Source organism: Gemmatimonadaceae bacterium, assembly GCA_036273715.1.
Lineage (GTDB): Bacteria > Gemmatimonadota > Gemmatimonadetes > Gemmatimonadales > Gemmatimonadaceae > JADGGM01.
Genome location: DASUHB010000029.1, coordinates 1 through 57,671, shown reverse-complemented (window position 1 = coordinate 57,671; position 57,671 = coordinate 1). Strand labels below are relative to the sequence as shown.

Sequence of the window (57,671 nt, the reverse complement as noted above, 5' to 3'; positions counted from 1 at the left end):
CGCAGGCCATGACGCAGCGACTCCAGCAAATCGCCGCGAGCAATCCGGGGATTTCCGATCTGGCAGATTCCATCATGGTCGGCATCCAGGCCGGCGTCGGCGTCAGCGCCATTAACCTGAGCGGCGATCTCGGCGCCGGCCCGTTCTACGCGTTCGGACTCAAGCGAGTGTTCTCCGGCTCGCCGGGCTTCGGACCCGAGTTCGACGTCCTGGCCTTCGACAATCCATCGGATCCGCAGACGTTCATGATCCTGGATGTCTTCGCGCCGGGCTCGGACGCGGCGAGCGGTTCGTTCGACGGTTCGTCGGGCACCAGCGCCACCGGATTCGTGTTTCAGGTCTCGGGCGACAGCAGCCTCACCTGGGCCCCGACGCAGGGCGTCGTCACCGTCACGGGCGACGGGCCTAACGGAGGCTGCGGCGCCTACCAGGCGCCGACCGGCGTCACGTGCGCCCAGGAAACCATGCACATCGCGTTCAACATCACGAGCACCGTTCCCGAGTTTGGCACGGGCGGCGCCGGGCCCACGGCGGCGTTTGCCGGCGCCGACGTCCAGGGCATCGTCCTCACGTTCGCGGCGGGCTCGCCGGTTCAGTAGGCCGGCCTGCGCATCGTGGCCCGGCAGACGGCCGGGCTCACGATGCGAACCGTGCGCCTAACTCTTCCACCGCCCGGTACAACGAATCGAACGACGGCACCACGAACAGCACCGGTTGGAAGTGGTCGATCTCGAACGGCTGCGCGATGACGGCATCGAGGCTGAACGGCCGCCGTTCGCAGGACGGGCCTAACGCGTTGGCCGCGTCGCCGTGGGAGGAGATGAGGCCGCTGCCGTAGACGTGCGGGCCTTCGCCCTCCTCGATCAGCCCGAATTCGACCGTGAACCAGAACAGCCGGGCGAGCGCTTCGGTTTCCTGTTCGTTCCGCGCGGCCGCGCCCAACTCGCCGAACCGCTGCAGGAAATCCGCGAAGATGGGCTCGGCGTGCAGGGGCACGTGGCCGAACACGTCGTGGAAAATGTCGGGCTCCGGCAGATAATCGAGCTGGCTTCGCGGCCGCACCGAGAGCGTCGTCGGGAAGCGGCGTTGCGCCAGACACCGGAAGAACTGGGCGGCGGGGATGAAGCCCGCCACGCCCACCGCGCGCCATCCCGTGCGCGCCCCGAGCCGTCGATTCACGTCGACGAGGTCCGGAACGCGATCCGATGCCAGGCCGATGCGCTCGATGCCGTTCAGGAACACCTCGCTCCCCGTGTCGCGCAGGGTCATCATCCGGCGCTCATACAGGATTTGCCACACCGCGTGCGATTCGCGGTCATAGCGGGCGTAATCCTGCTCGATGAACGCGGGAAGGTCGGCGTCCTCTGATGCGTCGTGCGGCGCGGCGGCGCTGCCGGTGTCTGCCTGCTGCATGGTCGTGCTCTCCTGCCTGAGGGGGACAAAAAAAGCGGCCCGTGGAACTTCCACGGGCCGCCGGGGATCTCATGTCGCAACTTGTTCAGTCGCGCACACGCCTCCGCTCGCGTCCCGTGGCTCGGGGCACGTAGTAATAGCGGTAGGAGTAGCTGCGCGGCGCGCGATTCATGGCTCGTACGGTAGGCGGCTAACCAGCGGATGTCAACGCCAAAAAACCGCTTGCGCATTGCGTTGCTCCTTCCGCCGGCCATCTTCAAGCACCCATTCCCAAGCCCAGGCTCTGCAATGAGACCACATCTGGTTCGCACGATCGCCGCGGCGGCGGTGTCACTCACCTGTGCGGCGCCGCTCGCTGCCCAACAGACGGGCGCCTCGCATCCGCTGGACCGCGCGAATCTCGACACGACGTGCGCGCCATGCACGGACTTCTACACCTTCGCCAACGGCGGCTGGATCGCGAAGACCAGCATACCGGCCGCCTACTCGTCCTGGGGGTCGTTCAACGAGCTGCAGGATCACAACACCAACGTGGTCCATCAGATCCTCGACGACGAAGCGGCAGCCGTGCGGGACCGGAAAGCCAAGCCCGGGACCAACGAATGGAAAGTCGGCACGTTCTACGATGCCTGCATGGACACGACGGCGATCGAAGCGTTAGGCACGAAGCCGATCGAGCCGCAGCTCCAGGAAATCGCCGCGATCAACAGCAGCGAGTCGCTGCGCGCCTCGTTGGGCAAACTCGACGCGCAGGCCGGCCTCGCGCCGTTCGGCTTCTTCGTGCGGCCCGACACCAAGAACTCGAGCGAAGAAATCGCCAACGCCGGCCAGGGTGGCTTGGGCCTGCCGGAGCGCGACTACTATTTCCGCACCGACGACAAGAGCAAGGCGCTCCGTGATGCCTACGTGGCGCACGTGACGACGATGCTCCAGCTCTCGGGCGAGAGCGAGAGCGAGGCGTCCGCGGATGCGCAGCAGATCATGGATCTCGAGACGAAGCTGGCCCAGGCCTCCATGCCGCGCGTCGCGATGCGCGATCCGAACGCGACCTATCACAAGATGCCGCTGTCGGACATGCAGAAGCTCACGCCCGACGTCGACCTGCAGGCTTTCCTCCATTCGTTAGGCGCACCGGTGGTGCGCGAGATCAACGTCGCCCAGCCGGCCTTCTTCAGCGCCGCGGATTCGCTCCTCACCAGCGTGCCCGTCGCGACGTGGAAGGCCTACCTCCGCTGGCACCTGCTGGACAACACGGCGGGCGCGCTGCCATCCAGGTTCGCCGATGAGAACTTCAAGTGGTCGCAGCACCTCACGGGCGCCAAGGAGCAGCTGCCGCGGTGGAAGCGCTGCGCCGCCACCGCCAACGGCGTGTTAGGCGAGGCCATCGGCCAGGAGTACGTCAAGCGCACGTTCACGCCCGCCGCGAAAGCGCGCGCGCTGGCGATGGTCGACAACCTCGTCGCCACGCTGCGCGCCGACATCCAGCAGCTGGCCTGGATGAGCGACAGCACGAAGCAGCGCGCCGTCGAGAAGCTCGATGCGTTCACGAAAAAGATCGGCTACCCCGACAAGTGGAAGGACTACAGCAAGCTCGAGGTGGAGCCCGGCCACTACCTGGCCAATCTCCGCCACGCCTCCGACTTCCGGCGCGCCGACAACTGGTCTCGCCTGGGCAAGCCGGTGGATCGCACCGAGTGGGGCATGACGCCTCCGACCGTCAACGCCTACTACAATCCGCAGATGAACGAGATCGTGTTCCCGGCCGGGATCCTGCAGCCGCCGTTCTTCGATCCGAACGCCGACGACGCCGTGAACTACGGCGCCATGGGCGCGGTGATCGGACACGAGATGACGCACGGCTTCGATGACGAGGGCCGCCAGTTCGATCCCAAGGGGAATCTCCGCGACTGGTGGACCGCCGAAGACGCGGCCAAGTACAACGCGCAGGCCAAGCTCGTCGTCGATCAGTTCAACAGCTACACCGTGGTCGACTCCGGCACGCACGTCAACGGCAAGCTGACGTTAGGCGAGAACATCGGCGACCTGGGCGGCCTCAAGATCGCGTACCTGGCCCTCGAGAAGTCGCTCAAGGACAAGGGGCGGCCCCCGCTCATCGACGGCTTCACGCCCGAGCAGCGCTTCTTCCTCAGTTGGGCGCAGGTGTGGCGCGAGCAGATGCGGCCGGAAATGCAGCGGACGCTCGTGAACGTCAACGAGCACGCGCCGAGTAAGTGGCGCGTGGATGGCCCGCTGTCGAACATGCCCGAGTTCAGGGCCGCGTGGGGCTGCAAGGACGGCGACCCGATGGTCCGCCCCGACAGCCTGCGCGCGCACATCTGGTAGTCGGTCGCTACGGCGATTGTCTGGCGAGGGTGATCGTGCCCTTGTAGGTCCGCACGGTCATCCTCGCCGCGCCTAACCCAAGCCGGAGGTGCAAGGCGCCGCCGCGTCCGTCCTGTCCGGCCACCGGCCGTACCTGCGTGAACCCGTTCGCGATCGTGCCCGTGATCGTCGACAGATCGAGGAGCGCCGACGCGGAATCCGGCAGCAGGAGCGCGACGCCGCCGGCGTGATTCGAAAATTCGAACACCGCGCCGGCCGGCGGCGCTCCCTCGAACGTGATGTCGCCATCCACCGAGACAAAGCGGCCGCGCGCCACGGCGGCGTGACGCACCTCGAGCGCGCCGCGCACCGTGGCCGCATCCAGATCTTCCGGCGCGCCGGCAATGGCGAGGCGGCCGCCGCCGGTCCGAGCCCGCACCCAGGGCGCCGTGACATCCAGCGCCACGTCGCCGGCCATCGACTCCACGTCGATGCTCGACACGGCTCCCGTTAGGCGAATGGGACCGGACACGCTGTAGAACCACCCCGACGCGTCGCGCCCGCCGATCGACGCGCTCACCGACTTCACCGAAACCTGGCTGCGGCGGGGCACCATTAGCACCACGGCCGAAGGGCGAACCGGCGTACCATCCGCATGATCCATGACGCCCACTTTCACCCCGCGTGCGTCGCCCGCGACATAGAACCGCTCGCCTCTCGCGATCGTGCCGAGAGCCTCGATCGAGTCCAAGTCCCACGCCAGCACCCGGATCGTGCCGGTCGGGAAAAACACCTTGACCGGCGCGGTCGGATCCAGGTGCTGTGCGCGAAGCCTGGGCGGCTCGCGCTGCGCGCTGGCATTGGCGGCCGCACAGCAGAAGGCGCAGGCGACAACCGCTATCGCGCGCCGCAACCCCATCGCTCCGGAAGGACCGCGGTCACGACGCATTGTGCATCCGCCTGAGCAGGTCCTGTTGTTGCCGATACGAGTCCGCGAGCATCTGCCGGAGGGCCGGATTGTTGGGATCCCGAGCGAGCGCGTCCTTGAGCTCCGCGATCGCCCGATCGATCACCCGGAGATCGCTGTCTGCGACGGCTGCCGTCGCCGGCGGCAGCATGGATTTCTCGAGCTCGATTTCGTCGAGCAGGCGCTGCACATCGGCCTGGCTCCCGCCGGCGGTATCCGAGATCGGCTGCACGCCGCGCTGCCCGTTAGGCACAGAGCGTCCGGCCGGCGGCGGCTGGCCGGCCGGTTCGTGCGGCCGCACCTCGAGCAGCAGCACGACGCACACCGCCGCGGCGGCCGCGCCGGCACCCATCCAGGCCGCCCGCCACGGACGCGCACGCCGCGCGGCGGCCGCGGACAGCGGCGCCACCTTGCCGCGCTCGATGCGGTCGCGAATCGCGGGCCACATCGCCTCGACCGCATCCTCAGGCACAGACGATGAGCGCACACGCGCCACCACGGCCCGGAGGCGCTCGACATCCGCCGCGCACTCGGCGCATCCCGCCACGTGCGACTCGAGCGCTCGGGCCCGCTCCGCGGGAGCGCTGCCGTCGGCCAGATCCTGGCGGTCCGCCTCGGTGAGATGGGTCATGCGCCGAGTATCCTCGAGAGATGGCGTCGCGCGCGCCAGAGCTGCGCGCGCGACGTGCCGGGCGCAATGCCCGTCATCGCCGCGATTTCCTCGTGCGAGTAGCCTTCGATGTCGTACAGCACGAGCACGATTCGCGCGCCGTTAGGCAGCCGGTCCAGTGCCGCCGCCACGTCGATCGCCGCCTCGGCGCGCTCGGCCGGTGTCGAGCCCGACGGCGCGACGTCGCCCGCCTGGTCGTCGAATCGGAGCGCGTCCCGGCGGCTGGCGCGCAGCCGCTCCAGGATCACGTTGATGCCCAACCGATGCAGCCACGTGCGCAGCGCGCTCTCCCCGCGAAACGATCCCAACTTTTCCCAGGCCCGCACGAATACGTCCTGGAGCGCGTCGCGCGCGTCCTGCTCGTTGCCTAACATGCGACGGCACAACGCGTGGATCGCCGGGGCGTGGACGCGGTACACGATCCCGAACGCGTCCACGTCCCCGGCGCGCGCCCGGCGCACCGCGTCGGCGACGGCCGAGTCGATTGTCGCCGCCGCCCACGCCGGCGGCGCAGGCGATTCATCCGTCATCTCGGTCGCCATGCGCGCACCCCGGATCGCGCGGCCGTGCGACGTCACGGCCACGCGCCGAGCCGCAGAGTGGTGCGTCATGATGCGATGAAACGGTCGCCGGAGGCAACTCGCGAGCGCCGCATCAGGGCCGCTGCGACGCGATCACTGCAAGCGTCGAGTCGATCTCGTGCGCCGCGACCGCGCGCGGAAGGCGATCGCCCGTTCCCGCGCGCATCGGCACGTCCACCGACGAGACGGCACCGGACCGGTCGAGCGACACGAGCGCCGTCGTCGACTTGGCCAACGTAATCCTGAGCAGCCACGCGCCCTCCGACGGCCATTGACGACGCAACGCAAATACGCCGGGCTCCGACGTGGCGTCGAACCAAAGCATCACCGTCTGACGTTGTCCGTTTACGATGCCCTCGGCGCTCCCGGCAAGATCGCGAGTCGTCGGCACGCCCTCGCGCATGGCGGCGTGCACGAGCAGCAACGCATCGCGGTTTGCGCGATCGTACGGATTCACCGGCCATTCAACGGACAACCACGGCGGCCACTTGAATGCAGCAACCGCGAAGGATGCCGCGCGGGACGACGCTGGTGTCGCCGCGGCGATCGCCGCAACGCACACAAGCGCCACTGTGACTGCGTTCCGTCGGCGGTTCATGAGACCTCCAGTCGAATTGAGTGCGTGGCCGGCAGACCAGTGAGGCGCCGGACGGCTGTATCGATTGGATGTCGCCTGTTCGCCAAACGCTTACGTGCTCACGCGCGGCGCGAACGAACAGTCAGCTCGCGCTCGCCGGCGAGCCGCTGCGCCGGTCTGAGGCGGCCGCGGCCGCCTGCATGAATGCGCCGACCACGGGATGCGAACGCCCGGCGAGCGCCGCACGCTCGGGTTGAAACAGCGTCGCAACGAAGAATGGATGGTCGGCCAATTCGACGGCGCGCGCAGCGCCGTCGTCGTCCGTCGCCGTGATGCGAAGGCTCGCGTGTGCGAAGCGTTCGGCGTGCCTCGGGTCGAGCCCGTAGTTGCAATGGTATGCCTCCGTCGCCGCCGCGCAACCATAGATCGCGCGCATTCGCGATCCCTCGGCCAGATGGACCCGGCCTTCCACTTCCACCAGTCCGCACGACAACGCCGTAATCAACGGGTCCTCGGCCTCCGGATTGCTTTCAGCGTGCTCCGCGTCCGTTAGGCCGAGGACCGATCGCGCGTATTCAAGGAGGGCATGCTGGAATCCGGCGCAGGTGCCGAGGAATGGGACGCCCGACCGGCGCGCGAATCCGATGGCCGCGAGCGCCGCATGCATGTTCGCGTACGGGCTCCCGGGGACGCACCACACGCCATCGGCACTCGTCAGTCGCGCGGCCATCTCCGGACCTGACGATCCGGTGTGCATCCACTGTGCTCGGACGACGCGCTGCACGTCGTGCGAGGCCCGCGCCAACGCCACGGGAATCGCGCGGTGCGCGAGGACCGCATCCGATCTGTCGCCGACGAGGACGATGCGAATCGATGATGGCATGCTGGCTCCGTAAAGCGTGCGCACGGGTCCGCCGCGCCGGAGATGCGGGGTGCGTCGCCTCTATTTGCTCGCCGACGGGCTGCCGCGCCAGAGCCAGGGCATCCGGCGCCGGCCGCGCCCACCACCTCGCATCTCCCAGCGGCGGCGCGCCACCGTCGCGCTTCGACGCCCATACCGAACAGGTGCCCGGCCACCGGATACCTTGACATCCGACAACATGCCCGTCTATGTTGTCGAACGACAAGGCATCACCCTTTCGACGGAATCGACATGGCTGACCGCGCCGATCTGCTGCAGGGTACTCTCGACCTCCTCGTCCTCAAGACGCTCGTGCTCGGGCCGCTCCATGGCTGGGCCATCTCGAAGCGTCTCCGTCAGCTTTCGGATGACGTGCTCGAGGTCGGGCAGGGGAGTCTCTATCCAGCGCTCTATCGACTCGAGGATCGCGGGTGGATTCGCGCCGAGTGGGGCACGAGTCCGGAAGCGGGCGGTCGACGCGCCAAGTTCTACAGCCTGACGGCGGACGGCCGCAAACAATTCGCTGCCGAACGCTCTCAGTGGCGGCTGTTCTCGACGGCAGTGGAGCGCGTACTCAAGGCGACGTGAGGGACTCGAGCATGGGCCTGTCCATTCGGAAGTTGGTGCGGCGCATCCGCGCGTTGGTGCGGCCCGGTGCGCTCGACCGCGAGCTCGATGAGGAGGTGCGGCTGCACGTGGCACTCGAGGCGAAGGAGCTCGAGCGGCTGCATCATCTGTCGCCAGCGGACGCGCGACGCCGGGCGTTGGTCGCGTTCGGCGGCATCGAGCGATACAAGGAGGCGCACCGCGACGCGCGCGGCACCCGGTGGCTCGACGAGTTGCAGCAGGACATCCGCTACGCGGCGCGCGCGCTCCGCCGCGGCCCGACGTTCACGATTTCCGCCGTCGCCATCCTTGCGTTAGGCATCGGCGCGTGCACGGCGGTGTTCAGCGTGCTCGACGCCGTCGTCATCTCGCACCTGCCGTATCCCAACGACGACCGCCTCGTGCAGATCTTCGAGCGCAACTCCCCCACCAACCAGTGGCCGTTGTCGGTCGCCGACTTCCAGGCCATCCAGGCGTGGCAGCGCAGCTTCACCGACGTCGGATTGCTGCGGCAGACCGACGTGTCCGTCGCCGCGGGCGGTGCGCCGCAGCGCCTGCCCGTTGGCTACGTGACGTCCGGCTTCCTGCGGACGTTGGGCGTGAAGCCGGCGGTCGGCCGCCCGCTGGGTCCAGCCGACGACGCGCCCGGCGCCCCGCCCGCGGCGGTCGTGACCCACCACTTCGCCGTCGAGCATCTGGGGGGCGACCGGGCTGCGTTAGGCAAGACCGTCGACGTCGATGACATCGCGTATTCCGTCGTCGGCGTGCTCGATGCGCGCTACACCTCGCTCGGCGGCCGCCGCGGCGAGGTGTGGCCCGACGCGCGGCTCAAACCGCCGGATCGCCGCGGCCCCTTCGGCATGGTCGTCATCGGCCGGCTCAAGGACGGCCTCACCATCGCCGATGCGGCTCGCGATCTCGAGCGCGTGAGCCGCCGCGAGTTCGTCGTGTGGCAGGCGAGCTTTCAGGACCACGACGCGAAGCTGGTCCCGGTTTCGCTGCGGCGCGTGATGCTCGGCGATGCCCCGAAGACGCTCGCTCTCTTCAGCGCGGCCGTCGTGCTCGTCATGCTCATCGCGGTGTCGAACGTGGCCGGCCTGATGCTGGTCCGCGCGGCCGGCCGGTGGCGCGAAGTGTCCCTGCGCGCGGTGCTCGGCGCCACGCGGGCGCGCGTGGCGCGCCTCCTGATCACGGAAAGCATCATGGTGTCGCTGGCCGGCGCCGCCGCCGGCGTCGCGTTAGGCACGTTGGGCGTGCGCGTCATGCTCGTCGTCGGGCCGCGGGTGTCGCGGCTCGCCGAGGCGCACGTCCACGTGCGGGCCATCGTGTTCGCCGTCGTGGTCGCGTTGATCTCGGGGCTCATCATCGGCGCCTATCCGGTGATCCATCTCGCCCGCGAACGCTCCGCCGCCGGCGTGCTCGGCGGCGAACGATCCGTGGGCGGCACGCGCGGCGCCCGCATGCTCCGCGCGGCATTCGTCGTCGCCGAATTCGCGCTGGCGCTTCCGCTCCTGGCGGCGGCGGCGCTGCTGCTCAACAGCGTCCTGCGCTTGCAGCGCACGAGTCCGGGCTTCGATCCATCGCACGTGCTCACAGTGAACGTGTCGCTGCCGTCCGCCAGATACTCGCCGATCAACGGGTCCGATACCGCGATCTCGTCGTACTGGACGCGTGCATTGAACGACGTCCGCGAGGTGCCGGGCGTCGTTGCCGCCGGGCTGGCCGATCAACTCCCGCTCTCCGGCGGCAATCTCAACGAAAACAATTTCGACCTCGTCGACAAACCAGTACCCGCGGGAACGGCGCAACCGGTAACACCATGGACCGTCGTCACAAAAGACTATTTCGCCGCGCTCGGCGTCCGCTTGTTGGACGGCCGCATGTTCCTGCCGTCCGATACCGGTGGACAGCATCCCGTGCTGCTGGTGAGCCGTTCCTGGGCGAATCGGTATTTTCCGGACGGCACGGCGATCGGTCGGAAGCTCGTCTCGGGCGGGTGCACGTCGTGTCCGCTCGTCACGGTCATTGGCATTGTTAGCGACGTGACATACACGCACCTCGGCGACCCGCCCGAGGGAGTGTACGAGCCGATGACGGAAGGCTGGGGACGCACGCTTGCGCTCGTGGTGCGTACCAGCGGGGATCCGGCCGCGGCGATTCCCGCGATCGGCGCGGCGCTGCGCTCGGTGGAACCGTCGGTGACCGTCGCCGATGCCCTGCCGATGGCGGACCGGTTGTCTGCATCGATCGCCGACCCGCGCCATGCGGCGTCGCTGGTCGCCGGTGTTGCGATCGTGGCGGCGCTGCTCGCGGCGATTGGCGTCTTCGGGACGCTCTCCTACACGGTGAGCATGCGCCGGCGGGAGATCGGCGTGCGGCTTGCGTTAGGCGCGCGGCGCCGCGCCGTGACCGGGATGATCGTCGGCCGCGGCATGGCGCACGCCGGGCTGGGCGCGGCCATCGGCGTGCTCGCCGCGCTCCTCGCCACGCGCTGGCTCAGGTCCAAGCTGTTCGAGGTGAGTCCCACGGACCCGCTGACGTTCGGGCTGGTGATCGTCGTGCTCCTGATGGTGGCCCTCGCCGCGAGCTGGGCGCCGGCCCGCCGCGCCGCGAGGATCGATCTGGCCGAGGCCATCCGAGACGCGTAGCCCGTTAGGCAGCTGGGGGCGCCGGCTCAAGCACCATCACGACGTGCAAGTGGCCTCCGAACATCCACGAGGCCGGCGCCGGATAGACGTCGCGCACCCGATCCCAATGCGTCACGTGCGCACCCGCGCGTTCTGCCATCTCCCACCACTGCCGCTCGGTCCAGTACCGAGGCGTCGGCCGGCCGTCGGCCAGGTCTAACGCGCGCAGGAGCAGCCGGTCGCCGCGACGCTTCACCAGCCGGTCGCACAGGATCACGCCGTGGCGCGCGACGCGCAGCGCCTCGCGCACCAGCCGCACGGGATCGGTCGCGCAGCGCAGCACGTCGGAGAGCACGACGTACGCGGCCGCGCCGTCGGGGAAGGGCAATCGATCGACCAGGCACGCCACCATCGGAACGGCGCCGCGGCGCGGCGGGGCCCGATCCGCGCCCAACGCAAGGCGCGCGGCGCCCGCCGACACCAGCGCCGCCACCCTGCCGTCGCCGCAGTCGATGTGCACGAACGGATGCGCGGCGTTCCTGTCGCCCCGCATGCCGTCGCGAAGTCGCATGATGCGCGAGACCGATGCGGCGACTGCACGCCCGTGCCGGTCCGGCGCGGCGTTCACGAGTTGGGTGGTCATTCCGCTGACGCTCTCCGGTGCGCTTCCACCATGATGACCGATACGGCGAGTTGCCCGGTGGTGTTTCGCTGACCTTCATCCTTGGACACCGCGTGGGGCCGTCGCGTTGCGACCGCACCGCCGACGGCGTGCGGATCGGGTTATCCCGAAGCTCAAACGACTGGAGCCGGCGTCCTGAATCGCCGGATCGCCCCGAGGCGACCCGCGCGCCTAACGAGCGCGCGGCAGGACCAGCGTGAAGGCCGACCCCACGTTCGGCTCGCTCTCTACCATCAGGTCGCCGCCCATCGCACGCGCCAGATCCCGGCTGATCGCCAGGCCTAACCCAGCGCCTTCGTCCGGCCGCGCGAACCCCCGGCCCACCTGCACGAACGGCTCGAAGATGTCCTCCAATCGGTCCGCCGGAATGCCCCGGCCCGTGTCGCGTATCGTGAGACGCGCGCGCTCCCCGGCCGCCGAACACGACCACGTGAGCCGGCCGCCCGGCGCCGTGTACTTCACCGCGTTGGACAACAAATTCAGAAGAATCTGTTCCACCTTCCTGCGGTCCGCGCGCGCGACTACCGCGTCGGGGCAATCCACTCGGTCCTCGATCAGCCGCCGCGCCGACACTTGCGGCGCCATCCGCTCGGTCACCTCGCGGACGACCTCCGACAGCACCACGTCGTCCAGCGAAAACGGAACCCGACCCGACTCGATCCGGCTGAAATTCAACAGATCGTTGATCAGGCCGAGCAGCTGAAGCTGACTCCCGCGAATGCGATCCACGTCGGACCGCTGCTCGTTCGTGAGCGGGCCACGCAACCCCATCGACAGCAACGATGCGTACCCGCCGATCGCGTTGAGCGGCGTGAGCAACTCGTGCGACATCGCCGCGAGAAAATCCGTCTTGGCGCGGTTCGCCGCATCCGCCTCCACCCGCCGGCGATCCAGCTCCACCGCCTGCGCGCTGATCTGATCGACCAAGTCGGCGAGATCCCGAGCGCGTTTCTCCGCCTCGATGCGCGCGGCGTCGCGAGCAGCCAGTTGCAGCGCGTGCTCATACTCCTGCCGCTCCATCTCACGCTGGGCCGTGAGATCTTGCAGCACGATGCCGAAACCAGCGAGCGTGTCATCTTGGTCGTGGAGAGCGGTGAAGATGACCTTCGCCCAGAATTGCGACCCATCCCGACGCACCCGCCATCCCTCACACTCGTAGCGCCCAACGGACATCGCCTGCTCGAGCTCGCGTGCCGGGAGGTTGCTGGCCAGGTCCGTCGTCGTGTACAAGCGAGACATCGGCTGGCCGATCATCTCGTTCGGCGCGAACCCCGTGCAATGCTCGGCGCCGAGATTCCAACTCAGAACCGTCGCGCGAGCATCCACGGCGTAGATCGCGAGATCCGCGATGTGCTCGACGAACATGCACACCAGATCCTGTGCCCGTCGTGCATCGGATCGCCGTCGGCCGCTTTTTTTGGTGTGGCTGCCGCTGCCACGAGCGGCCTTCTTCGATGCACGATTCACGACTCGCCTGCCAGATGCCGGTTCGCCCCGCGCACGCCGCCCCCGCCGCATCACTCTCGTCCTGCCACTTGGCTTGGGGACGCCGGCCTCGACGGCCATCGAGCGAGAAATGGGCCATCGGTCACACTTTGGCTAAGCGGCCGACACCCCGCCGCCGGGGCGTTATCGCGTGCGAGCGTAAATCAGGTCGATCAGTTCGTCGTACATCGCGTTCGCTTCGCTGTTGCCGGCGCGGATCGCCTGAGTCGCACAATGCTTGAGGTGGTTGCGCATGAGTTCCTTTCCGACCGCGCGCAACGCCTCTTGCACCGACGAGATCTGCGTCATGATGTCCGCGCAGTAGCGATCCTGCTCGACCATGCGCTGCAGCCCCCGGACCTGGCCTTCGATCCGGCGCAGTCGAGTCAGGTTGCGCGCTTTCAGATCCGGTTCGACGTGTCGCGCGGTCTTGGGCATGGGGACGCCTCGAGTGAATGCGTGTGATGTGCCGCCGCGCTAGTCGAGCCGAGCGCGCCGGAGTCGGAGGCTGTTCGCCACGACGCTAACGGAACTGAATGCCATGGCGGCGCTGGCAATGACGGGACTGAGGAGGATCCCGAACGCCGGGTACAACACGCCCGCCGCGATCGGGATGCCGACGACATTGTAGGCGAATGCCCAACCGAGGTTTTCGCGCATCGTCGCCATGGTGCGCCGCGAGAGAGCGATCGCGGTGACCACGCCCTCGACGCCGCCGCGCATGAGCGTGATGTCGCTCGCCTCGGCGGCGACATCGGTTCCGGCTCCCCACCCGATGGCAATGCCCACGTCGGCGCGCGCCAGGGCCGGCGCATCGTTGACGCCATCGCCGACCATCGCCACCGCGCCGAGCGTCTCGCGCCCGAGCCGCTCGATCTCGGCCACCTTGCCTTCGGGCAGGAGGCCGGCCACGACGCGATCGATTCCGGCCGCGCGTGCGATGGCGTGTGCCGTCCGCGGGTTGTCGCCGGTGAGCATGACGACGTCGATGCCTAACGCGCGCAGCCGCGCGATGGCGCCGCGCGATGTCGGGCGCACCGGGTCGGCGACGGCGATCAGCCCGGCCAGTATGTCGTCCACGGCGACGTACACCAGGCTCTTCCCGTCGTCCGTAAGGCGCGCGGCCGCCTCGGCGAGCGGCGCCACGTCGATCCCGGCCGCGGCCATGAGCGCGGCGTTCCCGACGGCGACCTGCTTGCCCTCGACCGACCCCAGCGCGCCCTGTCCGGGAATCGAACGGAAGTCGGCCGCTTCGCCTAACGGATCGGACGCCGACGCGCGCGCGACGATCGCGCCGGCCACCGGGTGCTCGCTCGAGCGCTCCACGGCGGCGGCCCGCCTCACGATCTCGGCTGCCGGCCAGGAGCCCCCGGGTGCCGGTACGACATCGGTCACTGCAGGCCTGCCCTCGGTGATGGTGCCGGTCTTGTCCAGCACCACCGTGCGCACATCGCCCGCGCGCTGCAGCGCCGCGCCGCCCTTGATCAGGAGACCGGACTGCGCCGCGCGCCCGGTCGCCACCATCACGGCCGTCGGCACCGCGAGGCCCATCGCGCACGGACACGCAATCACCAGCACCGCGATCGCCGCGGCAAACGCGCGCACGGCGGCGGTCGCGCCGGCGCCAGCGCCATTCAGCGCGACGAACCAGACCACGAACGTCACCACCGCAATCTCGAGCACGACCGGGACGAACACCGCGCTCACCCGATCCGCCAGGGCCTGAATCGGCGCGCGCGTTGCCTGCGCGTCGCGGACCATCCGGACGATGCGCGACAGCACGCTGTCAGCGCCCAACGCCGTGGCGCGATACCGGAACGCGCCGGCCCCGTTGATCGTCGCGCCGATGACGGCGTCGCCGGGACGCTTGTCGACCGGCATCGATTCGCCGGTCAGCATCGACTCGTCGACGGCGCTTTCACCCGCCACGAGGAGTCCGTCGACTGGAATGCGCTCCCCGGGCCGCACCGCGAGGATGTCGCCGGATCGCACCTCGTGTACCGGTACGTCGTGCTCTTCGCCATCCACGACGACGCGCGCCCGTGGCGGCTGCAGCGCGGCCAGCGCGTGCAGCGCCGCCGACGTCCGCTGCGTGGCGCGCGCCTCGATGGCGTTGCCTAACAGAATCAGCGCGATGATGAACGTCACCGCCTCGTAGTACACGTCGGCCGGCACGCCGTGCGCCACGAAGAAGCCCGGGGCCAGCGTCGCCGCCAGCGAGTAGAGGAACGCCGCCCCGGTGCCGACGGCGATCAGCGTGTTCATGTCGGCGCCGCGATGCCGAAACGCACTCCATGCGCGCGTGTAAAATTCGCGCCCCGCCCACCCCATGACGGCGACCGTCAGCGCGAGGAGAACGCCGAGCAGCACAGCTTTCGGGGCGGCGAACAACCACGGCGCGGCCGCCGACACGGCCGGCGTGAGCACGGCCATCGACCAGCGCATGAAGGGATCGACCGATGCGGCGGAACCGGCCATCGCGCCCCCGCCTAACGCCATCGACAGCACCATCGAGACACACGCGGCGGCGAGCGCGAGCCCGGCGCGCCATGCCGACCGTCGCGCGCCGGCTTCGTGCGAGTGCAGGTGCACCGTGTGCGCCGATTCCTCGGCCGGCAGCTCGGCGCCGTAGCCGGTGGCACGGACCGTATCCACCAGGTCGCCGGCGGTCGCCTGATGCGGATCGAACGTGATCGTGGCGCTGCCCAACAGCAGATTCACCGCCGCCTCTTCGACGCCCGGGCGCGCCTGGAGCGCGCGCTGCACGCGGCTCGAGCACGCGGCGCACGTCATCCCGGAGACCGGAATGATGACGGTCTCGCACGCCGGGTGTGTCGCGGCGCCCATGTCAGCGCCCCGAGAACGGCCGGAAATACCAGTGGATCCAGGCCACGGCCGCGATGCCTAACGCAATGACGATCACCGATGCCGGGCTCATGCCGCCCCCGGCGCTCCGGCATCGTCGCGCGGCACGTAGCCCTCGGCGCGCACGGCGGCGCGGATGCGGTCGAGCGAGGCCGCGCCCGCGTCGTAGGCGAGCGTCGCCGAGCCGAGCTCGATCTGTTCCACGGTCACGCCCGGCACTGCGCCTAACGCGCGGCGGACCGCGGCCACGCAGTGGCCGCACGACATGCCGTCGATCAGGATGGTCACCCGTTCCATAACGCTGCTCCGAAGAAAGAGGATACCCCCACGGGGTACCTCCGAAGCATCGATACCCCGGGGGCCTATGTCAAGCCCTGGGGCCGCGTCACGCCGCGGACTTGCGCCGCGCCAGCCGGAAGGCGATGTCGCGGCCGAGCTCCGTGCCGCCCGACACGCCGCCCATCGCCAGACTCACCCACAACAACGCCATGCTCTCGAGCACCCGCGCGCGCGACAACGGACCGGCGTCGATCGGCTCGAACCCCAGCTCCGCCGCGAGCCCGTGCGCGACGCGCTTGGCCGACGCATCGTCGCCGCAATAAAACATCGTCGCCGGCCCCTCGGGAAACACCGGGTTCGCCATGATGTTGAATCCGGTCGTGTTGAACGCTTTCACGACGCGCGCGCCCGGCGCCCACGACGCCACCGCCTCCCCGGCCGAGCCGCCGTCCGGGACATCGAGGCCCGTTAGGCCTGGAGCGAATGGATTCGTGCAGTCGATCACGATCTTGCCCGTGAGCGGGCCGGCCGACTGCACCGCCTCCTGCGTCGCCTTCCACGGCGTGGCGAACACCACCACCTCGGCGTCGCGCGCCGCGTCCCGCACCGGAAGGGCGCGCGCGGCGCCGCCCGACCCTTCGATGAACTCGCCTAACTGTGCATCCGGCTCGTCGCCGGGTCGCAATCCGAATACCACCGTGTGGCGCGCGTCGTTCGCCGTCGCCCACCGGCGACCCAGCGTCCCGCCCACGTGCCCTGCCCCAATGATCGCTATGCGCATGACCCCCCGCTCTCCACTCACACTCCCGATGAAAGGCGCGCCCCGGGGCGCGCTTGACAGACCGATCCGCCGCCGCACACCTTCGCCGGCGCCATTCCCGAATGTAACCCCGTGTGCTGCAGACCCGCGAAGCGGGTCGGCCTAACGAAACAGGAGGGAGATCCACGTGACCGGTCCGTCGGCTCGCCCGCCAGACATGCCCGCGATGCGCAGTCTCCGCGCGCTCCGCGGCGCCACCACCGTCGACCGCGACAGCGCCGCGGATCTGCTCGGCGCCGCCGCCGAGCTCCTGCGCGCGCTGCTCGACCGCAACGCCCTCGGCGTCGGCGACGTCGTCAGCATCATTTTCACCACCACCCGGGACCTATCCAGCGCCGATCCGTCCCGGGCCGCCCGCGAGCTCGGCTGGGACCATGTTCCCGTGCTGTGCATGTCCGAGATTTCGGTGCCGACGGGACTCGCCCGATGCGTGCGCGTGCTCATGCACGTGGATGTCCCGCGCGAACGCGCACGGCCGCTCCCCATCTACCTGCGAAAGGCGGCTTCGCTCCGCCCGGACCTCGCGTCCCGGGCCTGACCCCGTCAACCCGTCAGGAGTTCCCGGATCGAACGCATTTTCACTTCGACGCCGGCCATGAGCGCAAATCCCGTCACGCGAAGCACGCGATCATTGCCCGCCGCGCTCGCTTGCGCACGCTGATGCACCTCGAACGCACCCATGAACGCCGAGCCGGTGCACTCGACACGTACCCCCGGCGGAACGAAAATCTCGACCCCTGCCATTACGGCCGTGATTTCGATTTCGGACACGCCCGGAGCGATGATGGCCTCGCGGAGATCGAGGACGATGCCGCCCATCACCGTGAGCACCTTCAGGTGACGCGGCACCGGCCACGGACCGCGTCGCGTGTGCCCGCTCATGATACCGATGAGCACGTCTCGGTCCGGCACGCTGAGCGGAAGCGCGTTCGGGGCAGCAGATGCAACCGCCGAAGTCGCTGCGACGGGCTCATCCGGCAGCACCGGCAGGCCGGCCACCAGCGCATCGAGCTCGGCCACGGATGGCGCCTTGTACGCGCGATCGATGCGCTGCTCGAGCTCGTCCATCGTGAGATGGTTGCTCGCGAAGTGCGTGCACAACCGCTGCACGATTTGCTCGCGCTGTATCGCTGTCGGCGCGAGTGAGATCGCGGAAGGATCGGGGCACATGAGGCGTCTCGTGGATCGGTCAGCAGCGAAAGCTACACGACCAACCCCGCGCGCAACATGATCTCGCCCGGCGCCCGGAGGACGCCGGCCGGCGCGGCGTCACACGGGCGCCGCGGACCGCGCGCCGGAAGGACGCGCGGCCGGTCCTGCTGCCTAACGCATCGAGACGATGTTGTCGCCGCCGGCGATGATCACGAAATCATCGCGGCGATTCTGCGAATAACAGTCCTCGGAGTCCTGCGAGCACACGGGGCGCTCGTGACCGTACGAGATGATGTCGATGCGGCCGGCGTCGATGCCGAAATCCGTCAGATAGCGCTTCGCCGCCGCCGCGCGCCGCTGGCCGAGCGCGAGATTGTACTCTTCCGATCCGCGATCGTCACAATTGCCCTCGATGCGAATGCGCATGTTCGGATTGGCGCGCAGGATCGGCAGCTTCGCATCCAGCACCGCCTTGTCGTCCGTGCGAATGTCGGACTTGTCGAACTCGAAGTGGATGCGCGCCTCGATCGCCGATCGTGCCTGCGCCATGCGCGCCTGCGCAGCTTGTGCGCTGTCGGCGCTGTGATCCGCCGGCGGCGTCGCCGGTGCGGGCGCCGGAGCCGGTGCAGGCGCCGGTGCAGGCGCTTGCGCGACTTGTTGCGGCGCATGGTGGCAGGCCGACAGCATCGTCGAAACGGCGAGCAGCGCCGCGGGGGCGAGGCTCTTGCGGGACATAGTACAGCGCTCCTGTGGGGTGGGGACTTGACGGCAGTTGAATGGGACCCAATCTATTTTATTGGACGAGTCACGCAACGGGACATCACACGTCCGCGAATACTTCTTTGTGCTTCCGAACGGGGGCGACGCGCGCTGGATGCGCGATGCGCGTTACCGCGACGCGAGGAAGCGCCGGTACGGGGCTCCGAACACGATGACGTGAAAATGCGCCGGATGCCGCTCTTCGGTGGCATCCACCACCCGTGCCGCTTCCAGCGTCAGCAGCGTGTGACGCAGCCACGCGAGGCAGGCGCCGGTTGGACGATGCAGATCCAACGCGATTCCCGCCGGATGCACCGAAAGCGGTGAGCTGTTCGCCGGCTGACGCCGCGTCGGACGGACGGCGCTGGTGATCTCGAGTGGCGCGCCGCATGCTTGATGATATTCGCCCGCCAGGCGCTCGACGAACGTCCGCGTGGTGGGCGTGACGTAGGGATAGCTGACGCGGTGCAGCGTGTAGTGTCCGTTGGGCCTGAGCCGCACGAGGTCTCCATCGCGAACCGCGCGCCGCACCTCGGCCGGCGTCCGGTACAGCTCGAGGTCGTGATGATTCGCGTACGCATACGCGAACTGGACAGCGTGGTGGGAGCCGCGAAGGGATTGTGCGCTGGAACGAGTGAACGCCATGCCTAGCAGCAGAACGGCAAGCCCGGCGGCACTGTGGAGACGGCGACGACGCATGAAAACGTGGTGGGAGATGCAGATACGCGGCTGACGAGCAGCCGGCGAGAGACGATTGGCATCCGTCTCGCGTTGCGCGACGAGAGGGCACAAGGTAAGCGGCGCGCCGTACGGGCGCCAGGCGGTGCGTGATGCCCAACGACGCATCGGGACAAGGAGACGACAATGCAGCCTGAGTCGGAGGGACGGGAGGACCGCGCCACTGGCGCGACACACGGACGCGAGACGCGCACGCGGCGCGATTCGCGGATCACGCAAAACGGCGCGCGTACGCGAACCGAGGAAGCGCGGTCGGTGCCCGTATCCGTCGAGCCGCGGACCGTGCTCTGGACACACGAAACGCCGGCGCCCGCTGCGTTGGGCGAGGCGCGCGCGCGTGACCGCGCCCGCGCGGCCGTCGCCGCACTCTTCGGACCGCCCGACATGCGCCGCTTCTCGGTTCGCTACTGGGATGGAACAGTCGAGCCGCAGGCCGGCGCCGCGCCGACCGCGTTCACGCTCGTCATCCGGTCGCCCGGCGCGCTCCGGCGCGCATTCCTCACGCCGTCCGAGCTGCACCTCGGCGAGGCCTACGTGCGCGGCGACATCGACATCGAAGGCAACATGGAAGCCGCCGCCGAACTGGGCGATGCGCTGCGCGCTCGCATGTCATCGCCCGCCATGCTGCTCCGCGCCGCGCGCGCGCTCGTTGCGCTGCCAAGCGACCACGCTCCCGAGCAAGCGCACGAGCGCCGACCCGGATTGTCGCACCAGGGACTGCGCCACTCGCGCCGCCGCGACCGCGCCGCCGTGCGGTCGCACTATGACGTCGGCAACGAGTTCTATTCGCTCTGGCTCGATCGCGACATGGTGTACTCGTGCGGCTATTTCGTCACGGGTGCGGAAGACATCGACGCGGCTCAGCACGCCAAGCTCGATCTGCTCTGCCGCAAGCTGCGCCTCCGCCCCGGCGAGCGGCTGCTCGACATCGGATGCGGATGGGGCGGCCTGATCCGCCATGCTGCGCGCAACTACGGCGTCCATGCGTTGGGCATCACGCTGAGCGAGCAACAAGCCAAGCTGGCGCGCGAGCGCATTCACGCCGATGGCCTCGAGGGGCGATGCCGCGTCGAGGTGCGCGACTACCGCGAACTCGGCGACGGCGTCCAGTTCGACAAGGTCGTCAGCGTCGGCATGTTCGAGCACGTCGGACGCTCGCGCCAGGCGGAGTATTTCCGTACCGCTGCGAGCCTAACGAAACCCGGCGGCCTGTTCCTCAACCACGGCATCGTGCGCGCGGAGGAAGCCACGGTACTCGGGCGCCTCAGGCGCCTGGCGTGGCGGCAGGGTGCGTTCATCCAGCGATACGTGTTTCCCGATGGCGAGCTCGTGCCGTTGGAGACGGCGGTGCGCTGCGGGGAGCGCGCCGGCCTCGAAGCGCGGGACGTCGAATCGTTGCGCGAACACTATGCGCTCACGCTGCGGCACTGGGTGCGGCGTCTCGAGCACGCGCGCGACGCGGCGGTCGCGATGGTCGGCGAGCAGTCGTACCGGGTGTGGCGCCTGTACATGTCGGCATCGGCGCACGCGTTCGCCAGCGGACGCATCGGATTGGCGCAGGTCCTGTTCGGCAAGCCGGACGCGCGCGGCCGTGTGATGCTGCCGCGCACGCGCGCCGACATCTACTCGCCCCGCACCGGCGCCCTGCACATCGTGCCCCGCGCGCCGCGCCCCGCCTGAGCGCGTGCGTCAGTTAGGCCCAGCGCGCGCCGGGCGGTGGCCGTGAGCGCTTCCAGGATGCGCGCCATCGTCATCGCGCGCCCCGGCGGCCCGGATGTGCTCGTCCTCCGCGACGTGCCCCGGCCCGCGCCCGGCTACGGCCAGGTGCTGGTCCGCGTCCACGCCACCGCGGTCAACCGCGCCGATATCCTGCAGCGCGAGGGCCACTATCCCGCGCCCGCCGATGCGCCGGCCGACATCCCCGGCCTCGAATTCGCCGGCGAGATCGCTGCGTTAGGCGACGGCGTCCGCGATTGGCGCATCGGGCAGCGCGTGTTCGGTCTCGCCGGCGGCGGCGCCTACGCCGAGTACCTGGTGACGCACGAACGGCTGCTCGTGGAGATGCCGTCCGACCTGTCCTGGGCCGATGCCGCCGCCGTGCCCGAAGCGTTCATCACCGCGCACGATGCGCTGGGTGCCGGCGCCGCGCTGCGCTCCGGCGAGCGCGTCCTCATCCACGCCGTCGGCTCCGGCGTCGGCCTCGCCGCCGTGCAACTCGCGCGCGCCATGGGGGCGAGCGTCTACGGCAGTGCCCGACGCGCATCCAAGATCGAGGCCGCGCGCGCCTTGGGCCTAACGGATGGCCGCGTGACCACCGACGACCTGGCTCCGTTGGTCGCCGCCGCCCGCGGCTGGAGCGATGGTGCGGGCGTCGATGTCGTGCTCGACCTCGTAGGCGGTCCCTACGTCCGCGCCGCCATCGAGTGCCTCGGCGTGCGCGGCCGGCTCGTGCTCATCGGCACGCTCGCCGGCCGCGAGGCCACGATTCCCGTTGGGCAGGTCCTCACGTCGCGGCTCACGATCCGCGGCACCGTTCTCCGCGCTCGCCCGCTCGAGGAGAAGATCGCCGCCACGCGCGCGTTCGCACACGAGGTGCTGCCCCTCCTGTCGAGAAGCGTCGTCCGCCCAACGGTCGACCGGGTGTTTCCCGTGCGCGATGCGTGCGAGGCGCACCGTCGGGTCGAGTCCAACGAGACGCACGGAAAAGTTGTGCTCGCCATGGCCGACTAAAGATTTCGCGAAGAAGCAGCCGCGGCCGGACCGCTGTGTCCGCTGACGGTGTATGTTGGATCTCGCACCGCCGCTTCACTCTCCAAACGATCGGGCGTGATTTCCCAGATCCCTTCGGCGACTCGGCCGCCGCTGCTCTCGCTGGTCGTTCCAGTGTACAACGGCGTCGCACGACTCCCCGCGGCGCTCGATCAATTCCGCGCGTTCCTCCGGTCGCGGCCCTATTCGTGGGAGCTCATTTTCGTCGACGATCACAGCGACGACCGCGTCGCGCAGATGCTCGATGCGTTCTCGACCGAAGCACCGTGCGTGCAGGTGCTGCACAACGACCGAAACATGGGGAAGGGATATTCCGTGAGTCGCGGCATGCGCGCGGCACGCGGCAGGTTTCGCGTGTTCACCGACGCCGACCTCGCCTATCCCACCACCGAAATCGACAAGATTCTCGACGCGCTGCAGCAGGGGGCCGATGTCGCCGTTGCCTGCCGCGTGCTGCCCGACTCGCGCTATCTCATGAGTCCGAGCTTCTTCTCGTACCTCTACACGCGCCACGTGATGAGCCGCTTGTTCAACGCGCTCGTCCGCTGGACGCTCATTCCGCGCGTCCGCGACACGCAGGCAGGCCTCAAAGGCTTCTCGGCGAAGGCGGCGGATCTGGTGTTCCCGCGATTGACGATCCCGAGATTCGGCTTCGACGTCGAAGCGCTGTTCATCGCCCGCAAGTTCGGTCTCACGATTCAGCAGGTTGCGGTTAACTTCCGCTACGATGAAGAGCCCACTACCGTGCGCTTCGTGAAGGATGCAGCCAACATGGCGCGCGACCTCGCCCGTATCCGCACGAACGAGTGGCGGAGGCGCTACGACTGATTCGTCCCGCCTGATCATCAACGCGGACGATTTCGGTTACACAAGGGGCATCACCCAAGGAATTCTCGAGGCGCATCGCGCGGGCACGGTGTCATCGACGACGCTCCTCGCGAACATGCCCGCATTCGACGACGCGGTGCGCGCCGTATGGGACGTCGCGGCGCCGTTAGGCGTGGGCGTGCACATCAATCTGGTGCAGGGCGAGCCGCTCGCGCGCGTCCGCACGCTCGTCGACGCGAAGACTGGTCGCTTTCACCGCCTGCCGGCCCTCGTGGCCCGCGCGTTCGCCGGCGCCATCGATCCCGACGAAGTCGGCGCCGAGTGCGACGCGCAGATCGCCGCCGTGCGCCGCGCCGGAGTAGAACCCACGCATGTGGACAGCCATATGCACACACATGCGATCCCCGCGCTCTGGCATCCGATTGCCGCCGCCGCGGTCCGCGCCGGGATTCACGCCATGCGATGGCCGGTCGAATCGTTCCGAAACACACCGCTCGAGCCGATGCGCGTCCCGGTGAATGTGCTCATCGCGCTCAGTTGGGCGAGCATTCGCCGCACCGCATCACCGCTTCGCTACCCGGATCATTTCATCGGCATCTCACTGCAGGGCGGACGCGATGTCCAGCGAAATCTCCTGCGCGCGCTCGACAATCTCGCGCCGGGCACGACCGAGCTCATGGTGCACCCAGGTCACAGCGACGCGGAGCTCGCGTCGTTGGATGGCTACACCTGGCAGCGGGACGCGGAGCTCGCCGCGCTCACATCCCCGGCGGTGCGCGAGCGCCTGAGCCGCGGCGACATCGATCTCATCAACTTCGGCGCGCTGACATGACCGTGTCGAGCGGCCTCGTCCGCCATTGACGAAGCGCTGCTCGCCGGGCCAGTCTTGGCTCATGATGCGCGAACACCATCTTCCTGTCGGCCGGACCGCTCGATTCTTCACCCTGGGCGATCCGCAGCGCGCGCCGAGCGAAGTCTGGTTCGTGTTGCACGGCTACGGGCAGTTGGCGTCCCGTTTCATTCGGCATTTCGAGGTAGTGAACGACGGGCGGCGTTTGATTGTCGCGCCGGAGGCGCTGTCCCGCTTTTATCTCGACACGGTGACGGGCAGCCATACCCATTCGCAGGTGGGCGCCTCGTGGATGACGCGCGAGGATCGCTTGAGCGAGATCGATGACTACATCGAGTACTTGGACGCGCTGGCCGATCAGATTCGGCGCGATGTCGGCGGCCGGCTTCCGCGTGTGGTGACGCTTGGCTTCTCGCAGGGCGTGGCGACGGCGTGTCGCTGGGCAACGCAGGGCCAGATCGTCACCGACCGGCTGATCATCTGGGGTGGCCTCATCCCGCATGATCTCGACTTGGCGACGCTTGCCGCGCCCGGTGGTGCCCGGACCGCGGACATCGTCATTGTGGTCGGCGCGGAGGACGGGCTCGTCACGTCGGCTGCGGTGGCGGAGCAGAGCGAGCGCATGGCGCGTGAATCGATTGTGGCGCGCACGATCACGTTCAAGGGCGGCCACCGCCTTGATGATGAGACGTTGATTTCGCTCGCTGCCAGCCCGGCGGGAGTGCCGTAAGGGCCTACGGCGCGCGCTGCCTAACCGCAACAATCGGATCGACGCTGTCGGCGGCTGCGATGAGCGAATCGCACACGTGGCCGCCGGTGCCGAGCATGTGCCCCTCCAGTGCCTGAGCAACACGGCGAAACGCCAAGCTATCGATACGGCGAACGTATGCCGTGTCTAGCGCGGACCTGATGCGTATCGACGTTTCGGCATCGCCTAGTACACGAGAAATCCGCACTCCCTCGCACATGATTTCTTGTTCGACTACGACAGGATCGCGAGAAGTGAGTTGCTGACGCACCAAGTTCACGAATCTGTCGGTTGCATGCGGGTAGCGGGTCACGCTTTGCGGCACCGAATGCACGCTGTTTCGTGGCGGGCGCCTGCAGGCGCTCGCCACGATGCACAGCGCCGCTGTGCCAATAATCGATCGAATTAATGGCCTTCCCACGCTTTACTGCTGTCGCTCGAACGTCACTGGCAGTGCTGCTTGTACAAAACCCACACCAAAAATCCACTGTAAGGTATCGAAGCGACCAGACAGCTTTGTGTGGTCCTCGTTCCACCCGAGCCGATACGATGAGCCGGGGTTGCCGCCAAGGATAACGGAGTCTGTTCCGATCGTGCTGACCGTGTAGAGCGAGTTATTTACAGCGGCACTGATACGTCCGAACTGCCTTGTGAATGAGAGTCTAAGAGTACCAGCAGGGAGCGGCACGGCACCGGGGTGAGCGACCGTGCCGCTCAAGTGCTGATCGTCACCGAGAAAGCCTTCTTGATACGAAGCGATGTACGTAAAGGTGAACGGATCTTCCTGCGGAACAGGATTGAAGACCGACACTGCTGACTCCGCGCGACGATTTGAGCGGTGTGCGACGATGGATCCACCTCCTGGGCCGACACCACGAGCTGTCGCAGAGAGTGCGCCGATCGGCGTGACCGATACGACCGTTGGTGTGGTGCTCGTCCAAGACACTGACCGCCCGCCTAACGTATCCCCGAATGCATTCAAGGCGCCGGCAGTAAGGGTCGTTGCCGCTCCGACCGAGAGGGTGACCGACGTCGGCCGGATTACGAGGCTCGCCACGCTGCAGGCGCGATACACGTTCTCGAGCCCGGCCCGTATCGCGGCCCGCGATTGAGGCTGAAGAAGGTAGCTTTCGAGCACTTGGTGCAGCAGGATGCCCGTTGGCTTGAAGAGCGTCGCAATAGATGGATGATCGAGCAACTCTTCTGAAAGGTCGGTGTCGATGGGTTCCCATTCGTTGTCTATCAGTGGAACAACATCGCCGCGTACGACAATCGGAGCAATGTAGTGCTCGGATAACTCCCAACGATGGCTCGTTGGTGAGGCGAGTGATACCAGTCCAATGCAGGTCGAATCGCTCGTTGGATCGAATTCGTGAGTGACCGAGTGTAGGCGATGAATTGCTTGATTGGCCATCAGGTTGCCCTGCGAATGTGGCACGAGGATCACATGGGTGCCGGCTACACGTAACTCCTGAATCCGAGATGCGAGAGCAACAGCGTCGACTTCGGCGCCATCGGTATTCGCAACGATCGTCCACATTTGGCGAATGCATTCCAGGAGATCGTGATCCGAGAAGCGCCGAAATGTCTGATCGGACGTGCATTTCTCCATGAACGACGCGAGCGAATTGACGCCCACATAACCGAACGCGAGACGCGCTGCAAATAGCGACACGCAGTGCGCGCGTTGTTGCTCCGGCGATGGGCGCTGTTCACTGTAGGTGCGGTTGTAGAACAGCTTGACGTCGAAATCGTCGTTGCCGCGAAACAAGGAAATTTCGGAAACGATGTTCCGAAGCTCGAACTGAGTAGCAATTGCGCCTTGTGGTCCGAGCTGTGGTGTCGCGATTCCGTTCACGTACACAAAGGCCGTCTGCTCGGTGCTGTCCGTCGCGTCTAACGCATCCAAGCCACGAACGGATGATCGCGGAACTGCCACGCGCGCAGACGTCAAGTTCGGCGTCGTTTCGCCCGTGCTGAAGAGATGCCCCGCCAACGCCCCATCCACTCTCCGTAAGGCAGCCGAGTCGCGGATCGGATCGAAGGCGAGAAACTCCACGTCGCGTACATCCCGCAATGACTCCTCGGCTCCGCGCCCCGAAGACCCCACGTACGCCGACGCCATATCGAGATACGCCTGGTACGCCCCGACCGGATCCGCCGAGGTCAACACCGCCCGCGCCAGCGCATACAACGGGAGAGCAGCACTGCCCAACACGACGTGCCGATCCGCTGTCACCGTTAGCACGTGCTCCGTGTCGGTCACCACCACACCCGTCTGCGTTGCCGGCATCCCGTCCAACCGCACCAGCACGTTCTCGTAACCCGCCGCCGCGGCGAACGCATATGGCACCCGCGTCCCGTACGTCCACAACGAATCCGACGCACCCGGATCGCCGCGCACTCCCGGCCCGACGAGCACCGTGAACCGGCGCGGCGGCCGCTGGATCCAGAATCGAATCGGCAGCGCCGCGTCCGGACTGACCATCCTTCCGTTAGGCGACCAGACGGAATCACTCCCGTCGCGCGTGCCGCGAACGCGCAGGTCCAGATGGCCGAGCTCCGAGCCGTCGACGATCACCCGCAGCCGGAGGCTCGCGCCGCTCTCGCCCATTGCACGCGGCACGCGCCACACCGCCTCATAGGTCGCTCGCCCCGCCTCCGCGACCTGCGCGTCACCCACCACCCGCAGGCCGGCCGCCGTATCGATTCGCGCGATGGCCGCTCCGACACACGCCGTATCCGCCCGCACGCACACCTCCAACACCACCTGGCGCGACACGTCCGATGCCCCCCTCGGCATGCCGCCGGTGCCGAGCGGTGGAAGAAAGACCACCTGCTCGGCAGCGGGCGCTGGCGACGTGATGTCTGAACGTGGTTTTCGCGACGGACCGGCTATCGGATCCGAGCACGCGCCCGCGACCGCGATGATCGCGACGATGGACAGGCACCGATGAATGGTGTGCATGACGGCCACCTCGATGAAGCGTGGGGAACAAACGAGCGTACGGTGCTCGTGGCGGTCGATCGACCGCGCGCGAACATCGTACGCTCACCCCACCCTCGTGCCGTCATCGGAGAACCGGCACGCGGTACCAATCGTTGCCGGTCAGCTCCCCGCGTTGATCACGATGTACTTCACGTCGTCCGCCGACATCGCCTTGAGCCATGCGATGAGCGCGGGCATCGCGCTCGCCGGCTGCACCCCGGTGTCCCCCACGAGCGAGCGCGACACGTGCAGCGTGTCACCATCCTGTTCGTATTTCGCCGTGTACGTGCCGAACGCGCTCGACTCGGTCAGCGACTTGGGCAGCTGCGCCTTCCACCCTCGGGGCAGCGTCACCTCGAAGTCCTCGAGCTCCTCGTGCGGCCCCCACACCTTCTCGATGTCGATCGGATTCACGCGCGGACCGCGCTGCTCGAGTGACGCGACGACGTTAGGCACGGCAAAGTCGCGAATCGGCAGCGTCAGAATCTTCGTCGCGCCGGCGTCGCTCACCATCTTGCCGTTGGAGAGCCGCACCGAAATGCGCGGTTTCGCGCTCAGGTCGCGGCCGTCGAACACCTGCAGGCTGTCGCCCGTGGCGCCCTGGATGATCGCGTTGGCAATCGCCAGCGTCGCGCGCGCACGCTGCGTCGAATCCATTTGCGTCGACCGCGACATCGAGCTCCGCAGACCGTACTGCTGCAGCCCGGTCGCCGTCCGCATCCATTTGCCGGCGAACAGCCCGTCCGGCGACAGCGACCCGTCGATGTCGACGCGCGACAGGTTGCGCGCCGCCGAGTCCATCGGGAACGTGATTTCTTCGCTCGTGCCATCGGGATGCACCACCAGCCCGAATTCGCCCGGCTCGCCCGGCGGCAGCGCACCATACGGCGCGAGGTCCGCCGTCAGATCGACGTACGTGTACCGCCCATCGGCGCGCTTGACCGCCGCGATCATGTGGTCGAACTGGTGCGCGCTCGGCAACGACGGATCCACGCCGCCGTCGGCGCTCAGCAGCACCGGGTACGCGGTCACGCCTAACCGGCGCATCGCGGCGATGAAGAACGTCGCCTTGTCCTTGCAGTCGCCGTATTTGTTCTCGAACATCGACTCCGGCTGGTGCGGCTGGTACCCGCCGATGCCTAACGACAGGGACACGTAGCGGAAGTCCTGGGCCACCCAGCGGTGCACCGCGCGGATCGAGTCGTCGAGCGTCTTCGCGTTCTTCACTACCTCGGCGATCTTGGCGTCGATGGCCGGGGTGGTCGTGTAGCGGTCGCGCGCCAGACCCGCGTACCAGTGCGCCACGTCGCTCCACGTGCGCGGCGCCGCGATCGTCAGCGATTCGCCGTACGACGAGTCCGGCGCCAGCGGCTCCGGCTCCGGCTTCGGTACGTCCTGCGCCGCCCACGTGATCACGCGGCGCCCGTTGGACACATGCTCCGCGCGCTTGAACGGAATGTGGTGCTCTTCGATGCGCGGCGTGTAATTCGCCGGCACGTCCACCATGTACCGCGACCGGCGCGTGAACACCCCGGTCTGCACGCTCCACGATGTCAAAAAATCGCTCGGAATCAGCGGGCTCGCCGTCTCCGTGGTCACGCTGTAGTCGATCAGCGTGCCCGGCGCGACCCCGCCTAACGTGACCCGGTGCAGCTTGAGATCGGAATACACGGGCGCATCGAGCGAGACCGGCGCCAGCGACTCCTGCTCGTGCGTCGGCTTCTCGCTCACCACCTCGCCGTTCGGCTTCAGCACGCGAATCCAGTTCACGGTCAGCTTCTCGCGGCCAGCCGAGTAGCTGAACGTATGCTCGCCCCATCGCTCGGCGGCCTCCTGCGTGAGGATCTGCACCACCTGCCGATACGTCGTCGTCAGGCGCCCGTCCGGCTCGATCTTCACCACGCCGTCATCGAGCAGGAGCACGTACGGCTCATCGGTGTGCGAGCCGGCCGGCACCGCCAGCGAATAAATGGTATCGCTCTTCACCGACGGATCGCCCGCCGGGGTGATGTGCGGCGCCTGCGCGCCGGCGGACAGAGCGACGAACGACACCGCGACCACGGCAGCCAGCACACGCATAGAAAGAGACCAGCGCTCGGTGTGGGAAGGGAAGACGAAAACCATTCTCGATTGACGGCGGGCGGCAGCGCGGCGTCACACCGCCCCGGCCGTCCGCTACCGGCTTGCGCCTAACTGGGGATAGAGGGACACTTGCACCACGTTCCGCTCATCGAGATACCGTCGTGCCGCATCGCGAACCGACGCCGCGGTCAGGCCGCGGACCTCGCTGTCGAAGGCGTGAATGTCGTCGAGATTCCACTTGTTATACAGATAGCTGTGCAGAAGCGTTAGCCAGAAATGGTTCTGCGTCAGGCCGGTCTCGCGTTCCCGCATCTCCGTGGCGCGGACTTTTTCGAGGTCCGCCGCCGTTGGACCGTACGCCTTGATCGAATCGAGCTCGGCGTGCGTCGCGCGCACGAGTTCGTCCACCCGATCCGGTGCCGAGCCGAACGTGATCGACACCTCATACCGCGGCCTCGGCACCAGCATCGGCGTCACGCTCACGTTCACGCCATACGTGCCGCCCAGCTTCTCGCGCAGGCGCTGCCGCAGCCGGATCTGCAGAACGTCTTCGAGCGCCTGCATCTCGTACACGGCGTGCCTCGAAAACGCCAGCGGTCCGCTGTAGATGATGTCCGTGTTGCTCTTCGGCTCCGCGCCGCGGTGCACCGCTCGATGAATCACGCCGCGCGCGAAATCGATCCCCACATCGCGCCAGGACTGATGCGCGCCCGATGCCGGCAACCCGCCAATGTACTTCTCGACGAGCGGCTTGAGCGCCGTCGTGTCGATGTTCCCCACGAACATGAACGTGAAGTCGCTCGCATTCTTGAATCTGGCACGATAGAACGCGAGCGACTCATCAAGATTCATTTTTGCGGTCGTCGCGCTCGTGAATGGCGCAAGCCGCCGATTGTGTCCGTAGAGCGTGGCTTCGATCGTGTCGCCGAATGCCGCCGACGGGCTCGCACTTCTGTTCGCCAGCAGCTCCTTCAGGCGCGTTTGCAACGCGGTGAACGCCTCCGTATCGGCGCGCGGATCCGTGAAGTACAGGTAGACCAGCTGCAGCATCGTCTCGGCGTCGCGCGGCGACCCGCTTCCCGTCATCCCTTCCTCGTACGAGCTGATATACGGTTCAACCGAGACCGTCTTTCCGGCGAGCGCTTTGTCCAGCTCGGTCGCGGTGAATGCCCCGACGCCGCTCGCATCGATCACATCGGTCGCAGTTTGCGCGGGCACGAGCATCGAGTCGTTGGCCAGAGAGACGCCGCCGGGGCCGAACGCGCGGAACAACAGCTCGTCGTCCTTGAAGGTCGTCGGCTTGAGAAGCACGTGCGCCCCGTTCGAGAGCGTCCACTCGATCACACCCACCGACGGGATCGCCTGCGCCGAAACCACCGTGCCCGGCGTCGGCGCATGCGCCACCAGGGGCTGGTTCGCCACCGAATCGACGTACGCGGCGACCGACGTGCGACCGACGCTGTCGACGATGGCGGTCAATTCCTTCGCGTTAGGCATTTCGGCGCTGTCGCGGCTCGGCCCGCTGGCGGTGATCACCCGGCTCGTGCCCGACAGATACGCGCTCGCCAGCCGGTTCACCTCGTCCAGCGTGATGCCCGGCAGCAGCGCGCGCGTCAGATCCCAGTCCTGGGCGATGCTCGGAATCGCCGTCTGCTCGAGGTAGTTGTCGATGTAGTCGGCGACGAACACGTCCGACGGCGTCTTGTCCCGCTCGTCGTACGCCTGCTCCGTCTCGCGGAGGTAGTTCTCCTTCTCGCGCGCCAGCTCCGTGGGCGTGAACCCGTGCTGCTCCACCCGCGCCGCTTCCGTTAGGACGGCACGCAGGCCGCGCGCGATGCCGCCGTCCTTCACCACCGCCGTCAACGCGTACACCTCCTTCGACCGGATGAGCCGGCCCTGCTCGGACTCCGCGCCGATGAACGGCGCGTTCGGCCGCTGCGAGATCTCCGACAGCCGCTCGTCGAGCATGTCGTTGTACAGCCCCCGCACGAGCGCCTCGCGATAATCGCCCACCGTGCTGTCCCGGTGCACGGGCTGCAGGTAGTACAGCGCCACGCTCGATGACGTCTCTTCGGGGTCGGTGACCACCGAAACCAGCGTGCTGTCGTGATCGGGGACCGGGTATACCGGCCGATCGAGGCGCGTCGTCGGGGCCGGCACCTGGCCCAGGTCGGACTTCACCCAGCGCTCGACCTGCGCCTTGTCGAAATCCCCCACGATCACCACCGCCATGAGATCGGGGCGATACCACTCGTGATAGAACTCGAGCAGCTCCGAGCGCGGTGCCGTCGCGATGATGTTCGGATCGCCGATCGGTATCCGGCGCGCGTACCGCGAGTTCGCGAACAGCACCGGGAACTGCTTGTCGCGAATCCGCTGGGCGGCGCCTCTGCCTAACCGCCACTCTTCGGTCACGACTTTCCGTTCGCGCGCCAGGCCCGTCGAGTCGAACGTCACGCCGTCTGCCCAGTCCTCCAGAATCTCGACCCCGCGCTCCAGCAGTTTCGCACTGTCGGTCGGCACCGTGAGCTGATACACGGTTTCGTCGAAGCTCGTCCCGGCGTTGAGGTCCGCGCCGTAGCGAACGCCCGTCGACTCCAGATAGTTGACCAGCGCCTGTCGCGCAAAATGCCGCGTGCCGGCGAACGCCATGTGCTCGATCAGGTGCGCCAGTCCGCGTTGGGCACTGTCCTCCAGAATCGATCCGGCGTTCACCACCAGCCGCAGCTCCGCGCGGTGCTCGGGCCTGTGATTCTCGCGAATGTAATATCGCAGCCCGTTAGGCAAAACGCCGATCGTCACGCTCGGATCCGTCGGGATCGGCGCCGAGAGCGGCGGCGCCTGGACCGCCGAGTCCTGCGCGGCCGCGCGTGCCGCATCGCCGGTTCCAACGAGCACTGCCAGAGCGAGCCAGACTGCCGCCGTACGAATCCGAGACACCATGCCGATCTCCGCCGTTGAATGCGCACTGCTCATGCAGCGCGCATCGCGAAACCTAGCGGCCGGCGCACGACCCAAGGAGCGCGTCTCGTGACCCGTCATCATCTGAGCGCGCGGTCACCTTCGCGTCACGTGCAACCGCCGTTGCGAGACGCGAAGCAACCAAACGCACAGTTCGACCATCCAACTCCATGAACGTCGTGCAGTCGCCCAAACGCCGTTCCATTCTCGGCACGTGCTGTCCCAGGATCGGACAACTGCCGGACGAAAACGGCGGGCGACGGCGACGCAACGTTTTGACGCACAACGAGTTCCGCGACGGATAGCATTGGCCCGGTACTTTCTTATGGAGAACCACAGTTGGGCACATCCGTCTCCTCCGACCACGAGCACCGCATGGAAGCGCTAGTTCTCGACTCCGCTGCCCGCGTACCCCGGGTGACGCCGACGCTCGAGCGTGGAGCACCGGACGTCGAACGGGATCTCGTGGCCCGCGAGCTCATACGGCAGTACCAGGTCGTTCGCCCGCTCGGTCGCGGAGGAATGGGCGCCGTGTATCTCGCCCGTGATGTCAGTCTGCACCGGCACGTCGCGCTCAAGGTGCTTCGCAACGACCTCAAGACCCGCGAAGATGCGCGCGAGCGGTTCCGCGCCGAGGCGCGCCTGTCCGCGCAGCTCGAGCACCCCGGTATCGTGCCGCTGTACGCGTTCGGTGAGACGTCGCGCGTCATGTACATGGCCATGCGCTACGTGCCCGGTGAGTCGTTAGGCGACCGCATACGCGCCCTGGGCCGCATCTCCCCGGAAGAAACGCGACTCGTGCTCCTGCAGCTCGCGCGCGCGCTCGACTACGCGCACAGCCAAGGCGTGGTGCACCGCGATCTCAAGCCGGAGAACGTGCTCGTCGATCGCGAAACGGGACGCGCGCTGCTCGCCGATTTCAGCGTCGCGCGTCGGCGCTCGTGGGATCCGCGCCCGTCCGAGCTCCGGTGCGCGTTCGGCACGCCGCACTTCATGTCACCCGAGCAGGCAGTCGGCGAAGCCGACCTCGATGGACGCAGCGATCTCTACGGGCTTGGAGTCCTCGGCTACCTGATGCTGGCCGGCCGCCTGCCGTTCACCGGTGAATCGTTCGCCGAGATCACGGCCAAGCACCTCTTTTCGCCGGTGCCGCCGTTGGCAGGCCTCGCCCCGCACGCGCCTCGCGATCTCGTGCGCGCCATCGAGTGCTGCCTCGAAAAGGAATTGGACAAGCGGTGGCAGACGGGTCGCCAACTCGCCGCGGCGCTGGAGCGGGGTCGGACGCCGCTCGGCATGATGCGCATGATCCGCCGCTTCTTCGGCGCCCAGCGGAGCGCGTGAATTCCGTTAGGCGCCGGCCGGCCGTGCGGCGCGCGACAACCGGTCCCTGACGCCGGCCCACGCCGCGCCCTCCGGTGGCGCTTCCACGAGGATCACATCGCACCCCGCCGCATCGAGCGTGTGCAACGCGTGATACAGCGCCCGCGCGTACGCCGCCGGATCGTTAGGCATTTGCACCGTCTGGGCCGCGCTGCCGTCCAACGGCGCCAACAGCAGCGCCCCGACGGTCGAGCCGCGCGCTGCGTAGGCCGCCGCCAAGGCCGCCGCCCGCGACCCGACCGAGAACACTTCCAGCCGGGCGCGCGGAGCGTAGTGCCGGTCCAGCATCCCGGGTGCCCGGCGCGCTTGCGTGCTGTCGTCCCGCCCGCCCAACGTCGCGATGTCTAACGCACCGATCGCGGCGGCCAGCTCCGGCGACGGAATGGTCCCCGGTCGCAGAATCACCGGCCGGTCACCGGAAACATCGACCACCGTCGACTCGATGCCCACCGTCGTCGGGCCGCCATCCACGATCAGATCGACCCGATCGCCCAACGCCCGGTCCACGTGTTCCGCCCGCGTCGGTGACAATTCGCTGAACCGATTCGCGCTCGGCGCGGCGATCGGCACCGTGGCCGCTTCGAGAATGGCGCGCGCCACCGGATGCGAAGGAACGCGCAGCCCCACCGTATCCAGTCCGGCAGTGACGATGTCGGGAATCATTCGCCGCTTGGGCACCACGAGCGTCAGCGGCCCCGGCCAGAATGCTCTCGCCAGACGCTCCGCCGCATCCGGCCACTCGCGTGCAACCGCGCGAGCAACTCCAGCGTTTAGTACATGAACGATCAATGGATCGTACGTCGGACGTCCCTTGGCGGCGAAAATTCGCGCAACCGCGTTCGCGTCCAACGCGTTCGCGCCGAGGCCGTAAACGGTCTCTGTCGGGAAGGCGACGAGCCCGCCGCGCCGCAACAACTCTCCGGCGCGTCGCACGATGTCGGCGTCCGGCCGGTCAGGGTCAACCGTGAGGTAGCGCACTTGTTCATCCGTCACGCGGTAGTAATGTAAGACAGGTCGCGTCCCTCCTGTCGCATGACGCCCGTCCCGGTAGTTCGTCTCCCCTCCAGATGGGCTCCAGAGCCTCGAGCCTTCGGCGCGCGGCAACTCCACGTTTCTTCGTGGGTATTCGCAAGTACAATGATTCCGCCGCTCCACCGCAATCGCGCACGCTGCTTGGTCGCACTCGGCGCGTTGATCCTCGCCGCTGAGGGCTGTGAGCGCATCGCCGTTGGTCCGCAGATCGCCGGACAACTGCACATGGGTCGCGCGTACGCAGAGCGGTTGGTCCAACATCCGCCTTCTGTGATGAACACCGATGCCGATTCTGAGCGCGTTCTGGCGCTGGGATACCTCGAGCGCCAGCGACTCGGTCTCGGCGGCCCGTTTCGGTTGATCGATTACGCGCTGGGCGACCCACGACTGTCCATTGCCACCCGGGATTCGGTTGCCTGGGCGCTTCTCGCCCGCACGGTCGACGGCAATGCCGACCAAGTGAATCCGATCGCGCTCGATTCCCTCACCGATAGCGTCTCGCTCGTTGCCGCGCCCGACGGCAACACGCAGTTCGCACTCATTGATCGTACCGTGCGCGACGCGCACGACCCGCGAGCAGGAGAATTGGCGGTGCGCCTGGCATACACGCTGGCCGCCGCCGAGCATCGGTTGCGTCCCGATGCGCCGCACATCGCGGCGCAGGCCGCGGCGCTCGTCCGCGATCGCGAGTTGGCCAAGCGCGACGTGAGCGACTTGCTGCGCGCCGCGTGGCGAGATGACGCCGACCCCCTGCGTCTCTTGCAAACGTGGCGACGTGAGCGCCGTTTCCGCGTCGAGCAGCCGCTCATGGAGCGGTTGCCTCCCGACGTTGCTCTCGAAGCCATGCAGCTCACGCCGGAGTTGCAAAGCGAGTTGCGCGACGCATCGGGCGACTCGACCAAACCGACCAAGGCGGATTCCGGGCTCTCGCTGTTAGGCACCGCCGCCGGTTCGCTGGAGCGGTTGGCGCTCGGCACCGCGCGTCCGCCGGAGACTCCGGTGGTCGTCGCCATGTGGACGCACCGCGACGACCTGCTGCATGTGACCGACGATGACGGCGGTGAGCGCGGCGCGCGCATGCGCTTTCTGTACCGGTCGCGCGGCGAGGAAGGCTTTGCGGCGGAGCGGGCCCTGGTGTCGGAGCGTGCCCCCGGCATCGCGGTCGCTCGGACGACGCTTGCCGCGGCCGTGGCGCTCCGCGCGTACGCCCAAGAGACCCCCTGGTACCCTGGCGACCCCTCGCCGACCGACGCGCAGCTCGAGGACCGGTACGGCCTCACCGCCATCACCTTCGACAGCAGCGTGCCGAGCGCGTGGCGCCCCTACTATCTCACGATGCTCGGCTCGGCCCTGGCCGACCTGGATCGCGTGCTACCGTCGCTCGACCTGACGGGACTCCGCATCCACTTTGGAGAGAACCCGCTGCGCGGCGTCGCGCTCGCGCTGCATGATCCGGTGCATCGAATCATCTATCTGCCATCGGCGACGAGCGCCGGCACCATTGCGCATGAAATCGCGCACGACCTTGACTGGCAGGCTGCCGAACGCCGCTATGCGGTGCGCGGCGACTATGCCACCGACCGTGCGGTCCGCGATGCGCACGGCGGCCAGCTCGCCGCATCGTTGCGCGGGTTGACCACCGCATCCTTGAGCGCTGTCGATCCCGACGATCGTGACGTGCTGAGCATGCGCCCAACGGAAGTGTTCGCGCGCAGCGTCGATTGGTTCGTCGCGGTATCGCTCGCGCGCGAGGGACGCATGAACGGGTATCTTTCGTCGGTGCAGGATGACCTGTTCACCGGATACGTCACCGTCACGCCGCCCGACGTCACCGGCGAAGCAGGTTCGGCGCTCGTGAGCGTGCTCGACGACGTCGCTCCGCCATCGCGCGCCACGCGTGACTGGTATCTCACGCGCTACGGCCCCGGCCGCGTGCTCACGCCGTACGATCTCGTGCGCCGGGTGCTCGAGGCGCCGTTGGACACGACGGGTATCGGCGCTGCGGCATCGCTCGCTGACCTCGTGGCGCCGGTGAGCGCCGTGCGCGACTCCGTCATGTCCATCGTCGATGGCGGTTCCTGCGGCAACGCGACCGGCGATCGCGGGCAGCGCCTCGCGGCGGCGCGGCGCCGCCTGGTCGAGCTCGCTGCGCGGGCTCGCGCGTCCGGCATCATGCGCGAGCGCGGCACGGCATTGGCCGCCGAAAATGCCTGGCGTTGGGCAATGGTCGCGCCGTACGGAGTCGCGCGCGCCGAAGTTGCCACCGGCATGTTAGGCGGCTCGATCGAGAGCGCGCTTGCGGACCGCGGCTCGCAGATCGATCTTCTCATGCGCGACAGCGCGCCCGCTCCGGGCTCGCTGGGCTGCGCAACCGATTCGTCGGCCGACGCGCGCTGAAGCGTCGCCACGCGCCGCTCGTTCCACCCGCACCTCCATGACATCCTCGGAATCGGGTTCCACGAAGGGCCCCGTGCGCGCCCCCATCGTCGCCCAACAGGTCGACATCGAGACGCCCGAGCAGGTGGTCCTGTCGTATACGCTCGCCGGTGTCGGCGCGCGCGCGGCAGCGGCGATCATCGACTTTCTTGCGATCTCCGCGCTCATCATCTCGTTTTTCCTCTCGATGTCGTTGCTCGCCAAGCTCAGGCCAACAGGACCGCACCCGACGCCCGAGGAATCGAGCACGTGGGTGCTGGCCATCGCCTTCCTGATCATGTTCAGCCTGGAGTGGGGCTACTACGTCCTGTTCGAAGCGCTCTGGGACGGACAGACGCCGGGCAAGCGGCTGCTGCACATCCGCGTCGTGCAGGACGGTGGCTACTCGGTGTCGTTCGGTGCATCGGCCGTGCGCAACATTGCCCGCATCATCGACGGACAGCCCGGGTTTCTCTACGGAGTTGGCGTCATCGCGGCCGTCTTCAACCGGTCGGGCAAGCGGTTAGGCGACATGATGGCCGGCACGTTCGTCGTGCAGGAGCGCATCGAGCGGGCGCCCGTCGTGCCGGACGTAACCGTCGAGTCGAGCACGAGTGTGCCGGTGATGGCGGCGCTCAGCGCCGGCGAATACGATGTGCTCGAGCGATTTCTGTCGCGCTCCGCGTCGCTCGCGCCGGAGCGCCTGCACGTTCTGGCGGAGAACTTGGCGCTCTCACTCGCGCCCCACCTGCCGCACGAAACCGCGCCGGTGCTCGATCGGCTGCGGAGGCTATATGCCAGCGAGCGCGATGCGCGCGCGCGGGGACTCGCTCCGCGAGGAGCGAAGGGCGCCGCACGCGAACGGCACGCGCTCGTCGCGCGCTCGTCCGTCCGCTGGAGCGGTTTCGCGACGAGGCTGCGCGATGCCCAACGACGCGGCCTCCGGCACATGTCGGAAGCGGAGGTCAGCGATTTCGTTGCCCAGTACCGGGAGATCGCCACCGACCTCGCGCGTCTCACGACTGCCTCGAAGGGCGCACCATCCGATGCGGTGTTCTATCTCAGCCGCTTGGTGGCCGGTGGACACAATCTGTTGTATCGGCAGCGTGCGATCACCGCGCGTGCCGCGGTGCGGTTCGTCACGGTCAACGTTCCGTGTGAGGTGCGCCGCTCCTGGGGATACATCGCCATCGCGGCGCTGGCACTGTTCGGTCCCATGGCGATCACGTATCAGGCAGTCGTCAACGATCCGCTCCTGTCCGAATCGCTGCTGCCGCCCGGCATGATCGATCGCGCGAACGAGGGCGTCGCGCGCGCGAAAAAAGGCGACCGAACGTACGTCGAGATCAAGTCCTTCATGCGCCCGCTGGAGGCTTCGCAGATCATCTCGAACAACATTCAAGTCACGTACACCGTCTTCATCTTCGGCATCACGTTCGGACTCGGCACGCTTCTCATGCTCGTCACGAACGGCGTATCGATCGGCGCTGCACTCGGTCTGTACCAATCCAAGGGCATTCTCGTCCAAATCGGCGAGTTCGTTCTGTCCCACAGCGTGTTCGAGCTCAGTGCGATCTGCATTGCTGGTGCCGGCGGACTGCTCATCGCCCGTGCCCTCCTCGTGCCGGGGAGAAACACGCGCGGCGAAGCGTTAGTCATCTACGGAAGACGCGCCATTCGCCTGATCACGGTATCGACGATGCTGCTCCTCGTCGCTGGAACGATCGAGGGGCTGATCTCGCCGCGCACCGACATTTCGCTCACGGTCAAGATCGCTATCGCGTCGGCCTGCGCCGTTGTCCTGCTCCTCTACTGCTTGATCGGAGGACGCGGTATGGATCCCGCCGACGAGGAGCAGTTCGCCTACAGCGACGCGCGCGCCTTGAGCTCGAGGTAGCGATTGATCACGGCCGCCGTCATCGCGCGCGGCGACACGTCCAACACCGACACACCCGCGTGGCGCATCCGCGCGAGCGCGGTCTCGCGAGCCGTCACGAGCTCCTCGGCTGCCGCTGCCTCGAACAGGCCGGATGTCGAGGCGCCCCGCTCCGGTCGTGCGGCGGCGATCAGCCGGTCGTTGCGCAGCGCCACGACGACCAACAGATGACGCGACGCGCTCCGCGAGGTGAGCGCGATCAACGCCTGCGATGACCGCGGGTCGATGACGTCCGTGAACAGCACCACGAGCGATCGTTTGCGCTGTCGCTCGCCTAACACACGAAACGCCGCGGCGTAGTCCGGCTCGGCCATGCTCGCCGCGGTCGGCATGATCGCCTGGTGCACGCGTTCGAGCGCCGCGGTGCCGCGTGTCGCGGGCGCCCATGCGCGGATTTCGTCGTCGAACACCAGCGCGCCCACCTGATCCTTCGATTGGGTGGCGACGTCCGCCAACAGCATCGCCGAGGACAGCGCATACTCGAAACGCGGAACGTCTCCCTCGAGTTGCGTCATCATGCGGCCGCAATCGATGGCGAGCATCACCGTCTGCCCTTGTTCCACGGTGTACTCGCGCGAGATGAGGACGCCCCGTCGCGCCGTCGCCTTCCAGTCGATGCGGCGCGGTTCGTCGCCCACCACATACTCGCGCAGGCCGGATAGTGTTGAGCCGTCGCCGCGCCTGCGGATGTTACGCATGCCAAGATCGCGCAGACGGTGGTGCAGAGACAGCAGCCGGTAGTGACTGACGCCCGCCATCGACGGCACGACCACCACCTGGTCCGGCATCTCCCAGCGATACGTGCGGCGTACGAGGCCTAACCATCCATCGGCGCGTACCACGACGCGGCCCAACGCCCAGGTGCCGCGCTCGGCGCCCTCCAGCTCGATTGGAAGCGTGCACGGCGCGTCGGGCCGCACGACGCGAACGCCGAAGCGCGCGTCATCCGAGCGGACGCCGCGCGGCAGGTCGTCGTAGAGCGAGACGTGCAGCGCACGACCTGCAGCCACGCGGACCACGTATCGCCCCCCCGCCGCGTCGCCTAACCCGATGCGCTCCGGGATCGCCCGTTCGACTTCCAGTTGCCATCGCGCCGGCAACGTCAGCACGTCGAGCGCCACCGCGGCGACGAGCAGCCCGGTCACGAAGATCGACACCGCGGTCCCCTTCGGCGTGCCCGACAGGAGCCACACGAGCGACAGCAGTGCCGTCACGACCACCAATCGACGCGTCGGCACGATGGCGACCGCGGCCCGAACACTGCGCACGATCGCACGGACGACCCTGCGTCCGACCGAGCTCGGCGCCGCCGCCGGCGCACCGGCCACTGCCGACGTCATTGCGGCGCCGTGACGCGCATCAGGACGGCCTGCAGCACGTCGTCGCTGCTGCGGCCTTCGACTTCGACTTCAGGCGATACCACGACCCGGTGCCGCAGCACCGGGAACGCGAAGTCTTTCACGTCGTCCGGGGTGACGAAGGCCCGGCCGGCGAGAAGCGCTGCCGCGCGCGACACACGAAAGAGCGCGACGGTGGCGCGCGGCGATCCGCCTAACGTCAGCGCCGCCTCCTCGCGCGTCGCCCGCACGATCTGCGTGATGTATTCCCGCACCTCGGGCGCCACGGTCACGCCGTCCGCAGCCGCGCGCACCTCCGCGCACGAGTTCGCGTCGAGCACCGGTTCGAGACGCAGATCGGACGCGCGCTCGGCGTCGAAGCCAGCGGCGTAGTTGTCCAGGATCGCCAGCTCCGACTCCTTCGAGGGGTAGGCGACCTTGATCTTGAGCAGGAACCGGTCCAGCTGCGCCTCCGGCAGCGGATACGTGCCCTCGTACTCGACCGGATTCTGCGTCGCGAAGACGGTGAACAGCGGGCCTAACGAGCGCGCCGTGCCGTCGACGGTCACCTGCCGCTCCTGCATCGCCTCGAGCAGCGCCGCCTGCGTCTTGGCCGGCGCGCGATTGATCTCGTCCGCGAGCAGCAAATCCGTGAACACCGGTCCCGGACGAAACTCGCTCGTCCGTCCCACGTCCTGCAGCACCGTGGTGCCGGTGATGTCGGACGGCATCAGATCCGGCGTGAATTGAATGCGGCCAAAGCGCGCGTTGAGCGTGCTCGCGAGAAGCCGCACGAGCAGCGTCTTGGCCGTGCCGGGCACCCCTTCCACCAGCGCATGCCCGCGCGCCAGGAACGCAACCAGCACTTCGTCGATTACCGTGTCCTGCCCAACGACGCGGGACGCCACGGCGGCCCGCACCGCGGACATGCGCTCGGCCACTTGCTCGGCGGTCATCACGGAGTTGTCGCCCTCTCGATGTGGTCGATGGCAACGCCCACCGCAACCCACTCGGTGACGGCCATCGGGGTGGTCAACGCGCGCTCCAGCAGCGCTGCATCACTCGCGGTTGCCGGCACGCGCTCCGCGAGACGCTTCAGATAGGCATCGTCGGCCAGCGCGCCAGCGCCTAACGGATGACGCCGGCGGAGGCCGCGCACCAGGCGCCCGGTCGCCAGCCTCGTCGCGTGAATCCGCTCGTAGGCCAGCCGCAGCGCCCCGACGTGCTCGAGCGGCGACCGCCGCTCGATGCTCGCACGGCCGCGCGGCGCGAACGGCCGAACGCCGACGGCCAGAAGCAGCAGCACGCCGGCGGTCAATGCCTGCACGCCGGCTCGGCCGACCGGCGTCTTGAACATCGCCTCTCCGATCTGCTCGAACATGTCGTTCGTGCTGCCGTAGCCCTGATGAAACTCATCGAATACCAACGGGCGCGTGCGATCGATTCCTGCCCGTTCCAGCAGGCGCACCCCGAGAACCATCCCGGACGTGTCGCGCACGTTGTCGTTCCGCGCAAACGACCAGTCCGACACGATGACCGCCGACCCCATGCCTAACTTGCGCATCATGATCGCCGGCCGCACGCTCGTGTCGGCATGGACGGTGAGCAGCGTCCTCGTGTCCGGCGGAAAGACAGGCGCCGTGTCGCGCTCCGAGATCGCCACCGGAACCAGGTAGCGGGAAAACGAGCCGGCGCGGACGGCCGCCGAGTCGAGCGAGATCGCGCTGTCCGATCCGCCCGCCGCGGTCGACACCACCTCGAGATCGTGGTCGAACTGCGTCCGCCGGATGCGAAGGGAATCCGCCAACGGCGATCCCGCAGGCGGCGACACGACGATCGTCGCGCCTCGCCGGACCGCGCCTAACAGAGCGGACACTTCGGTGGCGCTGGGCTGATACGGAGGCGACATCAGCAGGTACGTGCCCGCCGGGTCCACGGGCACTCGAAACGCCGTCCGGCGGCGCTGGACGTTCCAACCGAGGCGTCGCAGCACATCGTAGAACGCGAGTGCGCCGAACGGCGACGTGTTGTACGTCGTGAGACGTGTATCGACGGCGCCCGCGGCGCCGCCCGGCGAAGAAATGATCGCCGCCAGCACCAACGTGCCCAACACGGGCAGCACGAAGATCGGACGCAGCCAGCGGTCGAGTCGTCGCTCAGCCATTGGGCCGCACCACCGGCGCTGCCAGCGCGTACAGCTGATGGTATCGTGCGGCGTCGCAGGTCCCGATGCCGTAAATCACCACCTCGTACGAGCGGCCGAACTCTCGAAATCTCCCGAACAGGGAGGACGAGTGCGTGCGCAGCTCGCGCGCATAGTCGCCCACCGTCTTCGATGGATGCAGGCGCACCTGCTGCTGCCGCGCTGCGCTTTCGAGCAGGGCAGCGTACAGCGCGTGCGCCGCGCTCGTGTAGTCGCCCGACGCGGCGAGCGCCTCGGCTGCCGCCCACGGATCTTGCCCGCTCGCGCCCCCCATGCCCCGCCAGACAGCGCCGCGCGCCACGTCCAGATGCTGCCATCGCCACATCATCACCGCCCGCCCAACGATGGCCAGGACTAACGCAGTCACCACCACCAGCAATGCCCAAAACAACACCGGTGACGCACGCAGCTGCTGATACCACGACATCACCAAGCCGAAGATGCGCAGGACCAGCGACACGAACCACTGCCAGATGGCCTGTCCCAACGTCAGGCGCTGGAACGTCCGGCCGCGGAACACGCTGTCCACGACAGCGGCTACACGATGGTCGGGGATCTGTTGGGCGAGAAGGAAGGGCATTGCGGTGCGCAGATAATAGGATGGCGGCGCAGATCGCGCCACGGGGTGCGTTAGCGCCGGACGACGCCTTCCAATCCACCCGCCACGAGCGATGCGATGTTCGCCATGATCACCGGTCGCAGCGCGCCGCCCGGCGACACGAGATACTTGGGCACCCACACCGGGTGAAACCACTCCTTGAACTCACGCACGCCCTGAAAATTGTAGAATCGTTCGCCGTGTCCGAACGCCGCCGTCCCCATCCGATGCCATAACGGCGCGATGGTGCTCGACTGCAATCCGGAGAGCGGCGCCATGCCGAGGTTGAACCACCGATAGCCCAGGGCTTTTCCCCACAGCATCATCTCGGACAAGGCGTATCGCATGACCCCCGGCGGCGCGCCCGGCGCGAACCGCATCAGATCGACTTCGATCTCTTCGTGACACCCTGACGGCCAAACGTTGGCGAACGCCACGATCGCGCCGTTTCGTCGCACGATCCCGGTTGGGAACCGCCGCACATAGCCGTCCGCGAAGTACCCCAGCGAAAAGCGTTTTTCGCGCGCGCGCTTCGCCGAGAGCCACGCGTCCGACACCGCCCGCAATTCGCTCAAGTGGGCGCCCACCGACTCCGCGGGCAGCATCTCGAAGCTGCACCCCTCTTTGACGGCCGTCCGCCAGGCGCGCCGGAGGCTGCGGCGCTCGGCGCCCTCGAGCGCGAAATCGCCCAACGAAACGCGCGCCTCCTCGCCCAGCTTGGCGACGCTCAAGCCGATGTCGAAATAGCGGTGCAGCTGCGCCATCCCGACTTTGTAGAACACCGGCCACGCCCCGTGCTTGTCGCACGCCGTGATGAACCGCATTGCCAGATCGGCGACTTCCTCGGGCGGCGCCACGGGATCGCCTAACGCAACCCATGTGCGGCGTGCCACCGCGTACATCACGAATCCCGTGCGCGTGTCGTTGAACAGAAGCGCCTTGTCACCCAGGAACGCGAGATTCGCGGCCGCTTCCGGGTAGGCGGCGACGATCGGCGCCACCGCGTCCAGATCCGCCTCCGCCGGCAGGCCGGGACGCGCCCGCGCCGGCTTCAGCAGGCGCGTTCCTGCCACGATCACCAGGACCACCACCACGCCCGTCGTCGACCGCAAGAACCGCGGCGCCTGCGCCCCCGGCGAGAAGCGCCAGAATGTCCCCGCGCTGATGTCGGGCCACCCGTACGAGATGATGCCCAACACGATGGATCCCACCACCACGAGCGTGATCGCCGCGATCCACGGCATCGTGAACCGCTCTTCGAACAAACTTGCTTTGCGATAGAAGAATCGCCGGCTCGCGACCAGGGCGCCCAGCATCGCCGCCAGCAGCACAGCCTCCTCGACATCCAGTTCCTTGAGAAGACAGAACAGCGCGCCGGCGCCTAACAACACGATGGCCAGGTGGTACGCCGCGTCCAGCCGCCGCCAGAGACCGCGGGCCAGAATCAGCAGCCCCACGCCGGCAAGGCTGCCGAAGAAGTGCGAGAACTCGATGACCGGCAGCGGCAGTACCTGCACCAGCCAGCCCAACCGCTCCGCTGCTGCCGGGGTCGCACCGGAAAAGATGAGGATCGCGCCGGCCAGAAACGTCGTTGCCGCCAGCAGGCGCGGCACCACCACCGGCGCCACCGATCCGCTCACGCGCAGCACCCGCTGGAGGGGGCGCTTGTGCCGCAGGAAAAACACGGCGCCGAACGCCACGGCCACCACGATGCTCGGCAGCAGGTAGTGCACGGTGTTGACGGGCACGTAACTGCCTAACCGATGCAGCGCCGTCGTGTCCTGCCACGGCGTCACCGGCGATCCGCCTCATAGGTCGCGCACACGCTGCGCACCGGACACCTGACGCAGTGGCGCACGCGGGCCGTGCACACCAACGCGCCTAACTCCATTAGCGCCTGATTATGGACATAGGTCGCGCGACCCGTCCGCGGCAGCAGCGCGCGCGCGACCGCCCAGATCGTCCGACCGCCCGCCGCGCGCGTTGCATCCAGCCCCGGCGCGACCACACGACGCACGACGCGCGCGACGTTCGTGTCCACGAGCGCCTCCCGCTGCTCGTAGGCGAACGAGGCCACCGCGCCGGCCGTGTACGGACCGATGCCCGGCAGCAGCCGCAGCGCGTCCGCACCCGATGGAAGCGCCGCCGGCGTGCCCGTCGCCGCGAGCCCGCGCGCCAATCGATGTAGATTCTTCGCGCGCGCGTAATAGCCTAACCCCGACCACGCCTCCATCACGCGCGCCGGCCGCGCCCGCGCCAACGCATCCAGCGTCGGAAATCGCTCCAGAAAGTCGCCGTACCTGAGCACGACCCGCGACACCTGCGTTTGCTGCAGCATCAGTTCCGAGACCAACACCCGATATGGATCGCGCGTCCGCCGCCAAGGGAGATCGCGGTGATGCGACCGATACCACGCGCGCAGCAACCGCCCGAACCGAAGACGGATCCCCGCGGCACGCCGGAGCACCGCTTTCTGCTGTGCCGCGTCTCGCCCGCCGTTCGATACGACGCGCTGCCTCATTGCGCGCGGCGAGCTCGACAGTGCACGCGCCCGGATCGTTCTATCGTAAGGTCCACGCCGAAACCTCGGCCCTCCGAAGCGGGTATTCAACGCCTGGTGCCCGCCCGCCCCGACCACAGTGTCGCGGCCGGCGAGCGCAATGCATCATTTCATCTTCTGCGGCGATGACCGCGAATCTCAAACCACTCACACAGCGGGCGCCCGCGCTCCCGCAGAAGGAGTCGCGTATGTCGCTTCGCCGCACGCTCACTATCGTCCTTTTACTTGGCGGCGCCATCGTCGCGGCGGCGCCCGCGCAGAAGGTGGCCACGTACGCGCCGGGCACACGCCGCTACCACCTCATCTCGGTCGTCACCCGCGGAGAAGATCAGAACGGTCAGCACAGCGAGTTCAAGATCACCAACGAACAGATCGTGTCCGTCATCCTGGCACAGCATGCGGCAGACACGCTCGATTTTTCCTATACCATGGACTCGAGTACGATCGTCGCCGACCCGCCCATTCAACTCCCCGACATCTCCAAGATGAAGGGAACACAGGTGCACGGGGTGATGTCGCCATCGGGCAGGGTGTACCACTACACGTCGTCCGCCGAGCCGAACGATCCCGACATGCAGAATCTCGTCGAAGGAATGAGCCGCTTCCTCGTCCCGTTGCCCGAACGCGCGCACGTGGGCAGCACATGGGTCGACACGACGAACAATGCCGTCGAGCAGAACGGTGCCCACCTCGATCTCAAGACGATCACGACATCCACGATTCTCGGCGACACGACGTACAACCGCCAGCGCGCCTGGCGCGTCCACCGCGCGGCCGCCTTGACCATCGCCGGATCGCAGGCCGCGTTAGGCCAGAGCCTGACGATCGACGGACACGGGTCCGGGGAAGGCGTGTACTATATCAGCAGCGATGGCGTGTTTCTGGGCTCCGCGGCGAGCCAGACAATGGCCATGAACATCAGCGAAAAGGAAACCGGGAAAACGATTCCGGTCACCCAGGCCGTTACATCGAGGGTCGAACTGCTGCACTGAGCGACCGGCCGCCCGCTCTATTCGTCGATCGAGCTGCGCCGCGATCGTTTTTGCTCGGAGCGCCGTTTTTTTTCCGTGAGGCGGCGCTCCTTCGCGACCCGCGGCGTCCGCGTCGGCACCCGCCGCTTGGGAATCACCAGCGCCGCACGAATCAACGCCGCGAGCCGATCTTCCGCCGCCTCACGATTCTGCCGCTGGCTCCGCGAGTCGCTCGCTACCACCCGCACGAAACCGTCCGAGTCAAGGCGCGACGCGAGCCGCTCCAGCACTCGCGCCCGGTCGGCATCGCCTAACGATCGCGACGTCGCCGGCCGCCACTGGATCTCTACCCGCGTCGCCGATCGGTTCACGTGCTGCCCGCCGGGTCCGCCCGACCGCGTCGCCCGCACCTCCAGCTCCTCGCGCGGAATGGTCACGCGCCCGTTCACCCGTACCCCGTCGCTCACGCGGGCACGGGTCCCTCGGCCGCCGCCCGGTGCACGCGCACGGCGGCAACCCGCTTCCCATCCATCGCCACCACCTCGAGCTCGCCGCCGGGGAAGGGAACCCGGTCACCCACCTTCGGCAACCGCCCCAACTGCGAGAACACATACCCGCCTAACGTCGACCAGCTCCCGTCTGGAATGCGGATGTTATGGTCCGAGCGCACGTCGATCAACGACATCGATCCTGCCAACTCCAGCACGCCATTCTGGATCAGCGCGTCACGCGCGGCAACGTCGTATTCATCGGCGATGTCGCCGATGACCTCCTCGATGAGATCCTCCATCGTCACGATGCCCGACGTGCCCCCGAACTCATCCAACACCACCGCCATGTGTGCGCGTGTCCGACGCAGGTCATCCAGCACGCGCTCCGCCGCCCTGGTATCCGGCACGTACATCGCCTCGCGCACCAAACGCTTGAGCGCAAATGGCTCGCGTCCGTCGCGCAGCCAGAGATCCTTCGCCAGAAGGACGCCCACGATGTCGTCCAGCGTTTCACCGTACACCGGGTATCGCGAATATCGTTCGCGCCGCAGCACCTCGAGCACCTCGGCCTCGTTGGCGTCCGCTTGCAGCGCCACCACTTCCGTCCTCGGCCGCATGACATCGCGCGCCTTCTTGTTGTGAAAGTCGAACACGCCGGCCAACATCTGCGTGTCGCTCTCGTCGAGAATTCCGTGCGCCCGCGCCTGCATGACGAGGAGCCGCAGCTCTTCGGGAGAGTGCACGCGCGCGGTTTCTTCCACGGTGTGCAAGCCGAGCAATCGGAGAAACGCGTTCGCCGCGCCGTTGAGCAGCGCGATGAACGGACGCATGACCGTCGAGAAAAATCGCAGGGGTAGCGCCACCCATCGGCTCACGCCTTCGGGATTCAGCAGCGCCATCGACTTCGGCGCGAGCTCGCCTAACACAATATGCAAAAACGTGATGATGACGAACGCGCTCGTCACCGCTGCCGCGCTGTGTGTCACCGTCGGCGACGGCACGTACCCGAACGCGCGCAGCAACCGGTCGATCACCGTCGCCATCGTCGCCTCGCCGATCCAGCCGAGCGCGAGCGACGCGAGCGTGATCCCGAGCTGGGTCGCCGAGATGTAGAGATCGAGATGCTTGAGCGTCTCTTGAACGACCTTCGCGCGCCGGTCGCCGCGGCTGGCTAACGCGTCGATCCGGCTCCTCCGTGCCCCCACCAATCCGAACTCCGCCGATACGAAAAAGGCATTGGCGAGCACGAGCAGCAGGACCGCGAGCAGCCGGATGAGAATGGCGCCCGCGGTGAGGTCGTCGGGTGGTGCGGCCACGTAACTCCTTGGCAGAGGCAGTCGTCGAAGATATAGCAAAACGCCAGGCGTCGCGCTAAGTCGGCCTCTCATTTCGCGACAAGACGCCCGGCTCAGATCCCGTCTGCATAAGACGGACGCGCGCCTCGACCGCCGACCCACTCGACCATAACGATGCTCGACCAGCGCCGCGTCCTCCGGTGGATCTACATCGGCCGCCTCTCGCTCGCCTCCGCGATTTTCGTCGCCGCGGTGCTCGCATGGCAGGCCGCCGAGGCGCGCGTCACGCTCATCGCCTCGCTCGCCGTCATCGCCGCCATCACCGTGACGGCGATATCCCGCTGGTACGAGTCGCAAACGCGACGCCCAACGGGCCGAGCGTTCTTCTACCTGCAAGCCGTGTTCGACGTCGCGCTCGTGACAGCCGTCGTGCACGTCACCGGCGGACAGCTGTCGCAGTTCGCCGCCCTCTACATCCTGGTCACCGCCGGCGCCTCCCTGCTGCTTCCCGCGGGCGGCGGTCTGCTCATCGCGGCACTCGGCATCTCGTGCTACATCGCCGACGTCATCATCTCGCGCACGGGCGCGATGGACGTCGGCATGATGCTGCAGTTAGCCGTGTTTGCCGGCGCCGCGCTCGGTGTCGCCTATTTGAGCGCGCGCCTCAAGGAGGCGGGCACCGACCGCGAAGAACTGGAAGCCCAACTCGCCCTGGCCCGACTCCAGGCCGAAGACATCCTCCGCAACATCCGCAGCGGTATCGTCACCATCGGCGCCCAACGCCGGTTGCTGTTTGCCAATCCGGCCGCCGGGGCGCTCCTCGGCTTCGATCACGCGTCTGCGCCCGGCCGCCCGGTGAGCGATGCCATCGCCAATGTGTGTCCCGCCCTCGCCGAGGCGCTCGATCACGCCCTCGCAGACGGCGAACGCGTCACGCGCGGCGAGGCCGTGATCACGCAGTCGACCCGATCGTTCCCGATCGGCTTTACCACGACGATCCTCGATGCGGATGGCGACGACGCGTCGCTCTCGGCCACCGCGATCTTTCAGGACATCACCGATAACAAGCGGCTCGAAGAGCTCCGGCTCCGCGCCGAACGACTCGAGGGCGTGGCCGAGCTGAGCGCATCGCTCGCGCACGAGATCAAGAATCCGCTCGCGTCCATTCGCAGCGCCGTCGAGCAGCTGGCACGGGCTCCGCGGGCCACCGATGATGAACGCACGTTAGGCACGCTCATTGTTCGCGAATCCGATCGGCTCGCCCGGCTGCTCACCGAATTCCTGGACTTCGCGCGCGTCCGGAAGACGCGCGGCGATATGGTCGACATCGGCGAAATCGCGCGCACCGCGACGGGACTCGCTGCCTCGCACCCCGATTGCACGCGCGGGATCGCCGTCGTGTATCAACCGCCGCGTGAACCGGTCTTTGTCGAAGGCGACGAAGATCTGCTGCATCGCGCGATTTTCAACATCACGCTCAATGCCATTCAGGCGTCGCCCGACAACGGTCGCGTCGCCGTCGAGATCCGTTCGCTCTCTCGCGACAACGTGCCACCCGGCGTGACGTTCCGCGGCGGCGCGGTTGCCTTGCGCGTGACCGACGTCGGCCCCGGCATCCCCGCCGCCATCAAGGACCGCGTGTTCGATCCATTCTTTACGACAAAGCCAGGCGGCACCGGCCTCGGCCTGCCCATCGTACACCGCGCCATCGAAGCACATCGCGGGTGCGTGCTCCTCGATACCGGTCGGCGCGGCACGCGCTTCACGGTGTTGCTCCCCTTGCCACAACCCGCCGGCGCCGAGGCCGCATGACATCCACCCAGGCCGTCAAGCCAAGCGTGCTCGTCGTCGACGACGAGACCGGAATCCTCGAGACCCTTCGCATCCTCCTCAAGAACGAAGGCTTCACGCCGCACGTTGCGTTAGGCGGTAAGCAGGGCCTCGACCAGATCGCCGCTCTTGCACCGGATATCGTCATCACCGACGTGCGCATGCCGAGCGTCACCGGCCTCGAAATCCTCTCGGCGGCTCGCGCCAAGGATCCCGATCTGCCCGTCATTCTCATGACGGCCCAGGCCGATCTTCGTTCGGCAATCCAGGCGGTCAACGAAGGCGCCTACTACTATATCCAGAAGCCGTTCGTCAACGGCGACATCGTCGCGATCCTTCGGCGCGCGGCCGAGCACCGCCAGCTGCGTGTCGAGAACCGGTCGCTCCGCCAGGAAATCAGCCGCCGCGATCGCAACGGTGCGAACCAGCCCGTTGGGCGAAGCAAAGCCTGGCTGTCCGTGCTCCGCTTGGCCGAAACCGTCGCGCCGACGGAGTCCACCGTGCTCATTCAGGGCGAGTCGGGCACGGGCAAAGAAGTGATCGCGCGCTACATCCATCAGTTGTCCGCGCGTGCGTCGGGCGCGTTTCTGTCCATCAATTGCGGCGCGCTGCCGGAGAGCCTCCTCGAGAGCGAGTTGTTCGGCCACGTGAAGGGCTCGTTCACCGGAGCAATGAAGGACAAATCGGGCCTCTTCACCGCCGCCGGTGGCGGCACGTTCTTCCTCGACGAAATCGGCGAGACCACGCCGTCCACGCAGGTCAAGCTGTTGCGCGTGCTCCAGCAGCGCGAAGTCATTCCGGTCGGCGGGACCGAAGCGGTGCCGATCGATACGCGCCTGCTCGCCGCCACCAACCGCGATCTCGAGGAAGAGATGAAGCGCGGTTCGTTCCGCAGCGATTTGTTCTACCGCCTCAACGTGTTCGCGCTGCACTTGCCGCCGCTGCGCTCGCGCCGCGACGACATCCCGCTGCTCATCGATGCCTTTCTCCATCGCGCTGCACAACAGCGGGCGGCGGACCCCAAGCGCCTAACGGACGCCGCGCTCGATGCGATGCAAGCCTACGCCTGGCCCGGCAACGTGCGCGAGCTCGAGAACGCGCTCGAGCGCGCCGTCATTCTGAGCGACGGTGACACGATCGACGCCACCGCCCTGCCCGAGCGCATCACCGAGCGCCGATCCGAGCCGCTGGTCACGACACACGAGATCGCGGCCAACCCGACGCTCGACGTCATCGAGCGCGCCTACATCATGTGGGTGCTCCAGAGCGAAGGGGGCAACAAGAGCCGCGCCGCCGAGGTGTTAGGCATCGATCCGTCGACGCTCTACCGCAAGCTCTCGCGGTACGGAGTCGCCGAGTGACCCCTCGGCCCGAAGGCACGTCCGGCCGCCGCGCGGCGCGGTTCAGCGCCTTCACCTCGCTCAAGGCGGAGATGATTCTCAGCCTCGCCGTGCTCAGCACGGCGGCGCTGTCGCTCGCGGCGCTCAACGTGATCGCGCTCCGCGATCTCGTCGTGAGCCGGCACGGCGCGCTCTATCTCGCGCTGTTGATCATCGCCGACGTCGTGGTGTTCGTTGCCTTCGGCGCCTACAAGGTTCAGGGACTCGTCCTCGATCCCATCGACCGGGTGGTCGAGGCCACCGAGGCCATCGCCAATGGCGACCTCACGCGCCGCGTCCCGCACGGGTCGACTATCGAGCTCGCCCGACTCGCGCGCAGCATCAACCGGATGACCAGCCGCCTACTCGAGGAGCAGGCCCAACGCGGACACCTCGAGAAGGTCGCCTCGGTCGGCCGGTTGGCGGCAGGCGTAGCGCACGAGATCGGCAATCCGTTAGGCGCAATCGACGGCTATGCCCACCTGCTGCGCCGCAGCATGAATGGCAACGCCGACGCCGCCGACGCCATCGCGGGGATCGAACGCGAGAGCGCGCGCATCGACCGCATCATGCGCGGCATGCTCGACTACGCGCGTCCCCGCCACCGCAGCCTCGAACCGGTGAATCTCAACGCGATCGTGTGCCGTGTCGCCGAGATGCTCGCCGATCAAGGCGCCCTCCGCCAGAGCCGCCTCACCCTCGCGCTCAACGACCAGCTGCCGCCCCTCACCGGCGATGCGCACGAACTCGAGCAGGTGATGGTCAATCTCTTGCTCAACGCCGTCGACGCGATGAGCGGCAGCGGCACGGTGAACGTCATCTCGGAGTGCATTCCTTTCGTCGACATCACGGAGGCCGGAGATCGGCGGCGCGAGGACGCCGCGGCGATCGCGATCGACCGCCAGCCTAACGCTCGCGTCCGCGCCTGGCTGCGCTCCGTTGGAGAACTGCGTGAAGTGATCACGTTGGTCGTCGCCGACAGCGGTCCCGGAATCCCGTGGAGCGAGACCGAGCGCGTCTTCGACCCGTTTTTCACCACGAAAGAACCGGGCAAGGGAACCGGCCTCGGTCTCGCCATCGTCGCACGGATCGTCGAAGGCCTCGGCGGAACGGTGTGGGTGCGCGAAGCGCGCGAGGGCGGCGCCGCATTCGTGATCTATTTCCCCGTGCCGTTGCAAGAGCCGTCCGACGATCTGGCCGCCGACATCCTGCCGCTCGAGCCGGCATCGTGAAGATTCTCATCGTCGACGACGAGCCGGGACTCCGCCAAACGCTCGATCGCATTCTCGGTGCCGAAGGCTTCGACACCACGACGGCAAGCCATGCCGCCGAAGCGCTGGAAACGCTCGCGCGCAGCGATGCGGACCTCGTCCTCTGCGACCTGCGCATGCCCACGATGGGCGGCCTCGAGTTCCTCGAGCGCTACGAAGCACAGCACGGCCGCGGGCTCGTCATCGCGATGAGCGCATACGGCGACGCCGACACCGCGATCGCCGCCATGCAACGCGGCGCCTACGACTACATCCAGAAACCGTTTCGCGCCGAAGAAGTGATCCTCTGTGTCCGTAAGGCAGCCGAGCGCGAAAAGCTCCGCGCCAAGGTCGAGCGGTTGGAAGAAGAACTTTCGACCATGCGCGGCGGACCCATGATCGGTCGAAGCCCGGCGCTGCTCTCCGCCATCGCCGTCGCTCGCAAAGTCGCGCGCCACCCATCGACGGTCCTGATCACGGGCGAGAGCGGAACCGGAAAGGAGTTGATCGCGCGTCTCGTCCACGACGAAGGTCCGCGCGCCGACAAGTCCTTCGTCGCCGTCAACTGCGGCGCGATTCCCGAGATGCTCCTCGAATCCGAGCTGTTTGGGCACGTCAAAGGCTCGTTCACCGGCGCGACCAGCGACAAGCCCGGCCTTTTCGAGGAGGCAGACGGCGGCACGTTGTTCCTCGACGAAATCGGCGAGTTGCCCGCTTCGCTCCAGGTCAAGCTCCTGCGCGCACTTCAAGAGGGAGAGGTGCGCCGCGTTGGCGCCAACACCGCCCGCCGCGTGGACGTACGCGTCATCGCGGCGACCAATCGCGATCTCGCAGCAGACGTGAGCGTCAATCGCTTTCGCGGCGACCTGTACTACCGCATCAACGTCGTGTCGATTCGCCTCCCGCCGCTGCGCGAGCGCCGGCAAGACGTCGCCGAGTTGGCGCTCCACTTCTTGCGGCGCCACAACGCGCGGCTCTCGCTCGACGTTAGGCACATCGCACCGGACGCCATGCGCATGCTGACCGCGTATCCGTGGCCCGGCAACGTACGCGAGCTCGAGAACGTAATCGAGCGCGCGCTCGTCATGGCGACTGGCCCGAGCATCGAGGCCGTGCATCTCGTCGATCTCACGGCCACGACGCCTTCGACGGACAGCACGGCCGCCGAGCCGACGGACCTCTCGGTGAAACGTCAAACCGAACAGCTCGAACGCGTGCTGATTCAGCGCGCGTTGCAGCAGACGCGCGGCAATCGGACACGCGCGGCCCAACTCCTCGAGCTCTCGCACCGCGCGCTGCTCTACAAAATTCGAGACTACGGCCTTGGCGATTGATTGGCGAAATCAGATTCCTTGCCGATTGTGCGTTGCGGCGACGCGCGCCCTTCGTCCTGACTGAATGGGGCCGTGTCTCTCGACTGATGGTTGCGCGATGGGCCCGGCACTGCAGGTCGCTCATGATGCGAGGTACGAATGAAAAGATCTGTTGCAGGCGTGACCCTGGTTGAAATGGTGATTGTCTTTGCGTTGATCGGCATCATCACCGCGATCTCGCTGCCGAAGCTCGCAAACAGCACCGATGTACTGGCCGTGAGAAGTGCACGTTCGGAAGTGGCGTCGTACGTGAGCCAGGCTCGTGCACTGTCGATCCAAAGCGGTCGCGTCGCGTACTTCGTTCGCAGCGGCAACGCGATCCAGCTGGTGGTGACGACCACGAGTGGAGGGAAAAGCCGCTTCGCATCGCAGAATCTGGGTAGCGGAAATGGCGTGACTCTCGCTGCGTCACCAAGTGACACGATTACGTTCGATCCCCGCGGCGTGCTCCTGACGGGCGCGTATTCCACTTCCCCGAAAATCCGCATTTCCCGCAACGGCGTACAAGATTCGGTGTGCGTCGTCGGTTGGGGAAAGGTCTCGGTAAGCCAATGCCAACTCGCACAGTGATCAACCAGGCTCGGAACAATCGCGGCTTCACCATCGTCGAGGTGCTCGTCGCCATCGTCATCATGGCGTTGGGCGTGTTAGGCCTGGCCGGCACCGCCACCAGCGTCTCACGCCTCATCGGCGGCGGCGCCGAACAGACGATTGCCGCGAACGTCGCCCTCAGCCGCTTCGAGCAGATGCGGAGCACCTCGTGCGCCAGCGTCACCAGCGGGACCGCCACCACCCGTGGCATGACCGAGCACTTTCACGTGACGAGCATCGGCGCCGCTCTCGACAGCGTGACCGACTCCGTCACCTACAAAGCGGCCGGCGGACGAAAGCCGTCGCCGCTCGTCTTCACGAGTTACGTCAAGTGCTGAACGCTCGCGTCCGGATTGACCGCCGCGCTGCGCGTCGCGGCTTCACGCTCATCGAGCTCATCGTCGCGATCGTGCTGCTGGCGATCGTCGCCGGCGGCATGATGGGAATCATTGTGCGCCAGCAGCGCTTCTATTCCGGTTCGTCGGGCGTGCTCGAAACACGCGGCAGCGTTCGTGACGGCGTCGCGATGCTGACGTCCGATCTGCGCTCGTTGTCGCCGAGCAAAGGCGACATTTATGCGATGGGCAGAACGTTCATCGATTTCCGGTTAGTCACCGGCGCAGCGATCGCCTGCACGATCAGTGTCGATCGCAAATCGGTCACCGTGCCGCCGCTCGTGCTGTCCACGAATACGGGTCTCACATCGTGGATCGCTGCGCCGCAGAACGGCGATTCCGTCTTCGTTTACGACGCCGATACCAGCGTCAACGCGTCCGATGACAAGTGGGATCCTGAACAGCTGTCGTCGCCCGCCACGGGATCAGCTAACTGCCCAACGACGAGCGGATTCACCACGACGGCTGGTGAAGCAGGATCAGGATGGCTCATTCCAATCAACACCGCGCTACCGTCCACTGTGTCCGTCGGAGCTGCGATGCGTTTTTTCCGCCGCGCGCGATATCAGTTGTTCCAGGCGTCGGATAACCTCTGGTACCTCGGCTTCTACGATTGCCTTCCGACGCGAACGCCGGCGTGCACGGCACTCGAACCGGTGAGCGGCCCCTATCTGCCGGCCGCCAACGCCGGAACGAGCGGCCTCGAGTTGACCTATTACGACTCCACCGGTGCCGTCACTGCAGACTCGTCGAAGGTGCGGCGCATCGGCATTGTCACTCGCGCGCAGAGTCGAAGCATCATTCACACGCCGGGCCGAGCTCAGGGATTCTACCAGGACTCGCTGTCCGTTTTTCTCGCCGTCCGCAACTGACAGATGAACGCACTTCCGAGGAGGTCGACGATGATCGCGCGGTCGCCACGACGTGGCTTCGCACTCACGGTGGCGCTGGTCGCCATTGTGATTATCGGCGCGCTCATTGTGGGCGTATTCTTCGCCGCCACACAGGAGTTCCGTATTGGTCGCAACACGGTGCTCCAAGCGCGCGCACTTACCGCCGCCGAATACGGTCTCAATGCTATCGTGTCGACGGGACAGTGGAGCAAGTCCTGGAACAACACGTCTATCACCGGGACGTTGGACACCACGAGAGCGTATTCGCCCGGCGATGGTTCGGTCGACACAGTCCGCGTGGTGTATCTCGGGAACGGTGAGTTCGCCATCACATCGGAAGGACGCGTCGGTACCATTGTCGGCGCGCAAGCCCGCAAACGGCTCGGTGCCATCGTGGCGCTCAACTTCCCGACTGTGAAGTTGCTCGGTGCTTTGACCACGCGCGGTAGCACCAAGATCGGTGGAAGCTCGTTCATCGATGGCATCGATGACACCGTAGGCAACTGGAACTGCCCGCCGGCGGCCGCCTCACTGCCCGGTATCGCGATCGCGGACTCGACCCAAATCACCACCCAGGGCTGTAACAACGATTCGTGCGTCGCGGGTAGCCCGAAAATCCAACAGACGCCACTGGCGAACAACGACAGCACGTACACGCAATTCGGAAGCGTCTCGTTCCAAGACCTCGCATCGAGCGCCAACCTGACGTATGCGGGCGGCACATTGAATGGTATGGGCCCCTCGTATACCGGCACGGCATGCAAGACGACCGACCAGAACAACTGGGGCGACCCGCTCCGAACCGTGCCCGCAACCGCGTATTGCAGCAGCTACTATCCGGTCATCTACTCCAACGGCAACCTTTCTGTTACGGGCGGCGTTGGGCAGGGCATGCTGCTCGTGAACGGCGATCTTTCGGTTGCCGGCGGTTTCCAGTTCTTCGGCATCGTGATCGTGACCGGCCACCTCAAGACAACTGGAACCGGCGGACACTTTACGGGCGGCGTGCTAGCGCAGAACGTCGACCTCGAGCAGAACACCGTTCTCGGAAACGCGGTAATTACTTACTCG

Annotated in this window: 49 protein-coding genes (1 of these 49 running past the window's edge); 22 read left to right on the top strand and 27 right to left on the bottom strand. The window is 67.3% G+C overall.

Annotated features, from left to right (window positions below; genetic code table 11):
* Positions 1-599, top strand: partial view of a hypothetical protein gene (locus tag VFW04_05855; GenBank protein ID HEX5178832.1) — the 3' portion only. Its footprint begins 121 nt before the window's first position; the window shows 599 of its 720 coding nt (coding positions 122-720); its start codon lies beyond the left edge, outside the window; the stop codon is at positions 597-599.
* A gap of 37 nt (positions 600-636) precedes the next feature.
* Here VFW04_05855 and VFW04_05850 read toward each other — a convergent pair whose 3' ends face one another.
* Positions 637-1,413, bottom strand: a complete 777-nt coding sequence (locus VFW04_05850; protein ID HEX5178831.1) for a phenylalanine 4-monooxygenase — start codon at positions 1,411-1,413, stop codon at positions 637-639.
* A 288-nt stretch (positions 1,414-1,701) separates the two neighbouring features.
* On the opposite strand from VFW04_05850, the gene VFW04_05845 reads away from it, so the two are divergent.
* Entirely contained in the window at positions 1,702-3,756 is a 2,055-nt protein-coding gene (locus tag VFW04_05845; protein ID HEX5178830.1) for a M13 family metallopeptidase, read from the top strand.
* Positions 3,757-3,763: 7 nt separating this feature from the next.
* Here VFW04_05845 and VFW04_05840 read toward each other — a convergent pair whose 3' ends face one another.
* The 5 genes from VFW04_05840 to VFW04_05820 all read right to left on the bottom strand — a co-directional run bounded on the left by VFW04_05840 (position 3,764) and on the right by VFW04_05820 (position 7,413).
* Positions 3,764-4,684, bottom strand: a complete 921-nt coding sequence (locus VFW04_05840; GenBank protein ID HEX5178829.1) for a hypothetical protein — start codon at positions 4,682-4,684, stop codon at positions 3,764-3,766.
* The gene (locus VFW04_05835; protein HEX5178828.1) at positions 4,674-5,333 is read right to left on the bottom strand and encodes a hypothetical protein; all 660 of its coding nucleotides are present in this window, start codon (positions 5,331-5,333) and stop codon (positions 4,674-4,676) included. The genes VFW04_05840 and VFW04_05835 overlap by 11 nt, the downstream gene beginning before the upstream one ends.
* Positions 5,330-5,983 carry a sigma-70 family RNA polymerase sigma factor gene (locus tag VFW04_05830; protein HEX5178827.1) on the bottom strand — a complete coding sequence of 218 codons (654 nt, stop codon included), beginning with the start codon at positions 5,981-5,983 and terminating at the stop codon, positions 5,330-5,332. Before VFW04_05830 ends, VFW04_05835 begins: the two co-directional genes overlap by 4 nt.
* A gap of 43 nt (positions 5,984-6,026) precedes the next feature.
* The gene (locus tag VFW04_05825) at positions 6,027-6,551 is read right to left on the bottom strand and encodes a hypothetical protein (GenBank protein HEX5178826.1); all 525 of its coding nucleotides are present in this window, start codon (positions 6,549-6,551) and stop codon (positions 6,027-6,029) included.
* A 121-nt stretch (positions 6,552-6,672) separates the two neighbouring features.
* On the bottom strand, positions 6,673-7,413 hold the full coding sequence (locus VFW04_05820) for a hypothetical protein (protein ID HEX5178825.1): 741 nt from the start codon (positions 7,411-7,413) through the stop codon (positions 6,673-6,675).
* Positions 7,414-7,683: 270 nt separating this feature from the next.
* Here VFW04_05820 and VFW04_05815 point away from each other — a divergent pair, with 270 nt between their 5' ends.
* Entirely contained in the window at positions 7,684-8,019 is a 336-nt protein-coding gene (locus tag VFW04_05815; protein HEX5178824.1) for a PadR family transcriptional regulator, read from the top strand.
* 11 nt (positions 8,020-8,030) lie between these two features.
* Positions 8,031-10,685 carry an ABC transporter permease gene (locus VFW04_05810; GenBank protein ID HEX5178823.1) on the top strand — a complete coding sequence of 885 codons (2,655 nt, stop codon included), beginning with the start codon at positions 8,031-8,033 and terminating at the stop codon, positions 10,683-10,685.
* 4 nt (positions 10,686-10,689) lie between these two features.
* Here VFW04_05810 and VFW04_05805 read toward each other — a convergent pair whose 3' ends face one another.
* The 6 genes from VFW04_05805 to VFW04_05780 all read right to left on the bottom strand — a co-directional run bounded on the left by VFW04_05805 (position 10,690) and on the right by VFW04_05780 (position 16,756).
* The gene (locus VFW04_05805) at positions 10,690-11,307 is read right to left on the bottom strand and encodes a methyltransferase domain-containing protein (protein ID HEX5178822.1); all 618 of its coding nucleotides are present in this window, start codon (positions 11,305-11,307) and stop codon (positions 10,690-10,692) included.
* A 210-nt stretch (positions 11,308-11,517) separates the two neighbouring features.
* On the bottom strand, positions 11,518-12,711 hold the full coding sequence (locus VFW04_05800; GenBank protein HEX5178821.1) for a PAS domain-containing sensor histidine kinase: 1,194 nt from the start codon (positions 12,709-12,711) through the stop codon (positions 11,518-11,520).
* 264 nt (positions 12,712-12,975) lie between these two features.
* Positions 12,976-13,269: a metal-sensitive transcriptional regulator gene (locus tag VFW04_05795; protein HEX5178820.1), complete on the bottom strand. Its 294-nt coding sequence runs from the start codon at positions 13,267-13,269 to the stop codon at positions 12,976-12,978.
* Positions 13,270-13,308: 39 nt separating this feature from the next.
* A complete protein-coding gene (locus VFW04_05790; GenBank protein ID HEX5178819.1) occupies positions 13,309-15,678 on the bottom strand; it encodes a heavy metal translocating P-type ATPase in 2,370 nt (789 codons plus the stop codon).
* Between the two features lie 87 nt (positions 15,679-15,765).
* Positions 15,766-15,993 carry a heavy-metal-associated domain-containing protein gene (locus VFW04_05785; protein ID HEX5178818.1) on the bottom strand — a complete coding sequence of 76 codons (228 nt, stop codon included), beginning with the start codon at positions 15,991-15,993 and terminating at the stop codon, positions 15,766-15,768.
* An 88-nt stretch (positions 15,994-16,081) separates the two neighbouring features.
* Entirely contained in the window at positions 16,082-16,756 is a 675-nt protein-coding gene (locus tag VFW04_05780) for an NADPH-dependent F420 reductase (GenBank protein HEX5178817.1), read from the bottom strand.
* Between the two features lie 166 nt (positions 16,757-16,922).
* Here VFW04_05780 and aroH point away from each other — a divergent pair, with 166 nt between their 5' ends.
* Entirely contained in the window at positions 16,923-17,333 is a 411-nt protein-coding gene (aroH, locus tag VFW04_05775) for a chorismate mutase (protein ID HEX5178816.1), read from the top strand.
* Positions 17,334-17,338: 5 nt separating this feature from the next.
* Here the strand turns inward: aroH and VFW04_05770 are convergent, their stop codons facing one another.
* From VFW04_05770 to VFW04_05760, 3 genes are all read right to left on the bottom strand, one after another.
* A complete protein-coding gene (locus VFW04_05770) occupies positions 17,339-17,965 on the bottom strand; it encodes a DUF1707 domain-containing protein (protein ID HEX5178815.1) in 627 nt (208 codons plus the stop codon).
* Positions 17,966-18,118: 153 nt separating this feature from the next.
* The gene (gene pal, locus VFW04_05765) at positions 18,119-18,682 is read right to left on the bottom strand and encodes a peptidoglycan-associated lipoprotein Pal (GenBank protein ID HEX5178814.1); all 564 of its coding nucleotides are present in this window, start codon (positions 18,680-18,682) and stop codon (positions 18,119-18,121) included.
* 153 nt (positions 18,683-18,835) lie between these two features.
* Positions 18,836-19,351 carry a DUF5715 family protein gene (locus VFW04_05760; GenBank protein ID HEX5178813.1) on the bottom strand — a complete coding sequence of 172 codons (516 nt, stop codon included), beginning with the start codon at positions 19,349-19,351 and terminating at the stop codon, positions 18,836-18,838.
* Positions 19,352-19,570: 219 nt separating this feature from the next.
* On the opposite strand from VFW04_05760, the gene VFW04_05755 reads away from it, so the two are divergent.
* The 5 genes from VFW04_05755 (at position 19,571) to VFW04_05735 (ending at position 24,621) form a co-directional block, all read left to right on the top strand.
* Positions 19,571-21,124, top strand: a complete 1,554-nt coding sequence (locus tag VFW04_05755) for a cyclopropane-fatty-acyl-phospholipid synthase family protein (GenBank protein ID HEX5178812.1) — start codon at positions 19,571-19,573, stop codon at positions 21,122-21,124.
* 42 nt (positions 21,125-21,166) lie between these two features.
* Positions 21,167-22,174, top strand: coding sequence for an NAD(P)H-quinone oxidoreductase (locus VFW04_05750; protein HEX5178811.1), 1,008 nt, complete (start codon positions 21,167-21,169; stop codon positions 22,172-22,174).
* A gap of 96 nt (positions 22,175-22,270) precedes the next feature.
* Positions 22,271-23,041, top strand: a complete 771-nt coding sequence (locus VFW04_05745) for a dolichyl-phosphate beta-glucosyltransferase (protein ID HEX5178810.1) — start codon at positions 22,271-22,273, stop codon at positions 23,039-23,041.
* Positions 22,974-23,873 carry a ChbG/HpnK family deacetylase gene (locus VFW04_05740; GenBank protein HEX5178809.1) on the top strand — a complete coding sequence of 300 codons (900 nt, stop codon included), beginning with the start codon at positions 22,974-22,976 and terminating at the stop codon, positions 23,871-23,873. The genes VFW04_05745 and VFW04_05740 overlap by 68 nt, the downstream gene beginning before the upstream one ends.
* Positions 23,874-23,934: 61 nt before the next feature.
* The gene (locus VFW04_05735; GenBank protein HEX5178808.1) at positions 23,935-24,621 is read left to right on the top strand and encodes a hypothetical protein; all 687 of its coding nucleotides are present in this window, start codon (positions 23,935-23,937) and stop codon (positions 24,619-24,621) included.
* A gap of 442 nt (positions 24,622-25,063) precedes the next feature.
* Here the strand turns inward: VFW04_05735 and VFW04_05730 are convergent, their stop codons facing one another.
* From VFW04_05730 to VFW04_05720, 3 genes are all read right to left on the bottom strand, one after another.
* Positions 25,064-27,253: a hypothetical protein gene (locus VFW04_05730; protein ID HEX5178807.1), complete on the bottom strand. Its 2,190-nt coding sequence runs from the start codon at positions 27,251-27,253 to the stop codon at positions 25,064-25,066.
* A 495-nt stretch (positions 27,254-27,748) separates the two neighbouring features.
* Positions 27,749-29,707 (bottom strand): DUF3857 and transglutaminase domain-containing protein, encoded by a 1,959-nt coding sequence (locus VFW04_05725; protein HEX5178806.1) that lies wholly within the window; start codon positions 29,705-29,707, stop codon positions 27,749-27,751.
* Positions 29,708-29,803: 96 nt separating this feature from the next.
* Complete coding sequence (locus VFW04_05720) at positions 29,804-32,653, bottom strand: insulinase family protein (protein ID HEX5178805.1); 2,850 nt, start codon at positions 32,651-32,653, stop codon at positions 29,804-29,806.
* A 393-nt stretch (positions 32,654-33,046) separates the two neighbouring features.
* On the opposite strand from VFW04_05720, the gene VFW04_05715 reads away from it, so the two are divergent.
* Positions 33,047-34,012: a serine/threonine-protein kinase gene (locus tag VFW04_05715; protein HEX5178804.1), complete on the top strand. Its 966-nt coding sequence runs from the start codon at positions 33,047-33,049 to the stop codon at positions 34,010-34,012.
* Positions 34,013-34,018: 6 nt separating this feature from the next.
* Here VFW04_05715 and VFW04_05710 read toward each other — a convergent pair whose 3' ends face one another.
* On the bottom strand, positions 34,019-35,044 hold the full coding sequence (locus VFW04_05710; GenBank protein ID HEX5178803.1) for an L-threonylcarbamoyladenylate synthase: 1,026 nt from the start codon (positions 35,042-35,044) through the stop codon (positions 34,019-34,021).
* Positions 35,045-35,188: 144 nt separating this feature from the next.
* On the opposite strand from VFW04_05710, the gene VFW04_05705 reads away from it, so the two are divergent.
* Together VFW04_05705 and VFW04_05700 are read left to right on the top strand one after the other, a co-directional pair.
* Entirely contained in the window at positions 35,189-37,480 is a 2,292-nt protein-coding gene (locus tag VFW04_05705; protein ID HEX5178802.1) for a hypothetical protein, read from the top strand.
* 73 nt (positions 37,481-37,553) lie between these two features.
* Positions 37,554-39,395, top strand: coding sequence for a stage II sporulation protein M (locus VFW04_05700; protein ID HEX5178801.1), 1,842 nt, complete (start codon positions 37,554-37,556; stop codon positions 39,393-39,395).
* On the opposite strand, the gene VFW04_05695 is transcribed toward VFW04_05700, so the two are convergent.
* From VFW04_05695 to VFW04_05670, 6 genes are read right to left on the bottom strand one after another with little or no spacing between them, the layout of a single operon-like run.
* On the bottom strand, positions 39,362-40,774 hold the full coding sequence (locus VFW04_05695; protein ID HEX5178800.1) for a DUF58 domain-containing protein: 1,413 nt from the start codon (positions 40,772-40,774) through the stop codon (positions 39,362-39,364). The two genes, VFW04_05700 and VFW04_05695, sit on opposite strands and share 34 nt — an antisense overlap.
* The gene (locus tag VFW04_05690) at positions 40,771-41,727 is read right to left on the bottom strand and encodes a MoxR family ATPase (protein ID HEX5178799.1); all 957 of its coding nucleotides are present in this window, start codon (positions 41,725-41,727) and stop codon (positions 40,771-40,773) included. The genes VFW04_05695 and VFW04_05690 overlap by 4 nt, the downstream gene beginning before the upstream one ends.
* Positions 41,727-42,935, bottom strand: coding sequence for a DUF4350 domain-containing protein (locus tag VFW04_05685; GenBank protein HEX5178798.1), 1,209 nt, complete (start codon positions 42,933-42,935; stop codon positions 41,727-41,729). Before VFW04_05685 ends, VFW04_05690 begins: the two co-directional genes overlap by 1 nt.
* The gene (locus tag VFW04_05680) at positions 42,928-43,554 is read right to left on the bottom strand and encodes a DUF4129 domain-containing protein (protein HEX5178797.1); all 627 of its coding nucleotides are present in this window, start codon (positions 43,552-43,554) and stop codon (positions 42,928-42,930) included. The genes VFW04_05685 and VFW04_05680 overlap by 8 nt, the downstream gene beginning before the upstream one ends.
* A gap of 50 nt (positions 43,555-43,604) precedes the next feature.
* Entirely contained in the window at positions 43,605-45,368 is a 1,764-nt protein-coding gene (gene mprF / locus VFW04_05675) for a bifunctional lysylphosphatidylglycerol flippase/synthetase MprF (GenBank protein HEX5178796.1), read from the bottom strand.
* Positions 45,365-46,093: a hypothetical protein gene (locus VFW04_05670; GenBank protein HEX5178795.1), complete on the bottom strand. Its 729-nt coding sequence runs from the start codon at positions 46,091-46,093 to the stop codon at positions 45,365-45,367. Before VFW04_05670 ends, mprF begins: the two co-directional genes overlap by 4 nt.
* A gap of 164 nt (positions 46,094-46,257) precedes the next feature.
* Here VFW04_05670 and VFW04_05665 point away from each other — a divergent pair, with 164 nt between their 5' ends.
* A complete protein-coding gene (locus tag VFW04_05665) occupies positions 46,258-47,124 on the top strand; it encodes a hypothetical protein (GenBank protein ID HEX5178794.1) in 867 nt (288 codons plus the stop codon).
* 17 nt (positions 47,125-47,141) lie between these two features.
* Here the strand turns inward: VFW04_05665 and arfB are convergent, their stop codons facing one another.
* Together arfB and VFW04_05655 are read right to left on the bottom strand one after the other, a co-directional pair.
* Entirely contained in the window at positions 47,142-47,570 is a 429-nt protein-coding gene (arfB, locus tag VFW04_05660; protein HEX5178793.1) for an alternative ribosome rescue aminoacyl-tRNA hydrolase ArfB, read from the bottom strand.
* Positions 47,567-48,910 (bottom strand): hemolysin family protein, encoded by a 1,344-nt coding sequence (locus VFW04_05655; GenBank protein ID HEX5178792.1) that lies wholly within the window; start codon positions 48,908-48,910, stop codon positions 47,567-47,569. The genes arfB and VFW04_05655 overlap by 4 nt, the downstream gene beginning before the upstream one ends.
* 153 nt (positions 48,911-49,063) lie before the next feature.
* Between VFW04_05655 and VFW04_05650 the strand changes: the two genes are divergently transcribed.
* From VFW04_05650 to VFW04_05615, 8 genes are all read left to right on the top strand, one after another.
* Positions 49,064-50,701: an ATP-binding protein gene (locus tag VFW04_05650; protein HEX5178791.1), complete on the top strand. Its 1,638-nt coding sequence runs from the start codon at positions 49,064-49,066 to the stop codon at positions 50,699-50,701.
* Complete coding sequence (locus VFW04_05645; GenBank protein ID HEX5178790.1) at positions 50,698-52,080, top strand: sigma-54 dependent transcriptional regulator; 1,383 nt, start codon at positions 50,698-50,700, stop codon at positions 52,078-52,080. The genes VFW04_05650 and VFW04_05645 overlap by 4 nt, the downstream gene beginning before the upstream one ends.
* Positions 52,077-53,330, top strand: coding sequence for an ATP-binding protein (locus VFW04_05640; protein HEX5178789.1), 1,254 nt, complete (start codon positions 52,077-52,079; stop codon positions 53,328-53,330). Before VFW04_05645 ends, VFW04_05640 begins: the two co-directional genes overlap by 4 nt.
* Positions 53,327-54,682 carry a sigma-54 dependent transcriptional regulator gene (locus tag VFW04_05635; protein HEX5178788.1) on the top strand — a complete coding sequence of 452 codons (1,356 nt, stop codon included), beginning with the start codon at positions 53,327-53,329 and terminating at the stop codon, positions 54,680-54,682. The genes VFW04_05640 and VFW04_05635 overlap by 4 nt, the downstream gene beginning before the upstream one ends.
* A 138-nt stretch (positions 54,683-54,820) precedes the next feature.
* Positions 54,821-55,291, top strand: a complete 471-nt coding sequence (locus VFW04_05630) for a GspH/FimT family pseudopilin (GenBank protein ID HEX5178787.1) — start codon at positions 54,821-54,823, stop codon at positions 55,289-55,291.
* Complete coding sequence (locus VFW04_05625) at positions 55,273-55,650, top strand: prepilin-type N-terminal cleavage/methylation domain-containing protein (protein HEX5178786.1); 378 nt, start codon at positions 55,273-55,275, stop codon at positions 55,648-55,650. Before VFW04_05630 ends, VFW04_05625 begins: the two co-directional genes overlap by 19 nt.
* Positions 55,644-56,579 carry a prepilin-type N-terminal cleavage/methylation domain-containing protein gene (locus tag VFW04_05620; protein ID HEX5178785.1) on the top strand — a complete coding sequence of 312 codons (936 nt, stop codon included), beginning with the start codon at positions 55,644-55,646 and terminating at the stop codon, positions 56,577-56,579. The genes VFW04_05625 and VFW04_05620 overlap by 7 nt, the downstream gene beginning before the upstream one ends.
* Positions 56,580-56,609: 30 nt before the next feature.
* The coding region (locus VFW04_05615) for a hypothetical protein (protein ID HEX5178784.1) at positions 56,610-57,671 on the top strand (1,062 nt) is incomplete at its 3' end.

Bases quoted from the DNA above. Each gene is read 5' to 3' on its own strand.
- VFW04_05685 (HEX5178798.1), bottom strand. From the start codon at position 42,935: ATGGCTGAGCGACGACTCGACCGCTGGCTGCGTCCGATCTTCGTGCTG.
- VFW04_05780 (HEX5178817.1), bottom strand. From the start codon at position 16,756: ATGCGCATAGCGATCATTGGGGCAGGGCACGTGGGCGGGACGCTGGGT.
- VFW04_05730 (HEX5178807.1), bottom strand. From the start codon at position 27,253: ATGGGCGAGAGCGGCGCGAGCCTCCGGCTGCGGGTGATCGTCGACGGC.
- VFW04_05845 (HEX5178830.1), top strand. From the start codon at position 1,702: ATGAGACCACATCTGGTTCGCACGATCGCCGCGGCGGCGGTGTCACTC.
- VFW04_05805 (HEX5178822.1), bottom strand. From the start codon at position 11,307: ATGACCACCCAACTCGTGAACGCCGCGCCGGACCGGCACGGGCGTGCA.
- VFW04_05835 (HEX5178828.1), bottom strand. From the start codon at position 5,333: ATGACCCATCTCACCGAGGCGGACCGCCAGGATCTGGCCGACGGCAGC.
- VFW04_05815 (HEX5178824.1), top strand. From the start codon at position 7,684: ATGGCTGACCGCGCCGATCTGCTGCAGGGTACTCTCGACCTCCTCGTC.
- VFW04_05645 (HEX5178790.1), top strand. From the start codon at position 50,698: ATGACATCCACCCAGGCCGTCAAGCCAAGCGTGCTCGTCGTCGACGAC.
- VFW04_05670 (HEX5178795.1), bottom strand. From the start codon at position 46,093: ATGAGGCAGCGCGTCGTATCGAACGGCGGGCGAGACGCGGCACAGCAG.
- VFW04_05695 (HEX5178800.1), bottom strand. From the start codon at position 40,774: ATGACGTCGGCAGTGGCCGGTGCGCCGGCGGCGGCGCCGAGCTCGGTC.
- VFW04_05790 (HEX5178819.1), bottom strand. From the start codon at position 15,678: ATGGGCGCCGCGACACACCCGGCGTGCGAGACCGTCATCATTCCGGTC.
- VFW04_05825 (HEX5178826.1), bottom strand. From the start codon at position 6,551: ATGAACCGCCGACGGAACGCAGTCACAGTGGCGCTTGTGTGCGTTGCG.
- VFW04_05830 (HEX5178827.1), bottom strand. From the start codon at position 5,983: ATGACGCACCACTCTGCGGCTCGGCGCGTGGCCGTGACGTCGCACGGC.
- VFW04_05690 (HEX5178799.1), bottom strand. From the start codon at position 41,727: ATGACCGCCGAGCAAGTGGCCGAGCGCATGTCCGCGGTGCGGGCCGCC.
- VFW04_05760 (HEX5178813.1), bottom strand. From the start codon at position 19,351: ATGGCGTTCACTCGTTCCAGCGCACAATCCCTTCGCGGCTCCCACCAC.
- VFW04_05800 (HEX5178821.1), bottom strand. From the start codon at position 12,711: ATGTTCGTCGAGCACATCGCGGATCTCGCGATCTACGCCGTGGATGCT.
- VFW04_05785 (HEX5178818.1), bottom strand. From the start codon at position 15,993: ATGGAACGGGTGACCATCCTGATCGACGGCATGTCGTGCGGCCACTGC.
- VFW04_05740 (HEX5178809.1), top strand. From the start codon at position 22,974: ATGCAGCCAACATGGCGCGCGACCTCGCCCGTATCCGCACGAACGAGT.
- VFW04_05840 (HEX5178829.1), bottom strand. From the start codon at position 4,684: ATGCGTCGTGACCGCGGTCCTTCCGGAGCGATGGGGTTGCGGCGCGCG.
- VFW04_05820 (HEX5178825.1), bottom strand. From the start codon at position 7,413: ATGCCATCATCGATTCGCATCGTCCTCGTCGGCGACAGATCGGATGCG.
- VFW04_05680 (HEX5178797.1), bottom strand. From the start codon at position 43,554: ATGCCCTTCCTTCTCGCCCAACAGATCCCCGACCATCGTGTAGCCGCT.
- VFW04_05755 (HEX5178812.1), top strand. From the start codon at position 19,571: ATGCAGCCTGAGTCGGAGGGACGGGAGGACCGCGCCACTGGCGCGACA.
- VFW04_05720 (HEX5178805.1), bottom strand. From the start codon at position 32,653: ATGGTGTCTCGGATTCGTACGGCGGCAGTCTGGCTCGCTCTGGCAGTG.
- VFW04_05630 (HEX5178787.1), top strand. From the start codon at position 54,821: ATGAAAAGATCTGTTGCAGGCGTGACCCTGGTTGAAATGGTGATTGTC.
- VFW04_05850 (HEX5178831.1), bottom strand. From the start codon at position 1,413: ATGCAGCAGGCAGACACCGGCAGCGCCGCCGCGCCGCACGACGCATCA.
- VFW04_05625 (HEX5178786.1), top strand. From the start codon at position 55,273: ATGCCAACTCGCACAGTGATCAACCAGGCTCGGAACAATCGCGGCTTC.
- pal (HEX5178814.1), bottom strand. From the start codon at position 18,682: ATGTCCCGCAAGAGCCTCGCCCCCGCGGCGCTGCTCGCCGTTTCGACG.
- VFW04_05735 (HEX5178808.1), top strand. From the start codon at position 23,935: ATGATGCGCGAACACCATCTTCCTGTCGGCCGGACCGCTCGATTCTTC.
- VFW04_05715 (HEX5178804.1), top strand. From the start codon at position 33,047: ATGGAAGCGCTAGTTCTCGACTCCGCTGCCCGCGTACCCCGGGTGACG.
- VFW04_05725 (HEX5178806.1), bottom strand. From the start codon at position 29,707: ATGCGTGTGCTGGCTGCCGTGGTCGCGGTGTCGTTCGTCGCTCTGTCC.
- VFW04_05795 (HEX5178820.1), bottom strand. From the start codon at position 13,269: ATGCCCAAGACCGCGCGACACGTCGAACCGGATCTGAAAGCGCGCAAC.
- VFW04_05770 (HEX5178815.1), bottom strand. From the start codon at position 17,965: ATGTGCCCCGATCCTTCCGCGATCTCACTCGCGCCGACAGCGATACAG.
- VFW04_05705 (HEX5178802.1), top strand. From the start codon at position 35,189: ATGATTCCGCCGCTCCACCGCAATCGCGCACGCTGCTTGGTCGCACTC.
- VFW04_05650 (HEX5178791.1), top strand. From the start codon at position 49,064: ATGCTCGACCAGCGCCGCGTCCTCCGGTGGATCTACATCGGCCGCCTC.
- VFW04_05665 (HEX5178794.1), top strand. From the start codon at position 46,258: ATGACCGCGAATCTCAAACCACTCACACAGCGGGCGCCCGCGCTCCCG.
- VFW04_05810 (HEX5178823.1), top strand. From the start codon at position 8,031: ATGGGCCTGTCCATTCGGAAGTTGGTGCGGCGCATCCGCGCGTTGGTG.